This window comes from Mesorhizobium sp. GW821-FHT04C10 (assembly GCF_059420305.1).
Map to the genome: position 1 here is coordinate 5120983 of NZ_JBWKTL010000001.1, position 55764 is coordinate 5176746.

General features: G+C 63.5%; 57 protein-coding genes and 1 riboswitch (2 of these 58 cut by a window edge). Of the genes, 24 read left to right on the forward strand and 33 right to left on the reverse strand.

Features of this window, described 5'->3' with window-relative positions:
* The 7 genes in view from AC07UC_RS24985 to AC07UC_RS25015 are tightly spaced (at most 20 nt apart) and all read left to right on the forward strand, a layout consistent with a single transcriptional unit that may run on beyond the window.
* Positions 1–774 carry the 3' portion of an FAD binding domain-containing protein gene (locus tag AC07UC_RS24985; protein WP_494907729.1) on the forward strand. Its footprint begins 90 nt before the window's first position, so 774 of the gene's 864 nt are visible here — the last part of the coding sequence; its start codon lies off the left edge, out of view; its stop codon occupies positions 772–774.
* Between the two features lie 13 nt (positions 775–787).
* Complete coding sequence (locus AC07UC_RS24990) at positions 788–1300, forward strand: (2Fe-2S)-binding protein (protein WP_172351029.1); 513 nt, start codon at positions 788–790, stop codon at positions 1298–1300.
* Complete coding sequence (locus AC07UC_RS24995) at positions 1297–3717, forward strand: aerobic carbon-monoxide dehydrogenase large subunit (RefSeq protein ID WP_202323048.1); 2421 nt, start codon at positions 1297–1299, stop codon at positions 3715–3717. The genes AC07UC_RS24990 and AC07UC_RS24995 overlap by 4 nt, the downstream gene beginning before the upstream one ends.
* An 8-nt stretch (positions 3718–3725) precedes the next feature.
* Positions 3726–4610 carry an AAA family ATPase gene (locus AC07UC_RS25000; RefSeq protein ID WP_494907730.1) on the forward strand — a complete coding sequence of 295 codons (885 nt, stop codon included), beginning with the start codon at positions 3726–3728 and terminating at the stop codon, positions 4608–4610.
* Positions 4607–5815, forward strand: a complete 1209-nt coding sequence (locus AC07UC_RS25005) for a vWA domain-containing protein (RefSeq protein ID WP_494907731.1) — start codon at positions 4607–4609, stop codon at positions 5813–5815. The genes AC07UC_RS25000 and AC07UC_RS25005 overlap by 4 nt, the downstream gene beginning before the upstream one ends.
* Positions 5816–5835: 20 nt before the next feature.
* Positions 5836–6684: an XdhC family protein gene (locus tag AC07UC_RS25010; protein ID WP_494907732.1), complete on the forward strand. Its 849-nt coding sequence runs from the start codon at positions 5836–5838 to the stop codon at positions 6682–6684.
* A gap of 3 nt (positions 6685–6687) precedes the next feature.
* Complete coding sequence (locus AC07UC_RS25015) at positions 6688–7146, forward strand: SRPBCC family protein (RefSeq protein WP_494907733.1); 459 nt, start codon at positions 6688–6690, stop codon at positions 7144–7146.
* A 53-nt stretch (positions 7147–7199) separates the two neighbouring features.
* Here AC07UC_RS25015 and AC07UC_RS25020 read toward each other — a convergent pair whose 3' ends face one another.
* The 5 genes from AC07UC_RS25020 to AC07UC_RS25040 all read right to left on the reverse strand — a co-directional run bounded on the left by AC07UC_RS25020 (position 7200) and on the right by AC07UC_RS25040 (position 13703).
* Entirely contained in the window at positions 7200–8084 is an 885-nt protein-coding gene (locus tag AC07UC_RS25020) for a patatin-like phospholipase family protein (RefSeq protein WP_140768134.1), read from the reverse strand.
* The gene (locus tag AC07UC_RS25025; RefSeq protein ID WP_494907734.1) at positions 8081–9403 is read right to left on the reverse strand and encodes a M16 family metallopeptidase; all 1323 of its coding nucleotides are present in this window, start codon (positions 9401–9403) and stop codon (positions 8081–8083) included. Before AC07UC_RS25025 ends, AC07UC_RS25020 begins: the two co-directional genes overlap by 4 nt.
* A 200-nt stretch (positions 9404–9603) precedes the next feature.
* Positions 9604–10956, reverse strand: a complete 1353-nt coding sequence (locus tag AC07UC_RS25030; RefSeq protein WP_202323054.1) for a M16 family metallopeptidase — start codon at positions 10954–10956, stop codon at positions 9604–9606.
* A gap of 129 nt (positions 10957–11085) precedes the next feature.
* Positions 11086–11640 carry a 16S rRNA (guanine(966)-N(2))-methyltransferase RsmD gene (gene rsmD / locus AC07UC_RS25035; RefSeq protein WP_494907735.1) on the reverse strand — a complete coding sequence of 185 codons (555 nt, stop codon included), beginning with the start codon at positions 11638–11640 and terminating at the stop codon, positions 11086–11088.
* Positions 11637–13703, reverse strand: coding sequence for a pseudouridine synthase (locus AC07UC_RS25040; RefSeq protein WP_494907736.1), 2067 nt, complete (start codon positions 13701–13703; stop codon positions 11637–11639). Before AC07UC_RS25040 ends, rsmD begins: the two co-directional genes overlap by 4 nt.
* Before the next feature lie 241 nt (positions 13704–13944).
* On the opposite strand from AC07UC_RS25040, the gene AC07UC_RS25045 reads away from it, so the two are divergent.
* Positions 13945–14394 carry a nucleoside deaminase gene (locus tag AC07UC_RS25045; protein ID WP_494907737.1) on the forward strand — a complete coding sequence of 150 codons (450 nt, stop codon included), beginning with the start codon at positions 13945–13947 and terminating at the stop codon, positions 14392–14394.
* A gap of 164 nt (positions 14395–14558) precedes the next feature.
* On the opposite strand, the gene AC07UC_RS25050 is transcribed toward AC07UC_RS25045, so the two are convergent.
* The 3 genes from AC07UC_RS25050 to AC07UC_RS25060 all read right to left on the reverse strand — a co-directional run bounded on the left by AC07UC_RS25050 (position 14559) and on the right by AC07UC_RS25060 (position 19613).
* Entirely contained in the window at positions 14559–15233 is a 675-nt protein-coding gene (locus tag AC07UC_RS25050) for a hypothetical protein (RefSeq protein WP_494907738.1), read from the reverse strand.
* A 281-nt stretch (positions 15234–15514) separates the two neighbouring features.
* Positions 15515–18511 carry an isoleucine--tRNA ligase gene (gene ileS, locus AC07UC_RS25055; RefSeq protein ID WP_494907739.1) on the reverse strand — a complete coding sequence of 999 codons (2997 nt, stop codon included), beginning with the start codon at positions 18509–18511 and terminating at the stop codon, positions 15515–15517.
* Positions 18512–18800: 289 nt separating this feature from the next.
* Positions 18801–19613 carry a MipA/OmpV family protein gene (locus tag AC07UC_RS25060; protein ID WP_172351041.1) on the reverse strand — a complete coding sequence of 271 codons (813 nt, stop codon included), beginning with the start codon at positions 19611–19613 and terminating at the stop codon, positions 18801–18803.
* Between the two features lie 188 nt (positions 19614–19801).
* On the opposite strand from AC07UC_RS25060, the gene AC07UC_RS25065 reads away from it, so the two are divergent.
* Entirely contained in the window at positions 19802–20356 is a 555-nt protein-coding gene (locus AC07UC_RS25065) for an HdeD family acid-resistance protein (RefSeq protein WP_140768150.1), read from the forward strand.
* Positions 20357–20431: 75 nt separating this feature from the next.
* Here the strand turns inward: AC07UC_RS25065 and AC07UC_RS25070 are convergent, their stop codons facing one another.
* The gene (locus tag AC07UC_RS25070) at positions 20432–21412 is read right to left on the reverse strand and encodes a bifunctional riboflavin kinase/FAD synthetase (protein ID WP_494907740.1); all 981 of its coding nucleotides are present in this window, start codon (positions 21410–21412) and stop codon (positions 20432–20434) included.
* Positions 21413–21418: 6 nt separating this feature from the next.
* Complete coding sequence (locus AC07UC_RS25075; protein ID WP_140768154.1) at positions 21419–22279, reverse strand: TIGR01459 family HAD-type hydrolase; 861 nt, start codon at positions 22277–22279, stop codon at positions 21419–21421.
* A gap of 364 nt (positions 22280–22643) precedes the next feature.
* Between AC07UC_RS25075 and AC07UC_RS25080 the strand changes: the two genes are divergently transcribed.
* Positions 22644–24629, forward strand: coding sequence for a TadE/TadG family type IV pilus assembly protein (locus tag AC07UC_RS25080; protein WP_494907741.1), 1986 nt, complete (start codon positions 22644–22646; stop codon positions 24627–24629).
* Between the two features lie 141 nt (positions 24630–24770).
* A complete protein-coding gene (locus AC07UC_RS25085) occupies positions 24771–25403 on the forward strand; it encodes a LysE family translocator (protein WP_140768156.1) in 633 nt (210 codons plus the stop codon).
* Between the two features lie 168 nt (positions 25404–25571).
* Here the strand turns inward: AC07UC_RS25085 and AC07UC_RS25090 are convergent, their stop codons facing one another.
* Positions 25572–26396, reverse strand: a complete 825-nt coding sequence (locus AC07UC_RS25090; protein WP_140768158.1) for a DUF2189 domain-containing protein — start codon at positions 26394–26396, stop codon at positions 25572–25574.
* A 179-nt stretch (positions 26397–26575) separates the two neighbouring features.
* Positions 26576–26971, reverse strand: a complete 396-nt coding sequence (locus tag AC07UC_RS25095; protein WP_494907742.1) for a VOC family protein — start codon at positions 26969–26971, stop codon at positions 26576–26578.
* Positions 26972–27068: 97 nt separating this feature from the next.
* Here AC07UC_RS25095 and AC07UC_RS25100 point away from each other — a divergent pair, with 97 nt between their 5' ends.
* Positions 27069–27581 (forward strand): CAP domain-containing protein, encoded by a 513-nt coding sequence (locus AC07UC_RS25100; RefSeq protein WP_140768162.1) that lies wholly within the window; start codon positions 27069–27071, stop codon positions 27579–27581.
* A gap of 16 nt (positions 27582–27597) precedes the next feature.
* On the opposite strand, the gene AC07UC_RS25105 is transcribed toward AC07UC_RS25100, so the two are convergent.
* The 8 genes from AC07UC_RS25105 to AC07UC_RS25140 all read right to left on the reverse strand — a co-directional run bounded on the left by AC07UC_RS25105 (position 27598) and on the right by AC07UC_RS25140 (position 35654).
* Entirely contained in the window at positions 27598–28581 is a 984-nt protein-coding gene (locus AC07UC_RS25105) for an isopenicillin N synthase family dioxygenase (protein ID WP_494907743.1), read from the reverse strand.
* A gap of 200 nt (positions 28582–28781) precedes the next feature.
* Positions 28782–30317, reverse strand: a complete 1536-nt coding sequence (locus AC07UC_RS25110; protein WP_202323063.1) for a DHA2 family efflux MFS transporter permease subunit — start codon at positions 30315–30317, stop codon at positions 28782–28784.
* A 306-nt stretch (positions 30318–30623) separates the two neighbouring features.
* Entirely contained in the window at positions 30624–31805 is a 1182-nt protein-coding gene (locus tag AC07UC_RS25115; RefSeq protein ID WP_202323064.1) for an HlyD family secretion protein, read from the reverse strand.
* Positions 31802–32281, reverse strand: a complete 480-nt coding sequence (locus AC07UC_RS25120; RefSeq protein ID WP_140768170.1) for a MarR family winged helix-turn-helix transcriptional regulator — start codon at positions 32279–32281, stop codon at positions 31802–31804. The genes AC07UC_RS25115 and AC07UC_RS25120 overlap by 4 nt, the downstream gene beginning before the upstream one ends.
* 147 nt (positions 32282–32428) lie before the next feature.
* Complete coding sequence (locus AC07UC_RS25125) at positions 32429–33478, reverse strand: FecCD family ABC transporter permease (protein ID WP_494907744.1); 1050 nt, start codon at positions 33476–33478, stop codon at positions 32429–32431.
* Entirely contained in the window at positions 33478–34425 is a 948-nt protein-coding gene (locus tag AC07UC_RS25130) for an ABC transporter substrate-binding protein (RefSeq protein ID WP_494907745.1), read from the reverse strand. The genes AC07UC_RS25125 and AC07UC_RS25130 overlap by 1 nt, the downstream gene beginning before the upstream one ends.
* Before the next feature lie 45 nt (positions 34426–34470).
* Complete coding sequence (locus AC07UC_RS25135) at positions 34471–35259, reverse strand: ABC transporter ATP-binding protein (protein WP_494907746.1); 789 nt, start codon at positions 35257–35259, stop codon at positions 34471–34473.
* Positions 35256–35654, reverse strand: a complete 399-nt coding sequence (locus AC07UC_RS25140; protein WP_494907747.1) for a DUF1636 family protein — start codon at positions 35652–35654, stop codon at positions 35256–35258. Before AC07UC_RS25140 ends, AC07UC_RS25135 begins: the two co-directional genes overlap by 4 nt.
* A gap of 90 nt (positions 35655–35744) precedes the next feature.
* A riboswitch (cobalamin riboswitch) is annotated at positions 35745–35949 on the reverse strand.
* Between the two features lie 277 nt (positions 35950–36226).
* Between AC07UC_RS25140 and AC07UC_RS25145 the strand changes: the two genes are divergently transcribed.
* On the forward strand, positions 36227–37060 hold the full coding sequence (locus AC07UC_RS25145; RefSeq protein ID WP_494907748.1) for an AraC family transcriptional regulator: 834 nt from the start codon (positions 36227–36229) through the stop codon (positions 37058–37060).
* Between the two features lie 6 nt (positions 37061–37066).
* Here the strand turns inward: AC07UC_RS25145 and AC07UC_RS25150 are convergent, their stop codons facing one another.
* The 4 genes from AC07UC_RS25150 to AC07UC_RS25165 all read right to left on the reverse strand — a co-directional run bounded on the left by AC07UC_RS25150 (position 37067) and on the right by AC07UC_RS25165 (position 41955).
* A complete protein-coding gene (locus AC07UC_RS25150; RefSeq protein ID WP_494907749.1) occupies positions 37067–38017 on the reverse strand; it encodes a bifunctional helix-turn-helix transcriptional regulator/GNAT family N-acetyltransferase in 951 nt (316 codons plus the stop codon).
* Positions 38018–38350: 333 nt separating this feature from the next.
* Positions 38351–39484 (reverse strand): alanine racemase, encoded by a 1134-nt coding sequence (locus AC07UC_RS25155; protein ID WP_494907750.1) that lies wholly within the window; start codon positions 39482–39484, stop codon positions 38351–38353.
* Positions 39481–40758 (reverse strand): D-arabinono-1,4-lactone oxidase, encoded by a 1278-nt coding sequence (locus tag AC07UC_RS25160; protein WP_494907751.1) that lies wholly within the window; start codon positions 40756–40758, stop codon positions 39481–39483. The genes AC07UC_RS25155 and AC07UC_RS25160 overlap by 4 nt, the downstream gene beginning before the upstream one ends.
* A gap of 12 nt (positions 40759–40770) precedes the next feature.
* Entirely contained in the window at positions 40771–41955 is a 1185-nt protein-coding gene (locus AC07UC_RS25165) for an MFS transporter (protein ID WP_494907752.1), read from the reverse strand.
* Positions 41956–42080: 125 nt separating this feature from the next.
* On the opposite strand from AC07UC_RS25165, the gene AC07UC_RS25170 reads away from it, so the two are divergent.
* Positions 42081–42707, forward strand: coding sequence for a TetR/AcrR family transcriptional regulator (locus AC07UC_RS25170; RefSeq protein ID WP_202323074.1), 627 nt, complete (start codon positions 42081–42083; stop codon positions 42705–42707).
* Between the two features lie 30 nt (positions 42708–42737).
* Here the strand turns inward: AC07UC_RS25170 and AC07UC_RS25175 are convergent, their stop codons facing one another.
* Positions 42738–43436 (reverse strand): hypothetical protein, encoded by a 699-nt coding sequence (locus tag AC07UC_RS25175; RefSeq protein WP_494907753.1) that lies wholly within the window; start codon positions 43434–43436, stop codon positions 42738–42740.
* 240 nt (positions 43437–43676) lie between these two features.
* Between AC07UC_RS25175 and AC07UC_RS25180 the strand changes: the two genes are divergently transcribed.
* From AC07UC_RS25180 to groL, 3 genes are all read left to right on the forward strand, one after another.
* On the forward strand, positions 43677–44501 hold the full coding sequence (locus AC07UC_RS25180) for a class I SAM-dependent methyltransferase (protein WP_494907754.1): 825 nt from the start codon (positions 43677–43679) through the stop codon (positions 44499–44501).
* Between the two features lie 275 nt (positions 44502–44776).
* A complete protein-coding gene (gene groES, locus AC07UC_RS25185) occupies positions 44777–45073 on the forward strand; it encodes a co-chaperone GroES (RefSeq protein WP_010915433.1) in 297 nt (98 codons plus the stop codon).
* Between the two features lie 62 nt (positions 45074–45135).
* Positions 45136–46791, forward strand: coding sequence for a chaperonin GroEL (gene groL / locus AC07UC_RS25190; protein ID WP_140768194.1), 1656 nt, complete (start codon positions 45136–45138; stop codon positions 46789–46791).
* Positions 46792–46956: 165 nt separating this feature from the next.
* Here the strand turns inward: groL and AC07UC_RS25195 are convergent, their stop codons facing one another.
* On the reverse strand, positions 46957–47565 hold the full coding sequence (locus AC07UC_RS25195; protein ID WP_140768196.1) for a TetR/AcrR family transcriptional regulator: 609 nt from the start codon (positions 47563–47565) through the stop codon (positions 46957–46959).
* 99 nt (positions 47566–47664) lie between these two features.
* Here AC07UC_RS25195 and AC07UC_RS25200 point away from each other — a divergent pair, with 99 nt between their 5' ends.
* The 7 genes from AC07UC_RS25200 to AC07UC_RS25230 all read left to right on the forward strand — a co-directional run bounded on the left by AC07UC_RS25200 (position 47665) and on the right by AC07UC_RS25230 (position 52574).
* Positions 47665–47919, forward strand: coding sequence for an alcohol dehydrogenase catalytic domain-containing protein (locus AC07UC_RS25200; RefSeq protein WP_494907755.1), 255 nt, complete (start codon positions 47665–47667; stop codon positions 47917–47919).
* A 168-nt stretch (positions 47920–48087) separates the two neighbouring features.
* Positions 48088–48222, forward strand: a complete 135-nt coding sequence (locus AC07UC_RS25205; RefSeq protein WP_494907756.1) for a zinc-binding dehydrogenase — start codon at positions 48088–48090, stop codon at positions 48220–48222.
* Positions 48223–48258: 36 nt separating this feature from the next.
* Positions 48259–48726, forward strand: a complete 468-nt coding sequence (locus AC07UC_RS25210; protein WP_494907757.1) for an OsmC family peroxiredoxin — start codon at positions 48259–48261, stop codon at positions 48724–48726.
* Positions 48723–49109: a nuclear transport factor 2 family protein gene (locus AC07UC_RS25215; RefSeq protein ID WP_494907758.1), complete on the forward strand. Its 387-nt coding sequence runs from the start codon at positions 48723–48725 to the stop codon at positions 49107–49109. Before AC07UC_RS25210 ends, AC07UC_RS25215 begins: the two co-directional genes overlap by 4 nt.
* Positions 49110–49462: 353 nt before the next feature.
* A complete protein-coding gene (locus AC07UC_RS25220) occupies positions 49463–51535 on the forward strand; it encodes a pilus assembly protein TadG-related protein (RefSeq protein ID WP_494907759.1) in 2073 nt (690 codons plus the stop codon).
* Positions 51532–52137 carry a TadE/TadG family type IV pilus assembly protein gene (locus tag AC07UC_RS25225; RefSeq protein ID WP_494907760.1) on the forward strand — a complete coding sequence of 202 codons (606 nt, stop codon included), beginning with the start codon at positions 51532–51534 and terminating at the stop codon, positions 52135–52137. The genes AC07UC_RS25220 and AC07UC_RS25225 overlap by 4 nt, the downstream gene beginning before the upstream one ends.
* Positions 52134–52574, forward strand: a complete 441-nt coding sequence (locus AC07UC_RS25230; protein WP_494907761.1) for a TadE/TadG family type IV pilus assembly protein — start codon at positions 52134–52136, stop codon at positions 52572–52574. Before AC07UC_RS25225 ends, AC07UC_RS25230 begins: the two co-directional genes overlap by 4 nt.
* Positions 52575–52639: 65 nt before the next feature.
* Here AC07UC_RS25230 and AC07UC_RS25235 read toward each other — a convergent pair whose 3' ends face one another.
* The 7 genes from AC07UC_RS25235 to AC07UC_RS25265 all read right to left on the reverse strand — a co-directional run.
* Positions 52640–53251, reverse strand: coding sequence for a LysE family translocator (locus tag AC07UC_RS25235; RefSeq protein WP_023766446.1), 612 nt, complete (start codon positions 53249–53251; stop codon positions 52640–52642).
* Between the two features lie 231 nt (positions 53252–53482).
* Positions 53483–53857 (reverse strand): YkgJ family cysteine cluster protein, encoded by a 375-nt coding sequence (locus AC07UC_RS25240; protein WP_494907762.1) that lies wholly within the window; start codon positions 53855–53857, stop codon positions 53483–53485.
* A gap of 4 nt (positions 53858–53861) precedes the next feature.
* Positions 53862–54026, reverse strand: a complete 165-nt coding sequence (locus AC07UC_RS25245) for a hypothetical protein (RefSeq protein ID WP_494907763.1) — start codon at positions 54024–54026, stop codon at positions 53862–53864.
* A gap of 1 nt (position 54027) precedes the next feature.
* The gene (locus tag AC07UC_RS25250) at positions 54028–54435 is read right to left on the reverse strand and encodes a hypothetical protein (protein ID WP_140768211.1); all 408 of its coding nucleotides are present in this window, start codon (positions 54433–54435) and stop codon (positions 54028–54030) included.
* The gene (locus tag AC07UC_RS25255) at positions 54435–54659 is read right to left on the reverse strand and encodes a hypothetical protein (RefSeq protein WP_494907764.1); all 225 of its coding nucleotides are present in this window, start codon (positions 54657–54659) and stop codon (positions 54435–54437) included. The genes AC07UC_RS25250 and AC07UC_RS25255 overlap by 1 nt, the downstream gene beginning before the upstream one ends.
* A 359-nt stretch (positions 54660–55018) precedes the next feature.
* Positions 55019–55228 carry a cold-shock protein gene (locus AC07UC_RS25260; protein WP_010915421.1) on the reverse strand — a complete coding sequence of 70 codons (210 nt, stop codon included), beginning with the start codon at positions 55226–55228 and terminating at the stop codon, positions 55019–55021.
* Between the two features lie 326 nt (positions 55229–55554).
* On the reverse strand, positions 55555–55764 hold the 3' portion of the coding sequence (locus tag AC07UC_RS25265; protein ID WP_494907765.1) for a YciI family protein. 114 nt of this gene lie beyond the right edge of the window; the window shows 210 of its 324 coding nt (coding positions 115–324); its start codon lies off the right edge, out of view; it ends in the stop codon at positions 55555–55557.

The following is a 55764-nucleotide window of genomic DNA, read 5'->3' on the forward strand; positions in this document are numbered from 1 at the left end:
CTGGCGGGCGGCCACAGCCTGATCCCGATGATGAAACTCAGGCTTGCGACGCCCGACCATCTGATCGACCTGCATGGAATAGATGACCTCAAGGGTATCAGACGCGATGGCGACCGTATCGTCATCGGCGCCATGACCACCCAGCACGACCTGCTCGCCTCGGACGTGATCGCATCCTCCCTGCCGGTCCTGCACGAGACGGCGCTGATGATCGCCGACCCGCAGGTGCGCTATCGCGGCACCATCGGCGGCAATGTCGCCAATGGCGACCCCGGCAACGACATGCCGGCGCTGATGATGGCGCTCGGCGCCGACTACCTATTGGAAGGTCCCGACGGCATCCGCACTGTGGCCGCACGGGAGTTCTACCAGGGCGCCTATTTCACGGCGCTCGAACCCGGCGAGATACTGACCTCGGTGTCGGTCCCGGTACCGCCGGTCGGCCATGGCTACGCCTACGAGAAGCTGAAACGCAAGATCGGCGACTATGCGACCGCCGCTGCCGCCGTGATGCTGACGATGAGCGGCGGCAAGGTCGCGACCTGCGTGATCGGGCTCACAAACCTGTCGGAGACCCCGCTGCTGGCCGAGGACGCCGCACAAGCGGTCATCGGCACCAGCCTCGACGACGCTGCCTTGAAGAGATCGGCCGAGGCGGCGGAGGCGGTGATGGAGCCTGCCGGCGACGGCAGGGGGCCGGCCGAATACAGGAAACATGTCGGCGGCATCATGGTCCAGCGGGCGTTGAAACGCGCCGCGGCCAAGGCGGCCTGAGGAGGAGACCCAGATGGCAACCCAGGCAAGGAAAACCCAGGTCAGCATGAAGGTGAACGGTGTCGAGGTCGACGGCCTCGTCGAGCCGCGTACCCTGCTCGTTCATTTCATCCGCGAAAACCTGCAACTCACCGGAACCCATATCGGCTGCGAAACGACGCATTGCGGCGCCTGTACGGTGGATCTCAACGGCATGTCGGTGAAGAGCTGCACGATCTTTGCCGTGCAGGCCGACGGCGCCGAGATCACCACGGTGGAGGGCATTGCCAATGCGGACGGCACGCTGGCGGCTTTGCAGGAAGGCTTCAGGCAGATGCACGGACTGCAATGCGGCTTCTGCACTCCGGGTATGATCGTGCGCGCGCACCGGCTTCTGCAGGAGAACCCGAACCCCACTGAAGAAGAAATCCGTTTCGGCATCGCGGGCAATCTGTGCCGCTGCACCGGCTACCAGAACATCGTCAGGGCAATCCAGTACGCAGCCGCCAAGATCAACGGCACGGAATTCCAGGAGGCAGCGGAATGAACGACATGACCCCCACGCGCGAACAGCGCGAAGCGAAACTGGAAGGCATGGGCTGCAAGAGGAAGCGGGTCGAAGACATCCGCTTCACACAAGGCCGGGGCAACTATGTCGACGACATCAAGCTGCCCGGCATGCTGCATGGCGACTTCGTGCGCTCCCCACACGCCCATGCCCGCGTCAAGTCGATCAACGCCGAGAAGGCGCTCAAAATCCCCGGCGTGCTCGCCGTGATCACGGCAGAGACGCTGAAGACCGTGAATCTGGCCTGGATGCCGACGCTGGCGGGCGATGTGCAGATGGTGCTGGCCGACGGCAAGGTCCTGTTCCAGAACCAGGAAGTCGCTTTCGTCGTCGCCACCGACCGCTACACCGCAGACGACGGCATCAATGCCGTGGAGGTCGAGTATGAGGCGTTGCCGCCGCTGGTCGATCCGTTCAAGGCGATGGACACCGATGCGCCCGTGCTGCGCGAGGATCTTGCCGGCAAGACGACCGGTGCGCATGGCCCGCGCAAGCACCACAACCATATCTTCGAATGGACGGTGGGCGACAAGGATCTCACCGACGCCGCCTTCCGCAAGGCGGAGGTGACGATCAAGGAGATGATCTCCTACCATCGCACCCACCCGTCGCCGCTCGAAACCTGCCAGTGCCTCTGCTCCTTCGACAAGGTGAAGGGCGAACTGACCATCTACGGCACGTTCCAGGCGCCGCACGTCATCCGCACCGTGGTGGCGCTGATCGCCAAGATTCCGGAACACAAGATCCATGTCATCGCGCCCGACATCGGCGGCGGCTTCGGCAACAAGGTCGGCGCCTATCCCGGCTATATCTGCGCGGCGGTGGCATCGATCGTGACGGGCAAACCTGTCAAATGGGTCGAGGACCGTATCGAGAACCTGACTGCGACCTCCTTTGCCCGCGACTACCACATGACGACGGAGATCGCGGCGACCAAGGAAGGCAAGGTCACCGGGCTGCGCGTCCACGTGCTGGCCGATCACGGCGCCTTCGACGCCTGCGCCGATCCGTCGAAATGGCCCGCCGGCTTCTTCAACATCGTCACCGGTTCCTACGACTTCCCGGTGGCGCATCTGGCAGTCGACGGCGTCTACACCAACAAGGCGCCGGGCGGTGTCGCCTATCGCTGCTCGTTCCGGGTGACGGAAGCCGCCTACTGCATCGAGCGGGGCATGGATATCCTTGCCCAGAAGCTCGGCATGGACCCAGCGGAGTTGCGGCTCAAGAACTTCATCAAGCCGGAGCAGTTCCCATACCATTCCGCGCTCGGCTGGGAATATGATTCCGGCGACTACCACACCGCCATGAAGAAGATGATGGAGACGGTCGACTACGCCGGGCTGCGCAAGGAACAGGCCGCCAGGCGCGAAGCGTTCAAGCGCGGCGAGACGCGCGAGATCATGGGCCTCGGCGTCTCCTTCTTCACCGAGATCGTCGGCGCCGGCCCGTCGAAGAACTGCGACATCCTCGGCATCGCCATGTTCGATTCCTGCGAGATCAGGCTGCACCCGACCGGCGCCGGCATCGCGCGGGTTGGGACCAAGAGCCAGGGCCAGGGTCACGAGACGACGTGGGCTCAGATCATCGCGACCGAGATCGGCATTCCGGCCGACGACATCATGGTCGAGGAAGGCAATACCGACACCGCGCCTTACGGACTGGGCACCTACGGCTCGCGCTCGACGCCGGTGGCGGGCGCCGCCATCGCCATGGCCGCGCGCAAGATCAAGGCCAAGGCGCAGATGATCGCCGCCTACAAGCTCGAGGTCCATGAAGACGATCTCGAATGGGACATCGACGGCTTCCGGGTAAAGGGACTGCCGGAGAAATTCCTCGGCATGAAGGACATCTGCTGGATCGCCTACAATTCCCCACCGCCCGGCATGGAGCCCGGGCTGGAAGCGGTGAGCTATTACGATCCGCCCAACATGACCTATCCGTTCGGGGCCTATATCTGCGTCATGGATATCGACGTCGACACGGGAGTCTACAAAGTCCGCCGCTTCTACGCTCTTGACGATTGCGGCACGCGCATCAACCCGATGATCATCGAGGGCCAGGTGCATGGCGGACTGACCGAGGCCTTCGCCATCGCCATGGGCCAGGAGATCGCCTATGACGAGGCCGGCAACGTCACCACCGGCTCGTTCATGGATTTCTTCATTCCGACCGCGGTCGAAACGCCGCGCTGGGAAACCGACTTCACCGTGACGCCATCGCCGCATCATCCGATCGGCGCCAAGGGCGTCGGCGAAAGCCCCAATGTCGGCGGCGTGCCGGCCTTTTCCAACGCCGTCAACGACGCTTTCTCGTTCCTCGGCTCCACGCACATCCAGATGCCGCATGACTACTGGCGCAACTGGCGGGTGGCGAAGCAGCTGGGGGCGGTGGGGTAGTCCTTCCCATGGCCCTCCCCCGCGACGAGATCGCCGGCCGCCTTGCCGCGGCAGGCTACATTGCCGACGCCGAACTGGCGACCGCCATCGGCATCATGCAGTTGCTCAAACGGCCGCTGCTGCTGGAGGGCGAGGCGGGCGTCGGCAAGACCGAGGTCGCCAAGGCGCTGGCCTTCGTGCACGACACGGAACTGATCCGCCTGCAGTGCTACGAGGGCCTCGACCAATCGGCGGCGCTCTACGAATGGAACTATCAGCGCCAGTTGCTTGCCATCGAGGCGCACAAGGCCGGCACCGACCGCAACGCCGACACGATCGAGGACAGGATATTCTCCGAAAAATACCTGCTTGAGCGGCCGCTGCTGGCCGCCATCCGGAGGAAAAAGCCGCCGGTGCTGCTGATCGACGAGGTCGATCGCGCCGACGAGGAATTCGAAGCTTTTCTTCTCGAACTGCTTTCCGATTTTCAGATCTCGATCCCTGAACTCGGCACCATCACGGCCATATCCGTTCCGCACGTCGTGCTGACCTCGAACGGCACCCGCGAACTGTCCGATGCACTGCGCCGGCGCTGCCTCTACCACTATGTCGACTATCCCGACGTCGATCGCGAGGCACGCATCATCATGGCGCGAATCCCGCAGGCAGGCGCCGCGCTCTCGCTGCAGATCGCCCGCATGGTCGAAAGCATCCGCAAGGAGGAATTGCGCAAGGTGCCGGGCATCGCGGAAACGCTCGACTGGGCCGCGGCGCTTGTCGGCCTCGATGTGACGGACTTGCACGAGAAGCCCGAAAACGTGCACGAGACGCTGATCTGCCTGATGAAAACCCGGGAGGACAGCGCGCGCATGACGCGTGAGGTCACGCAGCGCATGTTGGGAAGAGTGGCATGAGTTGCTGCGGCACCCCTCCGACCCTCGACGAGATGGACGAGGTCTCGCGCCTCGTCTCGCGCAAACTCTCGGCCTTCCTTGCCACGCTGCGCGGCGCCGCCTTCGCGGTGGGGGCGCGTGAAGGCCAGGATGCCGCGGCGCTGCTTGCCGCTGGCTACGGGAAAAAGCCCGGCCTGCTACGCTCCGCCTTCAAGCATCTGTTCTCGGCCCGCAAGGCCGACTGGGAGAAATTCGACGGCATCTTCGATGCGTTCTGGCTGAAGAAGCGCGTGCGTTCGCGCATTGCCGCTTCAGGCAGGCCCGCCAACGCCAACAATCCGTCGGTGAAGTCGCTTCAGGACGGCCAGGACAAGCAGAAGGGTGACGAGGCGTTCGACCAGATCGCCTCCGGCGGCGAGGCGAGCGCCGAGGAACGGTCCGGCGAAGGACGCGCCGAGGGCGCCTCGCGGACGGAAACCATCGCCGAAACCGATTTCCGCAAACTCTCCGACCCCGCCGACATCGCCGAGGCGCATGCCATCGCCGAACGGTTGGCGCGTCTCATGCGCACAAGGCTGACGCGGCGCGACCTCGCGCGTCGGCGCGGCTACCGGCTCGACCTCCGGCGCACCATCCATCGCAACATCAGCCATGGCGGCGTGCCAGTCAGCCTAGTCAGGCGGCAGCGCAAGCAAAAGCCGCTGCGGCTGGTGATCCTGCTCGACGCGTCGGGTTCGATGAGCATGTATACCGGCGCCTTCCTGCGGTTCATCCACGGCGTCCTCGACGCCTTCCGCGAAGCCGACGCCTTCCTGTTCCACACCAGGCTTGCCCATGTCTCCGACGCCATGAAGGAGAAGGATGCGGCGCGCGCGCTCGACCGTCTGTCGATGATGGCCCAGGGCGCTGGTGGCGGCACGAGGATCGGAGAGAGCCTGCAGACCTTCAACCGCTGGCACGCCGCCCGCGTCATCCATTCACGCACCTGTGTGATGATCGTCTCGGACGGCTACGAGACCGGCGACGCAGCCCTGCTCGGCCGCGAGATGGAGCAGCTTGGGCGACGTTGCCGGCGCATCGTCTGGCTGAACCCGATGATGGGCTGGGACGGCTACGCGCCGGAGGCCGCCGGCATCAAGGCAGCGCTGCCGCATGTCGATCTGTTCGCGCCGGCGCATACGCTGAAGAGCTTGGCCGCGCTCGAACCCTATTTGAGCAAACTGTGACGGAGACGGGAGGTTTTGCCATGAACGCTCATGTCGATGTGCTCGATATCGTATCGCGCCTGAAGGCGGCCGAAGAGCCCTTTGTGCTCGCCACCGTGGTGCGCACCGTGTCGGTGACGGCGGCCAAGGCGGGCGCCAAGGCCGTGATCCGTCCGGACGGCCGCATCGAGGCCGGCTGGATCGGTGGCGGCTGCGCACGCGGGGCCACGCTCAAGGCGGCGCGCGAGGCGCTGGCCGACGGGCAGTCGCGGCTGATCTCGATTCAACCGGAAAATCTTCTGGAGGAACTGGGCGTGCACGCGGGCGACGATCGTGACGGGATAAAATTCGCCAGGAACATGTGCCCGTCCAAGGGCACGATGGACATCTTCGTGGAGCCGGTGCTGCCGCGCCCGTCGCTTGTCGTGCTGGGTTCCAGCCCGGTGGCGCTGGCACTGATCGAGCAGGCGAGGCCTCTCGGCTACCACGTCACGCTGGCATCGCCGATGGCGGACCTGTCCGCCATGCCCGACGCGGATCTGCTCGTCGACGGATTTCGGGCCGAAGCACATCATGGCGCAAGACGCTTCGTCGTCGTTTCCACGCAAGGTAAAGGCGATGAGGCGGCACTGAAAGCGGCGCTCGGCATGGATGCCGACTACCGCGGCTTCGTCGGCAGCCGCCGCAAGATCGCGGCGTTGCGCGAAAAACTGATAGCCGACGGCGTCTCGCCTGTGGCGCTGGACGGCATCAAGGCGCCGGCCGGACTCGACCTCGGCGCCATCACACCCGAGGAGATCGCCTTGTCGATCCTCGCCGAAATCACACAACGCCGCCGCGAAGGACAGCGCTCTACGGCGGCACATCAATCCGCAGCAGAAAAGGCATAGACGATGGACATGAACGGGCAAGAGCGCATCGAGGCGCCAATCGACGCGGTATGGCGAGCGCTGAACGATCCGGAGACGCTGCGTGCCTGCATTCCGGGCTGCGAGACGCTGGAGAAGACGTCGGATACCGACATGACCGCGACCGTCGTGCTGCGGGTCGGACCGATCAAGGCGCGTTTCGAAGGCACGGTGGAACTGACCAATCTCAACCCGCCGCGCTCTTACACAATCTCCGGAGAGGGCAAGGGCGGCATTGCCGGCTTCGCGAAGGGCGGGGCCGATGTCTCGCTGGCCGAGGATGGGCCAAATGCCACGATCCTCTCCTACACGGTCAAGGCCGATGTCGGCGGCAAGATCGCCCAACTCGGTAGCCGGCTGATCGATTCGACCTCGCGCAAGCTTGCCGGCCAGTTCTTCACCAATCTCGGCAGCCAGATGACCGGGCAACCGATCTCGGCCTGACAAGGCAGAAGGAAAAGCTGCCAGCTCGGCATCCGCCGGTGCACGCGACTATTTCAGGGTGCAAGGCGTCGGCTTGAAGACGGTTGTCGTTTCGGGCGGATGACACGCTTCTCACGCGCCTCCACCACCCTCTCCAGCTCCCGCTTGAGCTGATCCTTGATATCAGCCGTCTCGCTCATCAGGGCGTCGATCTTCAGGAAATCGAGCACGCGGTATTTTGATACTGCCGGGCGGACCAGTATGTCGGGGCGGCATTGTTGCAGCTTGTTGGCGATGATCGACTGCATCATCAGCTGCGTGGCGCCGAACATCAGGTCGACCGAGGTGGGCTGCTTGCGGTCGACCTCTTCCGGCGCGCCGACGACGTCGACGCCGATGATGATGTCGGCGTCATTCTCGATCAGATCGAATGGCACGGGATTGTAGATGCCGCCGTCGATCAGCAGCCTGCCGTCGCGCATCACCGGGCGGAACACGGCGGGAATGGCCGCCGAAGCGGCCAGCGCGGAATGCAGGTCGCCATCCGCGAACACCGCCAGCTTGTGGCCGAAGTAATCGGTCGCCGTCACCTTCAACGGGATTTTCAACTCGGCGAAGGTTTCGGGGATGGCCTCGGGCAGAAACGCCTTCAGGATTCGCTCGACATTGAACTGGCTGACACGGATGCCGTTCTGCATGGCTTCCGCGATCGTGCCCGGACGAGCGCGCCACATGCGGCTCGCCACCTCGGCGCGCCGGCCGAGGATCGAGCGGGCATAGTCGCGGATATCCTTGCCGGTCATGCCCGCGGCCATGCCGGCGCCCATGATGGCACCGATCGATGAACCGGCGATCGTCACCGGCTTGATACCGAGTTCGTCCAGCACCTCGATGACATGGATATGCGCCAGCCCGCGCGCGCCGCCGCCGCCGAAAGCTATGCCGAAGGTGGGGCTCATCCCTTGCCGGCCCCCGCCAGCGGAGGCCCGACCACCATGATGGTCGGCTCGGCCGTCAGCAGCTTCTGCGCAGCCGCCTTGACCTGGTCGAGCGTCACCGCGTTGATGTAGCCGGCGCGGCGCTGCATATAGTCGATGCCGAGATCGTCGAGCTGCAATTCGACCAGCGTCGCGGCGATGGAACTCGATGAGTCCAGATTGTTGATGGCATAGGCGCCGATGAGATATTTCTTGGTCGCCGCGAGTTCTACTTCGGTCGGACCGTTCTCGGCCAGCTGCTTGACGACATCGCGCACGATACCGAGCGTCTCGGCCGCGCGGTCGGAGCGCGTTCCGGTGGTGACAATCAGTGCGTTGGCGTGGTCCTGGTTGACCAGCGAAGAGTTGACGCCATAGGCCAGCCCGCGCTTTTCGCGCACCTCCTGGAACAGGCGCGAGGTGAAGGTGCCGCCGCCGAGGATCTCGTTCATCAGCACCGCCGGGAAGAAATCCGCCGACTTGCGCTTCACGCCGGGCCAGGCGAGCTGCAGCGAGGTCTGCGGCAAGTCGTAATTGACTTCCAGATGCTGCGCCAATTTGGGCTCGATATCGGCGACAGGCGCGAGCGCCTGGTTCTGCGGCAGGTCGCCGAACACCATGTCGAGCTTCTTCTTCAGCGTCTCGGCGTCGATGGCGCCGACCACGGCGATATGCAGGCCGCTGCGCGCGAACACCGCCTTGTGCAGGGCCTTCAGATCATCCCGCGTGATGGCCGCGATGCTCTGCCTGGTGCCCTGGTCCGAGCGCGAATAGGGATGGTCGCCATAGATGGCGCGCGCCCATTTGTTCTGCGCCATCGTGTCGGGGTCGTTCTCGTTGGCGATGATGCCGGACAGGATCTGGGCGCGGATGCGATCGATCGGCGCCTGGTCGAAGCGCGGCTCGTTGACCGCCAGCCGCAACAGGTCGAACGCCTCGTCGCGCTGCTCGGCCAGCATGCGCATCGAACCATAGACGCCGTCGCGGCTCTCGTCGAAGCTCATCTCGGCTCCGGCATCGTCGAGCTTGATCTGGAAGGCTTCCGAATCGAGAGGCCCGGCACCCTCGTCGAACAGGCCGGTCATCAGATTGGCCAATCCTTCCTTGCCCACCGGATCCTGCGTCGAGCCGCCGCCGAAGACGAAACGAACGGCGACGACCGGTACGGAATAATCCTCCACCAGCCAGGCCGTGACGCCCTTCGACGAGGTGACGGACTGGATTTCCATGGCGCGGGCGGCAAGCGCCGGCAGGACCAGGAAGAGGATGGTGAGGAAGAGGGTTGCGAGCGCGGTGGCCACGCGCGGTCTTCCCTTCTCGCCTTGTGGGAGAAGGTGGCCTCGCGAAGCGAGGTCGGATGAGGGGTGTTCCAGCTTGGCGAGGACGGCACTCCGTGGCGCACCCCTCATCCGTCTCGGCGCTACGCGCCGATCCACCTTCTCCCACAAGGGGAGAAGGGAAGGCGCTTTCACCGCCTCGCGCATATGCATAGAGTTCATCATCAATTCCCCGCCTGTTGCTGCGGCAAGAGATAGCCGGTGGTCGAGCGAGCCAGCACCAGATAGCGTGCGGCGACGGCCTTGACCTCGTCGGCCGTGACCTTTCGGATACGGTCCGGCCATTGCTGGACATCCTGCACATTGCCGCCGGTGGCGAGCGTCGAGCCATACATTTCGGCCATGGAGTCCTGTTTGTCGCGGGTAAAGACCATCGACCTGATATAGCGGTCCTTGGCCTTTTCAAGCTCGTCGGATGTGACGCCATCGCTGATGATACGCGCCACCTCGGCATCGACCGCGGCCTCGACGTCGGCCAGCTTGGCGTCGCCGCGCGGCGCGCCATAGACGGTGAAATTGGTATCGTCGAGCATGGTGCCCTGGAAATACGCACCGGCATTGGACGCGATGCCCTGCTTGACCACAAGCGCCTGGTAGAGCCGGCTGCGGTTGCCGCCGCCAAGGATTTCGGCAAGCAGGTCAAGCGCCTCGGCCTCGCCCGCCTTGGCGGTGTGGTAGGACGGCACCACCCATTGCGTCGAGAAACTCGGCACGCTGACGCGGGCGTCGGAGAGTGTGACGGTGCGCTTGGTGTTCTGCTCCGGCTCGACCGGGCGCACGCGCGGCGGCAGGTCCGGGCCGCGCGCCACCTTGCCATAGGTCTTCTCAGCCAGCGCCCTCACCGTCTCCGGTTCGACATCGCCGGCCACGATCAGCACGGCATTGTTGGGCCGGTAGTATTTGTCATAGAAGGCGGTGGCGTCGGTGCGGTTCAGCTGTTCCATCTCCTGCATCCAGCCGATGACCGGAATGCGATAGGGCTGGTTCTGCCACAGCGTGGCATCGACTTCCTCGTCGAGCACCGCCTGCGGATTGTTGTCGATGCGCGAACGGCGTTCCTCGAGGATGACATCGCGCTCGGTCTTGATGACATCATCTGTGAGGATGAGGTTGCGCATCCGGTCCGCCTCGAAGCCCATCATCTGCTCGAGCGCCGACGGCGCCACCGTCTCGTGGAACGCGGTGTAGTCGTAGGAAGTGAAGGCGTTGTTGGAGCCGCCAATGTCGGAGACGGCGCGGTCGAACTCGCCGGCCGCGTGATTTGTCGTCGCCTTGAACATCAGATGCTCGAAGAAATGGGCGATGCCGGATTTGCCTGGCGGCTCGTCGGCGCTGCCGATCTTGTACCACACCATGTGAGTGACGATCGGCGCGCGATGGTCGGGAATGACGACCACTTCCATGCCGTTGTCGAGCAGGAAGTTGGTGACCGTGCCATCATCGGCTGCAACGGCGGGGCTGATCAGTGCCAGAGCGGTCGTCAGCAGCATTGCGCGCAGCCATTCAGGACGTTTCATCGATGGCTCCGGTTGTCATGGCGGGGACGATAGGCGGGGTTGCCAGTCGAGGCAAAGCGAATTTGTTCGTCATTTTGAAGGCACTCGGCCTACCCGTTGCCTTCGGAAGGGATCACAAGCGCGGGTGTATCAGACAGCCTCGATGAAACGGATGACGGTTTCGCCGTAATTGCGCTCATCCAGCACGGAAAAGCCCAGGCCTGGTTCGAAGGGAACCACCGCCGTCTCCTCGACCACGCACAGCGCGCCGGGGCGCAGCCAGCCGCCGGCTTTCGCCGACCGCAAGGCAAGCTCGCCAAGGCCCTTGCCGTAGGGCGGATCGGCGAAGACGAGGCCAAACGGCGCCAGCGTGCCCGCCTCGCCAAGGCCTGTCGCATCGCGACGAAAAATCTTGGTGCGGCCGGTCAGGCCGAAGGCCTCGACATTGTCGCGGATCAGGCCACGGCCTTCGGCCGATTCCTCGATGAAGACACCATAGGATGCCCCGCGCGATAGCGCCTCCAGACCCAGCGCGCCGGTTCCAGCGAACAGGTCGAGCACGCGCGCACTTTCCAAGTGTTCGGCAAAACGATGCGCCAGCACGTTGAAGACGGCCTCGCGGGTCCGGTCGGTCGTCGGACGGATGGCGCTGCTGCGAGGCGTCGCCAGTGGACGCCCGCGAAACTCACCGCCGACGATTCTCATCTTGTCCGGGGACCCTTGGGGCCACCGCGCGGCCGCTCACCGCCGCCGGCGCCGCCAGGACGCTCGCCACGCGGCTTGCCGAACGGCTTTGCGCCTGCCGGTTTGCCGCCGGGTTTGCCATAGGACGGTTTGAACGACGCCTTGCGCGCCTTGGCGTCGGCCGCCTTGGCGGCATCGGCTTCCGCCCTGCCCTTGCCGATCGGCCGGGCACCAGGCGCCATCCAGACATTGGCCTTGCGCTGGCCGGGCGGCTCGATCTGCCGCTGCTCGCGCTCGGATTTCTTGCCGCCACGAGGTTTGTCGCCGAAGCCACCGCGCGGCTTGTCGCCAAAACTGCCGCGTGGCTTGTCACCAAAGCCACCACGCTCTGGCCTCGGACCACGCTCGCCAAAGCTCTTTTCCGGCCTCTCGCTTCTGTCGGGGCTTGTCGACAGTTTGCCGAGCGCCTCGTCGCGGCTGCCTTCCCGGCGCTTGCGGTTCTTGATCAGCCCGCCCTCGCCGATCGGCCGGCGCTCGCCATCACGCGTGAATTTCGGCCGTTCGGGTTCCGGCTCGCGAACTTCAGTGCGCCGCACCGGCTTGTTGGAAAAGGGTTTTGCTATCTCGGCGTCGAAATTGGCGCCGGATTCCTCCACCAGGCGTTCGCCAAGCTGGTCGCGCAGCACGCGGCCCTTGATCTCCAGCACGTGACCTTCGGCAAGGTCCTCGAGCTGGAACGGACCATAGGAGATGCGGATCAGCCGCGTCACGTCGAGGCCGAGCGCGCCGAGGATGTTCTTCACTTCCCGGTTCTTGCCTTCGCGCAGGCCGATCGTCAGCCAGGCATTGGAGCCCTGCTCCCGGTCGAGGCTGGCTTCGATGGCGCCATAGAACACGCCGTCGACGGCAATGCCTTCGCGCAGGCCGGCAAGCGCGCTCTCCTCGACCTTGCCGTGGACGCGCACACGGTAGCGGCGCAGCCAGCCGGTGGCCGGCAGTTCGAGCACGCGCGACAGGCCACCATCATTGGTGAGCAGCAGCAGGCCTTCAGTGTTGATGTCGAGCCGGCCAATGGTCATCAGCCGCGGCAATTCGGCCGGCAGCACGTCGAAGACGGTCTTGCGGCCCTCGGGATCGCGGTTGGTGGTAACGACGCCAGCCGGCTTGTGAAACAGGAACAGGCGTGTGCGTTCGATCGGCGGGATCTCCATGCCGTCGAGATGGATAATGTCGCCAGGCATGACATTGAACGCCGGCGAAGACAGCGCCCGGCCATTGACCTTGACGCGGCCGGCGGCGATCAGCTCTTCGGCATCGCGGCGCGAGGCAAGTCCGGCGCGCGCCAGCCGCTTGGCGATGCGTTCGCCGGCCTCTTCCGTGGCCTCGGCGGGACGCGGTCGCGGCTTGAAGCCGCCTGAAGCCCCTTGCGGCCGATCACTGAAGTCGCGCTTGGGACGATCGCTGAAGTCGCGCTTCGGACGGTCAGAAAAGTCACGCTTTGGACGATCGCCGAAATCACGCTTCGGGCGGTCGAAACGCTTTTCGCCACCCTCTGCCGAAGCGGCAACCGGACGGTCGCCACGCGGCGCGTAGGGTTTGCGCGGCCCTTCACGTTTTTCATACGGCTTGCGTTCGCCTTCGGCCGCCATCGGACGGTCGCCGCGCGGCGCGTAGGGCTTGCGCGGCCCTTCACGCTTCTCGTAGGGCTTGCGTTCGCCTTCAGCCGCCATCGGACGGTCGCCGCGCGGGGCGTAAGGCTTGCGCGGTCCTTCACGCTTCTCATACGGCTTGCGTTCGCCTTCAGCCGCCATCGGACGGTCGCCGCGCGGCGCGTAGGGCTTGCGCGGTCCTTCGCGCTTCTCATACGGCTTGCCCGCTGGGCGCGGCCCCTTGCTGAACGGCTTGTCGCCGCCCTTGAGGTCACGCTTCGGGCGCTCGCCCTCGGCGGCCATCGGACGATCGCCGCGCGGCGCGTAGGGTTTCTTGGCGCCAAAGGATGGCTTGCCGCCCCTGTCGCCTCGCGGAGCCGCGGGTTTCTTGCCCGGACCTTTTTGGCGCGGAGATTTCTTGTCGTTGTCGTCCATGTGGCCTTTGTCCGTTTGCGCTGCTACAGCGTGGCGCATCCTTTCGGGCGCGCAACGAACGCTGTAGCACTTTGATTTGGCGCATGATCTTTTCTGAAAATCGAGTCCGATTTTCAGGCTGATGCGCTCAATAACAGGATCATCAGAGTTTGTCAGGGAAAAGTGGAGACCGGTTTTTCCGGCAAGACGAACGAAAATCAAAAGTCTGGAGTGGCGAGGAGATAATCGGAATGGAAACCGCGTGAAGCGGCCGGATTTCATGGCGGCGGCGCTTAAGGAGGCCGAAGCGGCAGCCTTGCGCGGCGAAGTGCCGGTCGGCGCCGTCATCGCCACGGGCAACACAATCGTGGCCAGTGCCGGCAACCGTACCCGCGAACTGGCGGACCCGACTGCGCATGCCGAGATGCTGGTCATCCGCGAAGCGTGTGGGAAACTCGCAAGCGAGCGGCTTACCGGCCACGATCTCTATGTGACGCTGGAACCGTGCGCCATGTGTGCAGGCGCCATTTCCTTCGCCAGGTTGCGCCGTCTCTATTTCGGTGCCGCTGACGAAAAGGGCGGTGCGGTCGTGAACGGCGTGCGCTTCTTCGCCTCGCCGACCTGTCATCACACGCCCGACATCTATCCGGGTATGGGAGAGACCCAAGCGGCCCTGCTGCTCAAGGAATTTTTCAGGGACCGTCGCGACTGATCCCACGCCACGCCGTCCGAAAAGGCAGCACGGGCGTTCTCAGAGCATTTCACCGTTTCACGGAAACGGTGAAATGCTCCAACTCTTTGTTTCGAAGCAATTGCCTAGGGAAGGCGCTACGCGCTTTTCCCGGGAAAACCGTTCACACTTTTCCTGGAATTGCTCTACAGCGACGGCAGCCAGTCGAACCAGCCGCCCTTCTTGCCTTCCGCCTGTTTCTTCAAACGGCGTTCCTTCTTGTATTCGTCCTCGCCGATTTCGTTCTGTGGCGCGGTGTCCGATGCGACACGGTAGGCCAAGGGCGGCTCGCTCAAATACTTGCGCGTGTTCGGATCGCCCTGCTTGCTCTCGGCGAGACGGCGCTGGATTTCAGCGGCGCGACCCTTGTCGGAATCAGCAGGCGACCAAGCCGGCGGGTGGCTGGAGCCAGACTCTTCCATAGCCTTTTTCACCGCGGCCGGATCCGTCTGCACATCGTCAACGATCTCCGCCTGGTAGTTCGGATCGTTCTGGTGGGCGGTGGCGTCAGCACGCAAGCGCGCGCGGCGCTGCTCGGGCGATTCGGGCCATTCGGCGCTTGCCGTCATGCTGTCCTGCGGTGCAGGCAGGGCTTCCTTCTGTCCGGGAGCGGGCTTTACCAAGGTGGGGCGCGGCTTGTAGTCGATCGGGTCCCTGCGCTTCGGCGCGAAGGAAACGGCGCCGGTGAGATCGCCGGCGAGCTGTTCGGCGGCAGTCTTGTCGGTGCCATAGGTCGGAGATCCCATGCAGCCGGACAAAGCGAGGCCCGATGCGACAAGCGGCGCCAGCAGCGCGAGGCGCGCGTTATATCTCTCGGTCATGCCAAAAAGTCCCACTCTAGACAGCCTCTCGATCGCCACCGGTCTTGATGTCCGGCCCCCATCGTCCAAGCACTTGCGACGGAAATCCGGCGACAATTTGTCTTCCGGAGTTTCGCGTGTTTACCTCAACCGCTCGTTAAGGGCAACGCACGGGCGGATCCGCGCCGCCCGGCGTGGCATTTGTGCACCGATATGCCGCGCATTCCGGCCACGCGTGCCGTGATCCCGAAACCGCCGCACCCTCGGGCCAGGCCCGAGGGTGCGGTTTTGGGCGACATGCATCAGAGCCGGCCGAGCGCCTGCAGCTCATGCAGCACGGCAGCGTCGCGCGCCGAGACATCGGGAAATGCAGCATCCTGGCCGACATCGGCCGTGTAGCGCCAGGAACGCGCGCATTTGACCAGGCCGCGATCCTCGGCCTTCTCGACCACCACGGCAACGCCCTTGACGTCGTCGAGCGTGAAGGCACCGTCCGGCGCCTGGCCATGGGCAATGACGAGATCGCTGGTGATCGCCATCTCTGCCATGTCGACGTCCGATATGGCAGCCTCAAGCGCAGCGTCGTTGATCGTGACCACCGGCACCGCCTCGAGCGAGGAGCCGATCACCTTCTGCGCCCGCGCAATCTCCAGCGCGCCGGTGACGACACGGCGGACCTGCCGCACCTTGCGCCATTTTTCCGCCAGCGCGTCATTCTTCCAATCCGCCGGGATTTCCGGGAACTGGTCGAGATGCAACGAAACGGCATCAGGATGCCGGTCGAGCCAGGCCTCTTCCATGGTGAAGGGCAGCATCGGCGCCAGCCATTTCACCAGGCAGTCGAAGAGATTGCGCACCACCTGCACCGAGGCCTTGCGCCTCACGCTCGACGGCGCGTCGCAGTAAAGCGCGTCCTTGCGGATGTCGAAATAGAAGGCCGACAGTTCGACCACCATGAAATCGAGCAATGCACGGGTGATGCGCTTGAATTCGAAGGCGTCGTAGCCCTGGCGCACCACCTCGTCCAGTTCGGCCAGCCGATGCAGCATCAGCCGTTCGAGCTCCGGCATTTCTTCCAGCGGCACCGCCTCGCCATCGTCATGGGCGAGCGTGCCCAGCATCCAGCGAATGGTGTTGCGCAATTTGCGGTAGGCGTCGATGTTGGTCTGCAGCACGTTCTTGCCGAGCCGCTGGTCTTCCCAATAATCCGTCGTCACCACCCACAGGCGCAGAATGTCGGCGCCGGATTGCTTGATCACGTCCTGCGGCACCACGGTGTTGCCGAGCGATTTCGACATCTTGCGCCCGTCCTCGTCCATGGTGAAGCCATGGGTGACGACGGTGTCGTAAGGCGCCCTGCCCCTGGTGCCGCAGCTTTCGAGCAGCGAGGAGTGGAACCAGCCGCGATGCTGGTCGGAACCTTCGAGATAGACGTCGGCCGGCCATTTCAGGTCGGGACGGTCCTCCAGCGTGAAGACGTGCGTCGAGCCCGAATCAAACCAGACATCGAGGATGTCCATCACCTGCTTCCAACGGGAGGCGTCGTGATTGCCGAGGAAACGCTCCTTGGCGCCGGCGGCGAACCAGGCGTCGGCGCCTTCCTTCTCGAAGGCATCCATGATGCGCTGGTTGACGGCCTCGTCCTTCAGCACATTGCCGTCCTCATCGGCGAATACGGCGATCGGCACGCCCCAGGCGCGCTGGCGCGACAGCACCCAGTCGGGGCGCTCCTCGATCATGGCACGGATGCGGTTCTGGCCGGCAGCCGGCACGAAGCGCGTGTCGTCGATGGCCTTCAACGCGCGGCTGCGCAGCGTCGAGCCGTCGCCGAGGTCCTTGTCCATGTAGACGAACCATTGCGGTGTGTTGCGGAAGATGACCGGCTTCTTCGACCGCCAGGAATGCGGATAGGAGTGCTTCAGCCGGCCGCGCGCGAACAAAGCGTTGCGCTTGATCAGCTCGTCGATGACCGCCTGGTTGGCGTTGCCCTTCTTGCCATTGTCGTCGATGACGCGTGCCGGTCCGCCTTCGCGATCCGGGCCAAAGCCCGGCGCGTCCTTGGTCAGGAAGCCGGCGTCGTCGACGGTAAACGGGATCGCTGTATCGACGCCGCGCGCGCGCAGTCCGGGCGCCGCATCCATCCAGGCGTCGAAATCCTCGCGACCATGGCCGGGCGCCGTGTGGACGAAACCGGTGCCGGCATCGTCGGTGACATGGTCGCCGGCAAGCATCGGCACGGGGAATTCGTAGCCGCCGCCGAGGCCCTTGAGGGGGTGCGAAAGCACAAGATTTCCAAGCTGTTCGGTGCTGATCCCGTGAAGGCGCTTCAAGGTCACCTTGGCCTTGGCCTGGCTTTCCTCGGCCAGGGCGTCGGCAAAGATCAGCTTCTCACCCGGTTGCGGACCAAACGCATTCTCGGCCGCTGTCACCTCGTAGAGCCCGTAGGCGACGCGCGGCGAATAGTTGACGGCGCGATTGCCCGGGATGGTCCAAGGCGTCGTCGTCCAGATGACGACATGTGCATCCAGCAAATCCAGCGACCGCCCGCTCAGATCCGGATTGAGTTCCGCCGGCTGCCCGTCCACGACACTGGCAACGACAAGATTGGCGACAGGAAACTTCACCCAGATCGTATCGGACTCGTAGTCCTGGTATTCGATCTCTGCCTCGGCCAATGCGGTGCGCTCGACGACGCTCCACATCACCGGCTTCGAGCCACGATAGAGCTGGCCCGACATGGCGAATTTCAACAGCTCGCCGGCGATGCGCGACTCGGCGTGGAAGGCCATCGTTGTATAGGGATTCTTGAAGTCGCCGACGACGCCGAGCCGCTGGAATTCCGCACCCTGCACAGAGATCCAGTGCGCGGCGAATTCACGGCATTCCTGGCGGAATTCGTTGACCGGCACCTCGTCCTTGTTCTTGCCCTTGGCGCGATACTGCTCCTCGATCTTCCACTCGATGGGAAGGCCGTGGCAGTCCCAGCCAGGCACGTAGTTCGAGTCATAGCCGCGCATCTGGAACGAGCGGGTGATGACATCCTTGAGGATCTTGTTCAGCGCGTGCCCGATATGGATGTTGCCGTTGGCGTAGGGCGGGCCGTCATGCAGCACGTATTTCGTGCGGCCGGCGGCACTCTCGCGCAGCTTGCGGTAGAGGTCCATGTCCTGCCAGCGCTTGACCAGCACCGGCTCCTTCTCGGGCAAGCCGGCGCGCATCGGGAAATCCGTCTGCGGCAAGTAAAGCGTCTTGGAATAGTCGATCGTCTCGGCCTTGTCGGCGGTAGGGGTATCGGTCATTGATCTGCCATCTCAATTGCCCGGCGGCGGGAAAGCCCCGGGGCTTGAAGTCTTTGGTTGATGCATATCGTTTTCCCAAAACCGGACCCACTTTTGGGCGATATGCGTCGATGTTCTGGAAAAAGCGCGAGGGTGCGCGCAAAAGTCCCGGCGGCTCCGGCGGCGCTCAGGCCGCCCGGAACACCGGGCCGGTAATTCGTATCGTCAGCACACGAAAGCGCGAAAAGCTCGTCATTGGTGGGCTTTTAGCGGAGATAGGCGCAGGAATAAAGCGTCTCGTTCGATTCGCCTACATCTTGAAGTCGAAGCGATAGGTGGTCGACACACCGACCATGAACTGGTTGCGATCGCCGCGCTCCCTGACCAGGCTGGAATCGGCCGCCGGACCCTCCAGGCGCGAATATTCGCCGAACAGGCTGGCGGTCATCGGATCGGTTACCTTCCAGGTCACCGCGCCGCCGAGGCCGACGGATTTCAGGCCACCACCAGGATTATACTGGCTCAGGCCCGAGGCCACGGCTTCCTGCGCGTTGACGCCGTAATAGGCGTCGAAATAGTTGGCCGAGGCAAAGGACACGCGCGGGCCACCCGAAATCCTGACGGTTGGCGTCACATCGTAGAAGGCGTCGGCGGCGATATCGGCGACAAAGCCATTATGGGCACGGATGCCGTGCCGCAATTCGGCGCGCGCGCGCATCCAGTCCGTCGGATAGAATTCGAAAAAGCCGCCGACTTCACCACCCCAACGGACCGGATCCAGGCCCTTGAGCTCGTCGGCATCGCCGTCGTCGCGCGAAAACAGGAACTTGCCGGTCAAACCGGCGCGAACGCCGCCGTCGTCGACAAGCGCCAGCGAGATGTTGTCGTTGCGCGAGGTGAAGCGTGCCTGGGGACCGGCCTTGCCCAAAGAGATGATGGGCTGGGCGCTAAGCATGTATTTCTTGCCGCCCTCGAAATTCGGCGCAACCAGGCCAGTGGCGCCAACCGTCAGATACCAGTCGCCGGACAGCCAGCCGAAAGCGCCGTCGCCGGCCTCGGCCGCGCCCGATGTGGCCAGCATGACGGTAGCCAAGGCTGCAGAAATCTTTCCGAACGGACTCATGGCTACTCCACTAACACGATACAACTGCCCTTCGGCGACAGCTTTGACGAGGCTTTGGTAAAATTTGATTTAAAGCAGAGACATAAGCCTCGCATTGCTTGCATCATCCGATCCGCTCTCGGCTGGACGCCGGTCGGCCCCAAGGGTAACTTCGTTTTATTCTGGCAGTCCTCAACGGAGGTGGCGACATGACACTGCACGGCGATACACTGAAGAACGCGATCGGCCAGACGCGAGCAAAGTGGGGATGGTTTGTCGGTCTGGGCGTATTGCTGTTGATCCTCGGCGGCATTGCCTTCGGCAATTTGTTCATCGCCACTGTGGCTTCCGTCTACGTCGTCGGCTGGCTGATGCTGGTGGCCGGCATCATCGAGATCATGCATGCTTTCGGGGTCAAGACCTGGGGGCGCTTCTTCTACTGGCTGCTCAGCGGCCTGCTTTACGCGGTCGCCGGGTTTTTCGCTTTCGACAATCCGCTGCTGGCCTCGGCGGTGCTGACCTTCCTGCTGGCCGTCGCGCTCGTCGCGTCCGGCGCGCTGCGGGCATGGGTCGGCTTCAGTCACCGTCCGGAACAAGGCTGGGGCTGGATTGTCGCGGCAGGCGCCATCAGCGTGCTTGCCGGCCTGATCATCGCCATGGGTTGGCCGGTCAACAGCGTGTGGGTGCTCGGACTGTTCCTGGCGATCGACCTGATCTTCCAGGGCTGGACCTTCATCGCCGTCGGCCTGGCGCTGAAAAAGTAAAGTAGAGCCTTCCCGGGCACGGTCTTGCGCGAAAACCGGTCCGCCGGCGCGGATATCCGGTCCGGGATAGCGCTTTTAAAAGGCGATGGCAGCGTCGAGTTGTGAAAGCGGCTTGACGCCTGCAAGCAGCGCCCTCGCCTCGGCTTCGTCCCTCTTCATCTGCATGACCAGCGCGTCGAGCCCGTCGAATTTGATCTCGCTGCGCAGGAAGCCGAAGAACGAGACCTGGCAGATCTCGCCATAGAGATCGCCGGAAAAATCGAAGACAAAGGTCTCCAGAAGCGGCGCGCCATTGTCGTCGACGGTCGGGCGGCGGCCGAAGCTGGCGACGCCATCACGCAACGTGCCGTCGGCGCGCCGAAAGCGGACGGCATAAATTCCTTCCTTGAGGGTGGCTTCCGCGGGAAGCCGCATATTCGCGGTCGGAAAGCCGAGCGTTCGGCCGAGCCGCTGGCCACCGACCACCTCGCTTTCCACAGTGAAGCGATAGCCGAGCAGACCGGCGGCCTCGGCCACCTCGCCATCGCAGAGCAAGCCCCGGATCCGGCTTGACGAGACCACCTCGGCGCCCTCGTCGCGAAAAGCGTCGACGAGCGTGACGCCAAAGCCATGGAGTTCGCCGGCTGCCATCAGATAGGCCGGTCCACCCTGGCGGTCCTTGCCGAAATGGAAATCGAAACCGGTCACGGCATGGGTGATGCCGAGCGTCCTCTCCAGCACGTCGGTGACGAAAGCTTCCGCCGACAGCGAGGCGAAGTCACGCGTGAACGGCTGCTTGACGAGCGCGGCAAAACCGAGCAACGACAGAAGCTGCGCCTTCATCGGCGGCGGGGTCAGCACGAACAACGGAATGTCGGGCCTGAAGACCTTGCGCGGGTGCGGTTCGAAGGTCAGCACCAGGGCCGGCACGTCGCGCCGCCCAGCCTCGGCCAACGCCCGCTCGAGCACCGCCTGATGGCCACGGTGGACACCATCGAAATTGCCGATCGCGACAACGCCACCCCGCAGATCGGCTGGCAGCGGCGCGGTTGCCGAGAGATGCTGGAAGGCCACCATTGTCACCTACTGCAGTCTGGCTATGACGGCCACCGGACGATAGCCGTGCCGCTCCAGGAAGAGACCGAGCTTTGCCGGATCCGGCCGGGACGCTTCGCCGTAGTCGCGGGCATGGATGCCGCCGGAGACATAGAGAACGTCGAAACCATTGTCGGCCGCGCCCTTCACGTCGGTCATCATCCCGTCGCCGATGGCCAGCACCTGCGAACGCTCAACCGGCCGCCCAAGCACCTCCGCCACTTCTTTCATCGCGACGTCGTAGATCGGCGTGTAAGGCTTTCCCGCGATCAGCGTGCGGCCGCCGAGCTGGGCATAGTCGCGCGCCAGGGCACCCGCACACCAGATGATCCGTTCGCCGCGCTCCACCATGATATCGGGATTGGCGCAGATGAACGGCAGGTTCCTGGCACGCAATCGGCGCAAAAGATCCGTATAATCCTCAGGCTTCTCGATCTCGTCGTTGAACAGCCCGGTGCAAACAACACCGGCGGCCTCGAATTCCTCGACGAGATCGACATCGAGGCCGTCATAAAGGGTCAGATCGCGTTCGGCGCCTATGTGGAAGATCTTGCGCGGGCCCTCCGCGATCAGGTCGCGGGTCACATCACCCGAGGTCACCACACGGTCGTAGGCCGATGGCGGAACGCCGATCACGCTCATCTGAGCCACGACGTCGGCGCTGCGGCGAGGCGAATTGGTGATAAGGACAACCGGGATACCGGCTGTCCTGGCCTCGGCAAGCGCCGCCGCGGCCGCCGGAAAATGCCATTCGCCATTGTGCACCACGCCCCAGACATCGCAAAGGATTGCCGAATAGGCTTTCGAGACGTCTTCGAGCGAGCCGACGATTTCAGGCGAATTCGCCATGCCGTTTCCTTCAATATGAGCGTTGCGAGTGCCGCGGCCGACGGGTCGCCGCAGCGGGTTCGAATTATCCGAACCGCTCCATGCTGTCACCAGCTTTCGCCTGGCAGCCTCGTCAATTGATCAATGAGAGTTGGACTGGACGACCATGAGCGCCGTCTTATCCCTGTTATTTGTCAGCCCGATATGCCCACGTCCTGCGTCGGCAGGCGTTTTTCTGGGCGGCGTCAGGGCTGTGGCCTTTTGATTGGTTAGCGGTTGGTGAAGCGCCGACCAAGCAATAGAGCGGTTTCCCAAACCCGTCTTTCAGCGTTTTGTGAAAAGCTGGCGCAGACCGAGAATCCGCCGGCGGGGGCCGCTGCAAGACATGCATGAAATCTGGCGTCAGTTTCGCCGCGACCGGCGCGGCAACTATGCTCTTATGACAGTCGTGGCGATGGTACCGCTGATGGGCGGCCTGGCGATCGCGGTCGACTTCACGGAAATGAACCGTGAAAAGCAGATGGTGACGAATGCGCTCGACGCCGCCAACTTCGCCACGGCGCGCCGGCTGACGGAAGGCGCGACCGACGACCAGCTGAGGGCCTACGCGCTCGACTTCTTCAACGCCAACCTGAACGATGTCGATCCCGCCAGCACGACGCTCAACGTCATCTTGCCGAGCAACACCAGCGGTGGTGGCCTGCTCACCATGACGGCGCAGCTTGCCTACAAGCCCTATTTCTACCCGGCCTTCGCGCAGCTTGTCGGTAAATCCGCAATCGACGCGAACCAAAGGATCAGCTTCAACGTCACCTCCCAGGTGCGGCTGAAGAACACGCTGGAAGTTGCCCTGGTGCTCGACAATTCCGGGTCAATGACCACACTCGGCACCGGCTCCGGACAAAAGCGCATCGATCTTCTCAAGACCGCGTCCAAGCAACTGGTCGACACGCTGGCCCAGCAGGCGGCCATGATCAAGCAGGTCGACAAGCCGGTGCAGTTTGGCCTCGTGCCCTTTGCCGCTTCGGTCAATGTCGGCCCCGGCAACGGCAACGCGTCGTGGATGGACACAGAGGGCCTGTCGCCGGTGTCGAACGAGAATTTCGACTGGTCGACGCTGAATGCGGCCAACAAATACGCCCAGCAGACCAACGGCATCTGGTACAAGCGCGGCACCGGCTGGGGCAGCGAGGAAGGCCAGATGCTGACCCGGTTTTCGCTCTACCGGGACATGCAGGTCGTCACCAACCACGAGCGCGTCGTCAACAGCAAGCGGGTGGTTTGCGACGCATACAATTCGAACAACACCTGCAAGCGCAGCCACGACGAATATGACTACATCGACTCCTACGGGCCGTTCGCCAGTTGGCAAGGCTGCGTGGAGGCCCGGCCCTACCCCTACAATATCAACGACACGCCGCCATCCGGCGGCACCGCCAACACCGGCATAGGCGTCGGCGATCCGGCAACGATGTTCGTGCCCATGTTCGCCCCGGACGAGCCCGGCAACCACTGGAAGCTCACCCAGGATCCCGACGAGGCCGCACCGGTAACCTATGGCGCGGTGAACAGCTGGTGGAATGACGATCCTTCGAGCAGCACCGGCCAATCGCGGCTGCGCAACATGGCCAAGTATTTCCAGCCGCGGCCGATCAATGCGCCGGCGCTGCCTGCCGGCAACGGCCCGAACTACAGCTGCACCACCAATCCAATCACGCCGCTGACCGATGTCAGCGTCACCGATGGGCTCACCTCGATCAAGGCCGCCATCGACCTGATGCAGCCGAATGGCGGCACCAATGTTCCCGAGGGCATGGCGTGGGGTTGGCGCGTGGTTTCGAGTGGCGAGCCGTTCACGCAAGGGCGGGCGGAAACCGAGAAAGGCAATGACAAGGTAGTGATCGTGCTGACCGACGGCGCCAACACCTATTATACGCCGTCCTCGCTGAGCTATTCCGATCCCGCGAACTCGAAATCGACCTATGCGTCCTATGGCTATCTCAACCCCGGCTACAACGGCACTTCGGTCGGCCGCCTGTTCATGGGCACATCGAGCGCCATCGGTCAGTTCGACTATTCGAACGGCAACTACACCAACGCGCTCAACGAGCAGATGGCAGCGCTTTGCAACAACGCCAAGGCGGCCAACATCATGGTGATGACGGTGGCGCTCGACCTGTCGACGACCAAGGCCAGCGACAAGCTGGCAATCGATGCGCTGAAATCCTGCTCCTCTGACTCGCGCTTCCGCAAGGATCCGACGAACCCGAGCAAACCGGCGAAGCTGTTCTGGAATGCGACCGGCGCCAGCCTGTCGAATGATTTCAAGGAAATCGGCAATGAACTGTCGAACCTTCGGGTGGTCGGCTAGAGCGCGTCGCGTCGAACGGAATCATGCACCCGCTGGCGCAATGCCTGCGCCGCCCAAGCCCTTGCGGGCGCCCGCCGCGACAGGCAGATATTGGCCGCTCGCGGGATCGCGCATCCATCGCGGCACGCTTGGGGACAAACAATGCCCGATACCGCCAACCATCTCGCCTTCGCGCTGGTCTGCCTCGGCATGGTGCTGACGCCAGGCCCGAACATGATCTACCTGATCTCACGCTCGCTGTCGCAAGGGCCAAAGGCCGGACTGATCTCGCTTGGCGGGGTTGCGGTCGGCTTCCTGTTCTATGTGCTTTCGGCGGCGTTCGGGATCACCGCACTGCTGCTCGCCGTGCCCTATGCCTACGATGCGTTGCGCTTTGCCGGCGTGCTCTACCTCTTGTGGTTGGCCTGGCAAGCAGTGAAGCCTGGCGGACGTTCGCCCTTCCAGGTGCGCGACCTGCCGAAAGACGGGCCGCGCAAGCTGTTCGCCATGGGGCTGATGACCAATCTGCTCAATCCGAAAGTGGCCGTTCTCTATCTGTCGCTGCTGCCGCAATTCATCAGCATCGGCAAAGGCCATGTCCTGTCACAGCTGCTGGTTCTGGGCGCGACGCAGATCACGATCAGCCTGACCGTCAATGCCATCATCGCGGTGACGGCCGGTTCTATCGCCACATTCCTTGCCGGACGGCCGCTGTGGCTGGTCATCCAACGCTGGATGATGGGAACCGTGCTGACGGCACTGGCGCTGAAGATGGCGACCGACGCGCAGCGCTGAGTCCCTCCAGCAAGATCTTTTCCCAAAACCAGTTCCCACTTTTGGGGATGATGCCCTATCCAAGCATGATCTTTTCCCAATACCGGTTCCCACTTTTGAGGATCATGCTCTATCCAAGCATGATCTTTTCCCAAAACCGGTTCCCACTTTTGAGGATCATGCCTTAGCCTACATCGGCCGGCGGATCGGCCGGATCTGCGCCGGCTCGATCACCTTGCGGTAGAGGTGCCAGGTGGCGTGACCCAGGATCGGCATGACCACGGCCAGCCCGGCAAACAGCGGGATCGAACCGATCACCAGAAGCACGGCGACCAGCAGCCCCCACAGCGCCATCTGCAGCGGGTTAGCCATCACCGCCCGGGCCGAGGTCTCGATTGCCGAGACGGCACCGACATCCCGGTCGAGCAGCAGCGGAAAGGCGATCACCGTCGTGGCCAGCACCACCACCGCAAAGACAAAACCGGCCGCGTTGCCAAGCAGAATCAACGTCCAGCCCTTGCTGGTCGTCAGCACATCGCGGACAAAAGCGCCGATCGAAGCCGGCGGCTGGTCGCCGAACAGGCTGGTGTAGATCGATTGGGCGGTGAACAGCCACAACAGGAACAGTGCAAACAACATGATGCCGATGACCGCGATCGACGGCAGCGCCGGGGAGCGGCGCACATCGAGCGCATGGCGCCAATCCGTGTTCATGCCGAGTTCGCGCCGGCGGCTGATCTCGTAAAGCCCGATCGCGGCGAAAGGCCCGACCAGGGCAAAGCCCGACATCAAGGGATAGACAAGCTGGATGGCGTTGGAGCCCGATGTCCACTGCGTCAGGATCAGGCCGACGACCGGGTAGATCAGGCACAGGAACACGTAGTGCGAGGGTTTGGCCCAGAAATCCTCGGCACCGAGCCTGAGCGCGTCCCAGAGATCCGCCGTGGTGATGCGGCGCACCGTGGGCTGCACATGCATCCCGTAAGCGTCCGCCATGACATGAAAGCCGGCCATAACCATCCTCCGTTTTTCTTCGGGGGGCGGTCACCGCCTGGGGTGGCCGCCCGTAGCTGCCACTTCATGAACGAAGGCATCATAGCCGATCTTCCCGGGATTGTCGCTGCGTGGACGGCGTTTCGGCTCTCCTCACGGGATTTTCGTCTCCGGCCCGGCAGAACCCAATCCGGCCGCTATCAGGGCGAATTGAAAACCGCCTCTAGGTGATGGCCATCCGGATCGATGACAAACGCGGCATGGTAGTGCGGGCCATAGTCGGGCCGCGGGCCTGGCGCGCCGTTGTCGCGCCCGCCGTGAGCAAGCGCGGCCGCATGGAACCGCGCGATGCTCTGACGATCCGGCGCGGCGAAAGCCAGATGGAAACCCGGGCCGGGCGGGTGCTGTCCTTTCGGGCGAAGTTTCAGCGCCAGCTTGTCGCCGCCACCGGCAATACCGTAGCCTACGGCCTGATCGGGCTCGCCGGGTCTGAGATCGTCCCAGACCCTGACATAGCCGAGCGGCGCCAGCACGGCATCATAGAAGGCAGCAGAGCGCTCGATGTTTGAAACGCCAAAGGAGATGTGATGCAGCATGTCTTGGATCTCCTTTTCGAATCGGCTCGTGGCCTGTGGTCGCGATTTTCGCCGCCCTGCCCGGCAAAAGCCATGATCGCGACTATGTCAGACGGGCATGACAGCTGAAAAAGTCGAAATCCGTCAAAAAGGCCTGAACAGGCGCACATGGCTCAAGGCAGCCGGCCTCGCGGCCTTGGCCGGGCTCGCCGCCTGCGGCACCGTCTCGCTGCCGACCGGGCAAGGCGCCGGGGTTTCCTCCTCCGCGACCGGCACGCTGGCGAGCCTGCGCGCCTCGGCGGGGCTTGGCCCGCTCGTTCCCGACGCCCAACTCGAACAGGCGGCGCTTCAGCAGGCCGGCTACATGGCATCGCGGGAGCGCATGAGCCACACCACGGGCTGGGGCAAGGACTTTGCCTCGCGCGTCAAGGACAATGGCATTGCCGGTGCCGCCGCCGAAAACATCGCCGAGGGCCGCTTCGACCAGCAGAAGCTGTTCGACATCTGGGCGCATTCGCCCGGCCATCGCCGTAACATGCTCGACCCGCGCTTCACCCGCTTCGGCCTTGCCTATGTGCGCGACGGCCGCGACTCCAGCCTGCGCTACTGGGCTCTCGTGCTCGGAAAATAGAACTTCCCTGCCCGGCCTACTTGGTCGTCGCCTTGAATTTTCCCATCAGATAGGGGCCGGAGCGCACAGGCTCGTATTTCGGCGCTTCGCCGTCGGCGAGGCAGGCGTGCAGCACCTTGATCTCCGCGTCCCAGTTCGGCTGGTGGAAGAAGGCCATGGACTGGCGCCGGTCCTTGCCACCCTCATCCGCCGGCGGATTGACCACGCGATGCACGGTGGAGACCCAACGATCGTTGGTCCAGCGCGCCATCAGGTCGCCGATATTGATGACGAAGGCTCCCGGGATCGGCGGCACCTCGGTCCATTCTCCATCCGGCGTGATGATCTGAAGGCCGCGTGATCCGGCCTGCGGCAGGAGGATGGTCAGGCTGCCATAGTCGGTGTGGGCGCCGGCGCGGATCTGGCCGGGTTTAGGCGCGGCATGCTGTTCGGGATAGTTGAGCGCCCGAAGCGCGCTGATCGGCGCATCGAGATAGCTGTCGAAATGATTTTCGGGCAGACCAAGCGCGGTGGCGAAGACACGCATGACGCGCAGCGCCAGATCCTCGAGCGCCGCATAGTAGGCTTTCCAGGCGTCGACGAACCCCTCCGGTTCTCCGGGCCAGATCGTTTCGGCATAGCAGAAGGCGAGCGCCTCGGGATCGGACATGCCTTGCGGCACGCTCAGGGGGCCGCCGTTGAAACTCTCCTTGAGGTCGGGCGGCGTGTCGACGTTGCGGGATTTGGCCAATGCTTCGAGTTCAGGGCCAAGATAGCCGTAGGGATAGCCCTTGTAGGGCGCCTTCGAGCGCTGCTTTTGCTCCGGCGCCAGATCGAAAAAGGCCCGTGCCTTCGACCATGCCGCATCGATCACCGCCTGTGGAATGCCGTGATTGGTAACAGCCAGGAACCCGGTGTCGCGGCAGATGCGGTCGACCTCGGCGCCGAGCGCCTGCTTCTCCTCGGCGCCGGCGTCTTCGAACCGCCCGAGATCGAATACCGGAAATGTCTGGTGCCGCATCGTTCTTACGCCCCGCTGGGTCAACGGCCAAACGATGCAGGCCGCTTCCGCAATGAGCTAGCACCAACCGACGCGGCAATCCTAGTCCATATCGGCGGCAGGCATATTGCCTGCCGCGGCCTAGTCCATATCGGCGGCAGACAGATTGCCTGCCGCGGCCTAGTCCATATCGGCGGCAGACAGATTGCCTGCCGCGGGGCCTAGTCCATATGCGCGGCGGGTGCGCCGCCGCCGGCCGGGCCGGCTTTCGGCTTGCGCAGCAGGAAGACGAACGGGATGGCGAGCAGCGTCATCATCATCAGTATTTTGAAGTCGTTGACGTAGGAGATCATCATCGCCTGGATATTGACCATGCGATCGACCTCCGACAGCGCCGTGGGATCGCCGCCGGCTGCCGCGGGCGAGACTGCCCAGAGGTTGGGATTGAACGGGTTGATGAAGGCAGAAAGCTCGGCGTGGTTGATCTGCGTGTTGCGCACCAGCAGCACCGTCACGACCGAAACGCCGATCGACGAGCCAAGATTGCGCACCAGGCTGAACAACGCGGTCGCATCGGTGCGGAAGCGTACGTCGAGCGTGGCGAACGTAACCGTCGACAGCGGTACGAACACCATGCCCATGCCCAGGCCCTGGATCACCCCGGAGCTGATGATCAGCCAGTTGTCCATTTGCGGCGTGAAACTGGCCATGGTGTAGAGCGACTGCGCGGTCAGGAGAAAACCGATGACGACGAGAATTCTAGCGTCGATCTTTCCCATGATGCGCCCCACGACGAGCATCGAGATCATCGTGCCGACACCGCGCGGACCGATGACGATGCCGATGGTGATGGTCGGATAGCCGAAGATGGTCGACAGCATCGGCGGCAGCAGCGACATCGAGGCCAGGATGAGCACACCCATGACGAAGATGAACGCCAGGCCGGTCACGAAATTGCGATCGAGGAAGATCTTGGGGTCGATAAAGGGATGTTCTGCCGTCATGGTGTGGATGATGAACACCCAGAAGCCAGTGATGGCCAAACCGAGTTCGATCCATATCTCGACCGAGGAAAACCAGTCGACCTCACCGCCGCGATCGAGCATCAGCTGCAGCGCGCCGACGCCGAGCGATATCATGGCAAAGCCGAAGAAATCGAAGCTGCGCACCCGCCGGGCAACGGCCGGCAGATAGGCGGCCATGCCAAGGAAGGCGACGATGCCGACCGGCAGGTTGATGAAGAACACCCAGCGCCAGTTGAAATTCTCGGTCAGCCAGCCGCCCAGCGTCGGGCCCAGGATCGGTCCCAGCATGATGCCGGCGCCCCAGATGGCCATGGCCTGGCCGTGACGCTCCTTGGGGTTGATGTCGAGCAGGAAGGTCTGCGACAGCGGCACGATGGCGGCGCCGAACACGCCCTGCATCAGCCGGAACAGCACAATGGTTTCGAGGCTCCATGCCAGGCCGCACAGCATGGAGAAGATGGTGAAGCCGACCACGGCCGTCAGGAACAGCTCCTTGCGGCCGAAGCGGTCGGAGAGCCAGCCGGTGACCGGCGTCATGATGGCGGCGGCCACGATGTAGGACGTAAGCACCCAGTTGATGTTGTCCGGAGAGGCGCCGAGATCGCCGGTCATGGTCGGCAGGGCGACGTTGGCAATCGTGGTGTCGAGCGCCTGCATGACGGTCGCCAGCATGAGCGCGACCGTGATCAGGCCGCGATGCGGCACTTCTTTGAAGGATTCGGGCGTGCTCATCCGCGGAACTTCCAGCCGGTAACAAAAACGTGTACATAGGGTTTCCGGGCGGCAAAGCCTTCCGTTGAGAGAGCCTCATCGCGGTGGGACGCGATTATCGATGTGGGGGTTACATCGACCGAGACTCTCTGATGAGCGGATGCCTGCCGCCCGGAAACATGAGGACCGACGGGTCCGTGTCGAAGATTTCAGATTCGGCCAAGCCGCAACACGGCTCGAACCAGGCGCTGATCCTTCCCACTCCTCCCATCAGACCAATCCTTTTATCCACGTCCACCCGCCTGGTCCGCGCGGGCTTCCGCTGACTTATTGCGCGGCCTCGCCAGCCTTGGCGTGACCGAATATCGCGGGGAAACCGCGGGCAACGCCGGTGTCGACGGTGACAGAGGCGCTCATGCCCGTCCGCAGCGCCATCCTGGCGTCGGGATCGGTAAGCTCCAGGCGCACCGGGATGCGCTGCGTGACCTTGACCCAGTTGCCGGTGGCGTTCTGTGCGGGCAGCAGCGAGAATTCAGCACCCGTTCCCGCACCGATCGCCTTGACCGTCGCCTCAAAGGTCTTGCCCGGATAGGTATCGACCACGATCTCGGCCTTCTGGCCCGGCTTCATGTTGGTGAGCTGGGTTTCCTTGAAATTGGCATCGATCCAGGTGTCGCCGGTCTCGACCAGCGAAAACAGCGGCGTGCCGGAGCCGACAAACTGGCCGACCTTGAACGACGAGGCCTGCGAGATGACGCCATCGGCGGGCGCCTTGACCGTGGTCTGCGCCAGGTCGTAGGCGGCCTTGTCGCGCGCGGCGAGCGCCGACATCACGGTTGGATGCTTGTCGGTTTCGATGTCGGGGTTGCCGCCAAGTGCTGCCTTGGCACTGACAATGCCTTGCTGGGCGACGGCGACCTGCTGCTTTGCCTTGTCGAGGTCGTTGCGGGCCTGATCCAGCGACGACTTGGCGTTGATGCCCTTCTGCGCGAGATCGGCGGCGCGGTCATATTGCGACTGGGCGTAGTCGACCTCGCTGCTGGCGGACTTCTCCTGCGCCATCGACTGGCTGTAGGCGGCACGCAGTTGCTCGACATTGAGGCGTGCCGCGGCAACCGCGGCGTCGGCCTGGGCGAGCGCGATCCGGTAAGGCTCGGGGTCGATTGCGAACAGGAGATCCCCCTGCTTGACCAACTGATGGTCCGATATGGCGACCTGGACGATGCGGCCTGCCGTGTCCGAGGCGATCGAAACCTTGGCCTGCTGCAGATTGGCGTTCTCCGTCTCCTGATAGCGCCCACCGGTCACCCAGACATAGCCGCCGCCGATGATCAGCGCGGCCGGCAAGGCGAACATCAAAAAGAAGCGGCCCATGCGGCGCTTCTTCTTCGGCGCCGCCGGCACCGGCACTACGGGCGGGGCGACCGCGACAGGGGCGGCAACCGGCTGGGCCGGTGCTTCCATCTCGACCTTGGGGGCGTTTTCGTCGACCTTGGCTACCGCATTCATGCTGCTGCGCCTTCCGCACTCTTTACCTTTTCAAGCGACGAAGCCTCGCCGTCCGTCAGATTCTGCACGATTACATCGAGCGCCCTGATCAGGACGCGGCGGTCCTCGGGCGAAACGCCGACAAGCGATTCCTCATAGACTTCGCCGGCGAGGCTCTTGACCTCGGCATAGGCGGCGCTCGCCTTGGCTGTCGGGAAAATCATGCGCACGCGGCGGTCGGCGGCGTCGGCGCGGCGTTCGATCCAGCCGCCCTCCTCCATCCGGTCAACGAGGCGCGAGACGCTGATCGGCTCGATTTCGAGCAGTTCCGCGAGCCGCGCCTGGGTAACGCCTGCCTCCTTAGCGACACGCACCATGAGGCGCCATTGCGCCGACGAAAGGCCAAGCCCGCTGGCACGCGTCTCGAAGCGCTTGCGCAGCAGACGTTGCACGTCGTGGATCAAAAAGCCCAGTCTATCTATGCCATCAGAAACCATGAGCGATACATATAATAAGCGTGCTTACTATTCAAGATGTCACGTGACGGCCGAAGCCGGCAAATGTGCATGGCGGTCTTGCAACGCGATCGCGGCTGGCAATCAGTGAACCGCTGGAGACAGCCGGCCAGGCAGGAATCGGCCTTTTCACAGGCGGTTTCGGACGACCAGCGTGACGACGAAGAAGGCACCGAGCGAGCTGGTTATGATGCCTATCGGCAGTTCCTGCGGCGGCAGCAGCGTCCGGGCGAGAAGATCGCTTGCCAGCAAGAGCACAGCCCCGAACAATGCACAGCTTGCGATCAGGCGCAGATGCAAGGGACCGGCCAGCGGCCGCGACAGATGCGGGATCATCAATCCGACAAAGCCGATGACGCCGGCGACCGAGACGAGAATTGCCGTGGAGAAGGCTGCGACGAGAAACGTCGCCCTGCGCATGCGCGCCACCGGCACGCCAAGGCTTTCGGCAGCACTTTCACCGGCCAGGAAGGCGTCCAGCCTGCGGTGGTTCCACAGCCCGTAGGCCGCGATCGTGCCGGCTCCCAAGGCGCCCAGCCAGACATTGTCCCAGCGCGCCAGTCCGAGCCCGCCCATCGTCCAGAACAGCACCGAATGGGCCGCGCGCTGGTCTCCGGCAAAGACCAGATAATTGGTCAATGCCGTGAACAGGAAGGAGACGGCAAGGCCGGCGAGGATCAGCCGTTCCGGCCCCTGCCCCCTGACCCGTGCGACCAGCAGCAGGACGATGCAGGCGGCCAGTATGCCGCCGGTGAAGGCGGCGACCGGCAAGGTCCAGATGCCAAAACTGTCGCCGAAGACGGTGATGACGGAAACAGCGCCGGCGGCGGCCCCCGACGACAGGCCGAACAGGAAAGGATCGGCGAGATCGTTGCGGGTCACCGTCTGCAGCAAAGCACCTGTTATACCGAGGCCGGCACCGACACAGACCGCCAGGATCGTGCGCGGCAGCCTGAGATCGACGACGATCTTGCCGACCGGGCCCGACACCTGGTGTTCATGCAGCCCGACGGCATGGCCAAGCGAGGCGATGACGTCGGTCAGCGGGATCAGCGTCGACCCATAGGCTATCGACAGCAGCACGAGGGCGACGACCGCCACCGTGCCCGCCACCATGGCCAGCGCGAATGCCTTGTGCCCGGAAAGCGCGCCGGATTTTTGCCCTGGGGCAAGAAGCATCAGAACGCTTCCGGATGCATCGCCTTGGCGATCTTGGCGATCGCCTCGATGTTTGCCGGTCCAGGCGTCAGTTCGGCATAGCGAAGGGCCACGAAGCGCTCGTTCTTGACCGCGTCCGTCTCCTTCATCGCCGGATGCGCCTTCAGGAAATCGAGCAGTTTCCTGTAGCCGCCGCCATCCTGGTAGTCGAGCAGGATGAGGAATTGCGGATTGCGCGAGGCCACGGTTTCCCAGTCGGTGTTGCCCCAGCTGGTGTCCATGTCGGCCATGATGTTGTCACCGCCGGCGGCTGATATCATGGCGCTGGGAATGGCGAACTTTCCGGCGGTGAACGGCTTGTCCTCGCCGGAATCATAGAGGAACACGCGGGTTCCCTTGGCGTCGCCGACCTTCGCGGTGATGTCGGCGAGTTGCGCCTTCCAGCCGGCGACAAGCTTCTGCGCCTCGGTCTCCTTGCCAAAGATCTTGCCCAGCTTTTCAACATCGCCATAGAGCAGGTCCATGGAAGCCGCCGGGCGGTTCTTGTCGAGATGGACGCAGCTCTCGGTCAACACCAGTGTCTTGATGCCGTGCGGGGCGAGCGTGTCGGGCGTCACGTCGCCGCCCGGCTTCATGCCATAGTACCAGCCGGCGAAGAAGAAATCGGGCTCGACGGCGACCAGGTTCTCGAGCGTCGGGTATTTGGGCGCGAGTTCCGGGATGGAGCCCTGCTCGGCCTTGAATTCGGGGCCGACCTTGTACCATCCGGTGATGCCGGTCAGGCCGACGATCGACGGCTGCAGCTTCAGCGCGAAGGCCATCTCGGCCATGTTGAGATCATGGATGACTGCGCGCTTGGGCGGCGCGTCGAAGGTCAGCGGCTTGCCGCAACTGTCGACGGTGACGGGGAAAGCGAAGGCGGTAGAGGCCAGCAAGGAAAAGACGAGCAACAAGGCGAGACGTTTCACGGATTTTGCTCCTTGGTTGAACAGTGCTGATGAGGGATGGTTCGATCAGGATGGCGGCGCGGCGCGGTTCGGAACATCGAACACCGTCAGTTCACGGTCCTCGGTGGGGTGGCGCAGGCGAAACACGTCGACGCCGAAAATTTCGCGGATCAGCTGTTGCGTCAGCGCTTCGCGCGGTGCGGCCAACGCGTGCAGCCGCGCTTCGTTCATCACCGCGACCCTGGTGGCGAACGGCGCCACCAGGGCCAGGTCGTGCAGCACCGCGATCACCGTCATGCCGAAGCCGGCGACGAGTTCGAGAAGCTCGCCGCGAGCACGCGGGTCGAGATGGTTGGTCGGCTCGTCGAGGAACAACACTTTCGGTTGCTGCGCGATGGCGCGCGCCAGCTGGGCGCGTTGGCGCTCCCCGCCAGACAGCGAGCCAATGGTGCGGCCAAGCAGCGGCAGAAGGCCGGTCCGGCGCAGCGCGTCCACCACGATGTCACGCTCCTCGCTCCTGCGCCTCAGGCCGGCATGCGGAACGCGGCCAAGTTCGACATAGTCGATCACCGCCAGCCGCGGATCCGGCTGGTCGGTCTGGCCGACGACGGCCATGTGCAAGGCCCGCTCGGCTGTCGAGATCCTGTCCAGGCGTCGCCCGCCAAGCGTCACCTCGCCCGAACTTGGCCTGAGCATGCCCGATAGCATGCGCAGCAGCGTCGTCTTGCCGGCGCCATTGGGGCCGATGATGGCGAGACGATCGCCGGTGGCGATCGAAAGGCTGACCGCATGGACCAGATTCCGGCCATTCGCCACGGCACCCAGGTCGCGCGCCTCGAGGAGTGGCATTGTCATCGACTATCACCCGCCAGCTTGCCCGGCGCCGGGATGCGGGCCAGCGTCTTGCCGGCCAGCCGCGGCGGACGTTGTCCGGAATTGCACCAACCGTCGGCGAGCGAGGCGTAAAGCCTGGCAAATCGCACGAGATCACCGGCGTCGGCCTCGGCATCGACGGAGCCGAAGAGATAGGTGGCCTTGCCCGGCGCCTGGAAGGCTACCGTCAGCGGCCGTGCGCAGCCCGCCATGCATTCGACGCCTTCGATCGTGAAGCCATGCGCCACGGCGGGTTCATCATGGGCCGAGAGCCGGGAGCACAAATCGGCGCACAGGCTTTCGCCCGACCGGATACCGGTCGGAACGTCACGGCAAAGCGTGCACACGATGATGCGGTGATCGATAGCGCCGTCCAACTTCCGTCACTTTCCAAAACTGGCGACGGAAGGATGTTGGCGAGACGGCCGACAAGACCGACGTCCACGTTTCCTCCCGGCACACCCCGTCCGGTCAACTCAGTGATGGCAGGTCTCCTGGCTCGCGGGTCGTTGCGCAATCCTGCCTTCCCAGCCTTGCCGGCCAGTGGCATTTCGGATCTTGCTCACCGCTTACAGTTGCGGGGGCAGCCACGGCTTCGACCTATTGGGTCTCACCGTGTTCCCTTTTCACCCCTCGCCTTTCGACTCGGGGACCATCACCACTCGATCGTAGTTTTCCCCCAATTGCTTCGCAACGGATTTCTCGGTGCATTGTCGATCCCGCGGCGGCGCTGAACTTACAGACGTAATGTAATTACATTACGATTTAAATCGTACCGCTCGGCTAAGTCAAGTGAGGCTTCTGCCCGAAAGAAGACATCGAGCCAGTCTCGCTCCTGGAGATGCGGCTGGCCGCGGAGCGTTGCCGTCCGGATTGCACGGCAAGCGCAATTTCGATCAAACTGCCGCGCGCGAAGGCGGCAAGATGATCCGCTCAATGCGAGGAACCCATGAACCCGACCGAGAAAGCGCTGTGGTTTGTCGAGAGCCATCTGCCGGAGGCGATCTCGCTCGACGATGTCGCCCAAAGCAGCGGCGTGTCGCGCTTTCATGTGACGCGCGCCTTCGGCGCTGCCACCGGCCGCTCGGTCATGGGCTACATGCGCGCACGCAGGCTGACCGAGGCGGCGCGCAGGCTGGCCGGCGGAGCCCCCGACATCCTCTCGGTGGCGCTCGATGCCGGCTACAGCTCGCATGAGGCTTTCACCCGCGCCTTCCGCGACCAGTTCGGCACCACGCCCGAGATGGTGCGCGCGCAAGGCTCGACCAAGACCCTCGACCTCGTGGAGCCGATCCTGATGGACCAATCCTTTCTTTCCGCTCTCGAACCACCACGCTTCGAGACCAGCCGGCCGTTGCTGATCGCTGGGCTCGGCGAACGCTACACCTGTGAAACCAGCGCCGCCATTCCGATGCAGTGGCAACGCTTCGGTCCCTATATCTGCAACATTCCGGGCGAGACCGGCGACGTCGCCTACGGCGTCTGCGCCAACGGCGACGATGCCGGCAATTTCGACTACGTCGCCGGTGTCGAGGTCACCGATTTTTCCGACCTTCCAAGGGAACTCAGCCGCGTGCGCATACCCGCCCAGAAATATGCGGTGTTTGCGCATCGCGAGCACATCTCGACCATCCGCCGCACCGTCAACACGATCTGGAACAAATGGCTGCCGGCCTCCGGGCACGAGATAGCGGACGCGCCGGAATTCGAACGCTACGGTCCGGAGTTCGATCCGCGCAGCGGCAATGGCGGACTGGAGATCTGGGTGCCGATCAAGGATTGACCGGCACTACAATTCCAAGTCCCAGGTCTGGCCGACCAGATCCTTGCCGAAGGAGTGGTGAGGTTCTTCCTCGGTCAGTGTGAAGCCGACCGCCTGGTAGATGTGCCGGGCGGCTATCAGGATATCGTTGGTCCACAAGGTCAGCGTCTTGTAGCCCTTCGCACGGGCAAAGCCGATGCATTCCTCGACCAGCCGCCTGCCGATGCCGAGGCCACGCGCCGAAGGTTCGACATAGAGCAGGCGCAGCTTCGCCACCTCGGGCGATTTACGCACGACGAAGACCGAGCCGACGACCTCGCCATCACGCTCGGCGATCCAGCTTCGTTCCCATTTCGGGTCGAAGGATTTGACGAATGCCGCGAGGATTTCGGCAACCAGCGCCTCATAGGTTTCGTCCCAGCCATAGTCCTGCGCGTAGAGCATGCCTTGCCGGCGGATGATCCAGCCAATGTCGCCGACCTGCAGGGGCCGCAACAGATAAGGGATCCTTGGCTCGGCGCTTTCACCCAGCAGAGCCTGGACCGTCCGCATGGATTTCACCAGCCGGTCCTGCTCCGACGCAGGCAGCCGATCGAGGAGCGCCGCGACCTGGTCGTGCGAATCCTTGTTCAGCGGCGCGAAGGCATTCCTGCCCGCCAGCGTCAGCGCAATCGACGATTGCCTGGCGTCCGAAACCACCGTCGACCTGGAGATGAGGTGAAGGCGCTCGAACTTCTTCAGCAGACGGCTGACATAGCCGGCGTCGAGACCGAGGTCGCGCCCGAGGTCCGTCGCGGTCAGACCGTCGCGGTGCGCCAGTTCGTAGAGCACGCGCGCCTCGGTCAGCGAGAAGGCGCTTTTCAGCAGCCCTTCGTCGAGCAGCCCGATCTGGCGGGTGTAGAAGCGGTTGAAAGCCCGCACCGCGTCGATCAGGTCTTTGTTGGGCGCTTCGTTACCGGGCTGATGGTGAATCGTCATGGGCATCTCCTGTCCGCACAGGATTGATCATTTGGTTGACTTAGTCAATAAAATGGTTGACCCGACGCACCTCACAACTTCGTCATTCTAGGGCGGAGCAAGGAGCGAAGCGACGCGCGCAGACCCTGGAATCCATTCCGTGACGGTGGCCGAAGCGCGCCACGCCGCAGAACGGGCTTCATGGGTCTGCATTAGGCGCCAAGAATCCATTTCGTTGCATAGCGGAAGGGTAACGGCATGGATTCTAGGATCTGCGCTCCGCTTCGCGTCGCTCCGCCCTAGAATGACGACATCGCGGGGTCGGTGCGCCAATCACGACCGCAGTGGCGCCCCTCAACCCATCGGCAACACCGGCCAGCGATCAACGATCTTGCCGCCAGAAAATACCGCGATCGGCCCGAATTGCTGCAGCACAGCCTCGCTCTGCGTCGGCCTCAGAAAGGCATAATCCCCCGGCTTCACCTGCGCTGTTGCCGGCAGGCTCATGAATTGCTGGTTGGAGGAAAACCCCATCAGACCGTTTGGTTTCATGCCTTCCGGGAACACCGCTTCGGCCATCCACTTGCCGCCATAGAGATAGCAGCCTTTGCGCGGGAAGAGGCCGAGCGCCTGCAAGGCCTTCGAGAACCAGACCGGGCCTGGCAGCGCCGCATCGGCCGCCTTGAGGATCGGGGTGGCGATGAAGGCGGCCGGCTGGAATCCGTTGAGCCCCGGCTTGTCGAAATCGCTGGGCAGGACGAAAGCCGAGCCGATCGAGACTTCGTTGGCAACGCCCGCGCCATGCAGCAGCGCCGTCTTCGAGCCGCCGATGTTGAGGATGCGGCGCTGATCCGGTTCGAGTGCCACGACGAAATCTGCCGCCAGCGCCGAGGCTTTCATCAACGCCTTGGCAGCACCGCCAAACAGCCCGGGGATTTCCGGCGCATGCGCCTCATAGGCCATGATGCCTTCGCAACACAGGCCCTTCGGCACCGTCAGCGCCTTGATCTCGGCCGGGCGGGCAAACCCGCCGCGATGCAGGCCGACATCGACCTCGAAGGCGATACGCAGTTCGATAGCGAGATCAGCGGCCAGAGCGCCATATTCCGCCAGTCTTTCGTCGCTGTCGACCAGCCAGCAGACACGCGACCAGTCGGCGTCGCCCTTCACCAGCACCGCTCTTGCCGCGCTGACCGGCATCGGTTTGCCGTATAGCAGATCCGCATGCGGGAACGCCTTCAGCACCGCCGCGCTGATCGGCGGATGGAAAGTCATGAAGCGATCGGTTCCAAGCGCCTTGCCGATATGCGAAAGCAGCGGCAGGCAAGCGAGCGACTTGTCGACCAGCCGCACGGCAAGGCTGGGATCAAGCCTGTCCTTCACCAGGGCGATGTTGCTGTCCAGCCGGTCGCGGTCCAGCACCAGACAGGGCTGGAAGATACCGGCCTGCTTCAGCGCCTGCGATAGAGTGGCGAAATAGGCGCTCATGGTTCGATGCCGAACAAGCCAGCCATATAGGGCGAGACGAAACGGTTTCGCGGATCGATGTCGCGGCGCACCGCCATGGCATCGTCCCAGCGCGGATAGAGCTTCTTGAAGTCCGCCGCCTTCAGGCTGTGCATCTTGCCCCAATGCGGCCTGCCGCCATATCTGCGAAAGACCGGCTCGGCCGCCTGCATGAACGGCAACGGATCGTTCGCCGCATCGTGGTGGATGGCGATCGAACAGGTCGGCCTGTTGTAGAAGGGCGAGAGCCAGAACTGATCGGCCGCGACGCTGCGCACCTCCATTGGGAAATAGACTTCGGGAAAGCGCTTTTCGGTCAGCTCGATGATTTCGGCCAGCGCCTTCGGTCCCTCCTCGAACGGAAGGTGATATTCCATCTCGTTGAATCTGGTCTGCCGGTCGCTGGCATAGACATTGAGCCAGTCCTGCACATAGTCCTCGGACGGCACCTTGGCGACGGCACCCTGGATCAGCCGGCGGCGCAGTGACGGCAGCCAGGCGAGCCCGGTGCGCAGCCGGCGCAGTGTCCGCAGTCCGGCCTCGTCATTCTCGGTAGGACGCGCGGTGGTCGCCGCGTCGCTCAAGTCGCTGGCGATGAACTGCGCATGGCCGGAGAACGGGATGTAGTAGAATTCGGCCGACCGGTGCGCGCTCATCATCGTTTCGAAATCGCGCAGCATGTCGGCGATCGGCAGCACCCATTTACGGCGGCGCAGCCTGTAGGTCGCAATGTTGTTCAACGTCATTTCGCTCATGACGCCGAAGGCACCGAGCGCGACGCCGATGGCGTGGATCGTGTCCTGATCCCCTGCCCTGGTGAATTCGCGAACCTTGCCAAGCCCGTCGACGATCTGCACCGTCTCCAATTGCGTGTGATAGGCGCCGAGCGTCGGTCCCGAGCCATGGGTCGCGGTGCCCAATGCGCCGCCGATCGCCTGGCGGTCGATGTCGCCCATATTGGGCAGGCCCTGGCCGATATCCTGCAGGATGTGCATGAGCGAACCAAGCCGCGTGCCCGCCCGCACGCGCGCCTGATGCTTTTCAGCATCATGCGAGACCAGCCCCTCCAGTTTCTCCAGGGACAGGATGGTGCCTTGCGATTTCACCAGCGGCGTGAAGGAGTGACCGGCACCGACGACGCGGATCGGGCCGGGTGCGGTGCGAATGAGATCACCTACTTCACCGGCATCGGCGGGGCTGGCGATCAGCCGCGGCTCGGCCGTGACATAGCCCGACCAGTTGCTCCAGCTGGACATATTACCCCCCGGTCAGGCAACGGCGCGGCGGTGCCGCGAGACGAGGACGAACAGGCCGAGCAGCAGCACACTGGCCAAGGCACTGCCGACAGCGAATTCCGGAACCGGGCGAAAATCCTTGCCGTCAATGAGCAGCGACGCCGCGACCGGCCCGACCGCCAGGCCAAGGAGCTGCGCGGCCGGCACCAAGAGCACGGCCGTGCGGGTCTCGTCCGCCGTGATCGTCAGCCGGATCTGATAGGGCACGATGAACAGGAGAATAAAACCCATGACCAGGGCGGCGACCCAGAACGTGGTGAGGCCAGGTCCGCTGGCGAGGATGAGCGAGGCGACAAGTGCGACGGTGCCAATTCCGGCTATGGCAAGGCGATAGTCGATGCGCGCCTCGAACACGGTCGCGGTCATCGCGCCTAGAACCTGCATCGCGAGGCTGGCCGATACGATCAGGCCAACGGTGCGGCCGTCGATGCCGAATTGGGCGCCAAGCGGCTCCAGAAAGGCCCAGATCGAGCCAAAGAACATGAAGTAGCAGAAGATGCACAACAACGCCGTGATCGAAGGAACCGTGAGCACATTGGCCAGATCCTCGTCCTTGGGCAGATCGGCGTAGGCGGCGGGGACCGTGAAGGCGACCCCCAGCGACAGGATGCAGACGACCGCCAGAACCAGGAAGCCGCCGGCCGACCCGGCCGCTGGAATGACATAGAGCGCCAGCAGCAGGGCCAGAGGGCACTGCGCCAGCGTCTGCATGGTGACGAAATAGCCGCCGATGCGCTCGGCCCGGCGCGAGCGGGCGATCAGTTCGGTGGCGACCGCGACAAGGCCGCCTTCGGCAAGGCCGGCCACGGCGCGGGCCGCCATCAACATGTTGGCGCCGGCGGCATAGGCGGTCCAGGCATTCGCCAGCGCCAGCAGGAGCAGGAGGGCCGCACTCTTCCAGCGCATGTTGCGGGCCGAGAGCAGCGTCGCGACGATCGCCGAACCGATCGCGATGGCGATCAGCTCGGCGGTGGCGACCAGTGCCAGTTCATCGCCGCTGACATGGCCCTCTGTATAAAGGGCGCCGAGCAAAACCGGCTGCATACCGAGAATGAGCAGACCGACCGATCCGATCCACAGGGCGGAGGCAAGCTGGCCGCCGGTCGGGTTGCCGACCAGCCAGTCGCCGCTCCCGGTATGCGAGTCACCAGATGTCAAAGGCGCCTCCCAACATCCTTGCCGCACGGCAGAAAAGCTGACAATCTGTCAGCATTTTCAGGACCTGATACTTGATCATATTTCTTGTCAACCAGAATTTGGCAGTTCGAGCGAAAGACCGGTGCATGACACAAGCAAGGCGAACAGCGACCGAACCGAGGCGCATGCCGAAGCAGGAGCGCAGCCGCGAGCGCATCGACGCCATCCTGTCGACGACCATGAAGCTGATCGGCGAGAAGGGCATCGACGCCGTCACCATGAAGGAGGTCGGCATGCTGGCGGGCGGGCCGATCGCCACCGTCTATCACTACTTCCCCAACAAGTCGGCGATCCTGGCGATGCTCTATGAGCGGTTTTCGGAGGTCAGCCGCGCGCGACTGACTGATATCATCGCCGATGTCCGCGAAGCCAAGGACGTCATCGTCGCGGCCGACCGGCTGCTTGACGATTACCTCAGCCGCGTCGCCGGCGATCCGGCCATCCAGGATCTGCAGAACGCCATCCAGGCCGACAAGGCGCTCAAGAATCTCGACATCGCCGAAACCCGGCACCAGGCCAGGATGTTCTGTGACCACGTCATCGGCCTGATCGAGCCGCCGAAGCACGAGCAGTTCGAACGCATCGTTCTGCTGATCTTCCAGCTCGCCGGCGGCGTGGTGCGCCTGGCACTTGCGGAGGGCGAAGCGGAAAGCCGCCGCACCATCGAGGATTACCGGTCGATCATCCACACCCAGTTGCGGCTGTTTCTTTAGACGGAGCGTCGGCCTGAGCCGCTTGTTAGCCTATCTTGCCTGACGGATGAGGCCTTCGAAGCCGTCGGCCAGATCGGCGGCGCCGGCCGCGAACATCTTCGCGAGATTCTGGGGACGGCCGGGGGTCTTGTTGGCATCAAGCAGAATGGCCCTGCCCTCATGCAGGACGAAATCGAACTTTCCGTAGTCGAAGCCGAGTTCGCGCCGCCGCTCACGCATTTCGTCGGGAACCGGGACGGGCTCACGCCGGATCGTTTCGGATGCCTTGACCAGGCTGTTTGGCGAGACGTAGCGGGTACAGCGCTCGCGCTCCCCGCAAAACACCCAGAAGCGCGCCGCAAAACCGTCGGGCTCTCTTTCCGGGATGAACTTTTCCACGACCAGATCGTCGTTCCCGAAGATGCCGTCCGGAACCTCACCGAGAGATCCATAGACCTCATAGGGTTGCAAGGTTGGCAGATGCGGAAAAGGCGGCGGCTTCCCGGCGCGCCTCGATCGCCGGTTGAGGAGTGTCTCCGGAATACCCCGATTGTTGAGGTCGCTCTTGACGATGACCGGGCCCTGCCAGGCGTCGCCTTCCGATATCAGGGCCCCGCTGATCCGCCGTTTCGAGATATCGGACGCCCCGACATTGAGGCAGAACGCAAAGCCCTTGGCATAGTCGACATGGTCCGCGGGCGTTACTGTCGCATCGACATGCAAAACCGCGATATCAGCATTGTATGTCATTGATGGACCTTGCTGGATCCGGACCGAATGGCCGCGCCGTTTCAGGTTTTCCAGAACATCGAAGAGCAAATAGGGGCTGCCCCTCCGCAACATAAGATTGCGCTTGCCCAGGAACCGGTCATGCTCATGCGTTATGACGACGATATGCGACACAGCAATTCCCCTTGGCTTCCATACCCGCTTCCATTAAGCGGCTCTCATAGGTCGATGCTAGACTTTCCTGGGCTCCAACGGGTTTGAATGCCAAATCATTGGGATAATTATCATCGGCACTGGAAGCTCCTGGACGCCCCGCTCCGGCCAACCGCGGAAACCGTCGACATATTCGATCGCGAACTTGATCTCGGGAATGCCGATGTCCTTCTGCTCGGCGTGACGCCCGAGTTGGCAATCCTGGGCAGATCGATGCTGGCGATCGATCAATCGGCAACCATGATTTCCGGCGTGTGGGCCGGCGACAACGCCTCGCGAAGGGCGATGGCCGGCAATTGGCTAAGCCTCCCCCTGGAACGGGCCAGTTTCGACGCGGTCATCGGCGACGGCTGCTTGTCGGCAGTCGATTCCAAAGCCGCCCGCCATGCGCTGCTGGGCGAAATCGCAAGAGTGCTGAAGCCTGGCAAGCGTGCGGCGATCCGCGTTTTCGCCCGGCCGGAAGCGGCGGACGATCTGCTCGACATCGAAGCTTCGGTGCTGGCTGGCGGGGTCGAGAATTTTCACGCGCTCAAATGGCGCATCGCGATGGCATGCACGACGGACGACGGCGACAATACCGTCAAAGTACAGGCAATCCGTGCAACATTCGACAGGCTGTTTCCGGATCGCGAAGCCCTTGCCGCACGGACGGGATGGAGCATGGTGTCCATCAACACGATCGACGTCTATGCAGGTTCCGAAACCAGGTACAGTTTTGCGACGCTTTCCACGCTGTTGGATGAGGCAAGCGCCTGGTTCGACCAGGTGCGCGTCGTGCCGAGCGGCTCTTACCCTCTGGCCGAACGCTGCCCGCTTCTGGTGCTTGAATCGCCGAGGTGCCGGCAGGAAGAACAGCCCGTGGTTCGATCTTGACACTCCGGAAAATGGCTTGTGCCTCGGATACCGGGTTCCGCTCGACAGGACTGCATTCGAACGGGAGTTCGCGCGGCAACCGGGATTTTTCGGCACCGCCGGTCAGCGCGAGAAAAATTTCCCGTGACTGCCCCTTCCCGTGCGCCTTGACTCTCGCAGGTCGGCGGCCTATTTCAGCGCCACGTTAGCACTCGCCCTTGGTGAGTGCTAACCATATGTCCGGCTTCGCCGGACGGAGGAACTGTTTCTCACCGTTCTCATTCGAGGAAGAAAAAATGGCAAAGTCGAAGTTCCGCCCGCTTCATGACCGCGTGGTCGTTCGCCGGGTCGAATCCGAATCCAAGACCGCCGGCGGGATCATCATCCCCGATACGGCGAAGGAGAAGCCGCAGGAAGGCGAGATCATCGCCGTCGGCTCCGGCGCCCGCGACGAAAGCGGCAAGCTCGTGCCCCTGGACGTCAAGGCTGGCGACCGCATCCTGTTCGGCAAGTGGTCGGGCACCGAAGTCAAGCTCAATGGCGAAGACCTTCTGATCATGAAGGAATCCGACATCATGGGCATCATCGGCTGATTATCGGCCTCACCGTCAACTGAATTCCGGGCTTACCCCAAGCCCCTGCCAGGAGCTTAAAAATGGCTGCCAAAGACGTAAAATTCTCCCGTGATGCCCGCGAGCGCATGCTGCGCGGCGTCAACATCCTCGCCGACGCGGTGAAGGTGACCCTCGGCCCCAAGGGCCGCAACGTCGTCATCGACAAGTCGTTCGGCGCCCCGCGCATTACCAAGGACGGCGTCACCGTCGCCAAGGAAATCGAGCTTGAGGACAAGTTCGAGAACATGGGCGCGCAGATGGTCCGCGAAGTCGCTTCGAAGACCAACGACATCGCCGGCGACGGCACCACGACCGCGACCGTTCTGGCGCAGTCGATCGTCCAGGAAGGCCACAAGGCGGTTGCCGCCGGCATGAACCCGATGGACCTGAAGCGCGGTATCGATCTGGCCGTCACCGAAGTCGTCGCGGCTCTCGGCAAGGCTGCCAAAAAGATCAAGACCTCCGAGGAAGTTGCCCAGGTCGGCACGATCTCGGCCAATGGCGACGAGTCGGTCGGCAAGATGATCGCGGAAGCGATGCAGAAGGTCGGCAACGAAGGCGTCATCACCGTCGAGGAAGCCAAGACCGCCGAGACCGAACTCGAAGTCGTCGAAGGCATGCAGTTCGACCGCGGCTATCTCTCGCCCTACTTCGTCACCAACGCCGACAAGATGGTTGCCGATCTCGAGGACGCCTACATCCTGCTCCACGAGAAGAAGCTCTCCAACCTGCAGGCCATGCTGCCGGTTCTCGAAGCCGTCGTGCAGACCTCGAAGCCGCTGCTCATCATCTCGGAAGACGTCGAAGGCGAGGCTCTGGCCACGCTCGTCGTCAACAAGCTGCGTGGCGGCCTGAAGATCGCCGCCGTCAAGGCGCCGGGCTTCGGCGATCGCCGCAAGGCCATGCTGGAAGACATCGCCATCCTCACCGGTGGCCAGGTCATCTCGGAAGACCTCGGCATCAAGCTCGAGAATGTTGGCCTCAACATGCTCGGCCGCGCCAAGAAGGTGTCGATCTCCAAGGAGAACACCACCATCGTCGACGGCGCCGGCAAGAAGGCCGAGATCCAGGGCCGCGTTGCCCAGATCAAGCAGCAGATCGAAGAGACCACCTCGGACTACGACAAGGAAAAGCTGCAGGAACGTCTCGCCAAGCTGGCGGGCGGAGTTGCGGTGATCCGCGTCGGCGGCGCGACGGAAGTCGAAGTCAAGGAAAAGAAGGACCGCGTTGATGACGCCCTGAACGCGACCCGCGCGGCCGTGGAAGAAGGCATTGTCGCCGGCGGTGGCGTGGCCCTGCTGCGCGCTTCGGCCAACATCAAGGCTGCCGGCGCCAATGCCGACCAGGCTGCTGGCATCAACATCGTGCGTCGCGCACTGCAGGCTCCGGCCCGCCAGATCGCGTCGAACGCCGGTGCGGAAGCATCGATCGTTGCCGGCAAGATCCTTGAGAACAAGGGCGCGACCTTCGGCTACAACGCCCAGTCGGGCGAGTATGGCGACATGATCGCGATGGGCATCGTCGACCCGGTCAAGGTCGTGCGCACCGCTCTCCAGGACGCGGCCTCGGTCGCCGGCCTGCTCGTCACCACCGAAGCCATGATCGCGGAGGCTCCGAAGAAGGAGTCGGCTGGCGGCGGCATGCCTGGCGGCATGGGCGGCGGCGGCATGGGCGGCATGGGCGGCATGGACTTCTAAGAAGTCCATAAAGCACGCCCATGAGCTAGCGTTGCTCAAGCCCGCAAGCGGGCGTGAGTGGCGGCATGGACTTCTAATCCAAGCCACTTGGCTTATGCATACGGAAAGGGCGGCAGCGATGCCGCCCTTTTTGCTGTGCGGTTGGCCCGGCCGGCAATAGCTCTCTTATGCGGCGGTCTCTGCTTGCTGCGCCACCTCTCCAGCCAGCACCGCGCCTTCAATCAGCGCCGCCACCTCATCAGCGACCGCGTGTAACGGGGCGCGGTCGCGCGTGGCACGGGCGATCACCATAAGCCCTTCCAGCGACGATTCGACCAGCAATGCCAAAGCGTGGGCGCGGCGCTCGGGCACCCCTGCCCTGACGAAGGCCTCCCGCAGAAGGCCTATCCACTGCTCGAAGGCCGAGCGGCACAAATCCGCCAGCTCAGGCACGTCGGTCGGCGAGTCCAGCACCACCGGTGCGATCGGACAGCCAAGCGAAAACTGGTTGTCCTCCAGCATGCGCGCCACCGACTGGTAGATATGATGGACGGCCACCGCCGGATCCCTTTCAGCGGCCAGCGCCTCGCCCAGCCTCTCCGTCACCTTGGCGACACTGTCACGCGTCACTTCGATGACCAGCTGATCCTTGCCGCCGGGAAAATGGAAATAGAGCGAGCCGCGCGGCGCGCCGCTGGCGCTCAATATGTCGTTGAGCGAGGTGCCGTGATAGCCGCGCTTCCGGAGCAGCAGCGCCGTCGTCTCGAGTATGCGGGTGCGGGTGTCGTTCGCCATGTCAACCTCTGTCAGCAGCGGTCATTATAGGCCTTGCACCTAATATGACAATCGGTCTACATAATATGTAGATCAGTCTACATATTAGAGGAAGCCGACATGCGAACTTATCGTCTTGAAGGGTCCGGTGGCACCGAATGCCTGGTGATGCGCGACGGGGCGCAGCCGCGGCCGAACTCGCATGAGATCGTGGTGCGCGTTCACGCCACTTCGCTCAACCGGCGCGACACGATGATCCTCAACGGCACCTATCCGCTGACGCCGCGCCAGGGCGTCGTTCCGCTGAGCGACGGGGCCGGTGAAGTTGTCGCCATCGGCGATGCCGTCACCCGCTTGCCGTCGGCGATCGCGTGACCGGCAGCTATTTCGCGCGCTGGATCGACGGCCGCATGCATCCGGGCGTGGTCGACCAGCTCGGCTGCACGCTGGACGGCATGCTGAGCGAATTCGCCCTGCTCGACGAGCAATGGGCGGTCCGCTTGCCGGAGCATCTCTCCTGGCAGCCGCAACGGGCTGGAAACGATGCTCGCCGCCGTCGCCGCGCATCGGCTGAAGCCGATCATCGACAGGATCTTCCCGTTCACCGATGCGCGCGAGGCCTACCGCCATTTCCAGCAGGGCGACGTCTTCGGCAAGGTCGTCATCGACGGCGCGTGACAGCAGCATTCCCCAAACCAGAGAGGAGTATCAGCCATGACAATCCGCGAAGCATCAGCCCAATGGCAGGGCACGCTCAAGGAAGGAGCCGGCCGGCTGCGGCTGGGCAGCGGCGTGTTCGAGGGCGCCTATTCCTTCCCCCCACGTTTCGACAACGGTCCGGGCACCAATCCGGAGGAACTGATCGCGGCCGCGCACGCCGACTGCTTCTCGATGGCGCTTGTCGCCGTCCTCGGCAGCGAAGGCCACACGCCCGGCTGCATCCATACGATCGCACAGGTGCATCTCGGCGCCACGACCGCCGGCCCGACCATCACCCGTATCGAACTGAAGACGCAGGCAAGCGTCGCCAGCCTGGCGGCTGAGGACTTCGAGCGGCTGGCGCAATCGGCCAAGGCGGGCTGCCTCGTCTCACGGGCGTTGGCCGGCGTCGCCACGATCACGCTGAAGGCCGACCTCGTCGACGCCGCCATTGACCACGGAAAGAAGGAACCCATCCAATGACCAGGGAAGTCATCATCGACATCGCCACCGCAAAGCGCTCCAGCGAAACGGCCGAAATCATGCAGCGCTACAACGACGTGTTCCAGCGCCACGATCCGTCCGCGCTCCACGAACTGGTGGCGGAGGACTGCGTGATCGAGAACACCACGCCGGCACCGGACGGTGGCCGTCGCGCCGGCAAGGCCGCATGCGTCGAACTGTGGTCGGCGATCGCCACCGGGCCGAACACGCGCTTCGACATCGAAGAGACTTTCGTGGCCGGCGACCGCGCGACCATCCGCTGGCGCTACTGGATGGCGGACGGCAACTCACTGCGCGGCGTCAACCTGATGCGCGTCGCGGACGGACGGATCGTCGAGGCTATGGGCTATGTTAAGGGGTAGTGCTTCGGGCCACTCGACAGAAGATTTCCTGGCGGCTTTCCATCAAGTACCGGGCGACGACAAATACGGGGAAGCGGATCGGCGAAGCCGCGCTGCTCCCGCACTAGGAGCGTGACACGACAATCCGCGGCATGGCGCGATGGCGGAGATGCACCGCCTTGCGCGGCCACCCCTGCCATCAAGGAGAACGACGGACTATTCATCGGTCTGTTTCGTCAACAAAATCAGATACTTCCATCAATTCTCCGTGATCCGGCAAAAACTGCCGGACAATATTTTTTAACACATTCGCCATTACTAAAGGGTGAGAGCAAGGCGAAGTTGCTCAAGCGTGTGGTGTCGGGTAACCAGCGATGCAATTTTTCCGGCGATTTTTGCGGAACCGCGACGGCAACATCCTGATCATCTCGGCACTGGTAATGCCGGTCCTGATCGGCATGGCCGCCCTGGTGACTGAATATGGCGCCGCGCTGGTCCAGCAGGCCGACAATCAGCGCGTTGCCGACCTGTCGGCCTATGCAGGCGCGCTCGCCTACAATGCCAACAAGTCCACCGACCAGATGACTGCCACAGCTGTCGGCGTCGCGGTGCTTAACGGCGTCGCCGCCGCCAATGTCCAGGTCAGCCTGGTTGCCTCCCCCAGGACAGCCGGCGTCAACGCTGTTTCGGTGTCGGTCAACACCTACAGGACCCTGTTCCTGGCCCGCATCCTGAACGATCGCCAGCAGTTGCAGATCTACGCCAATTCGGTGGCCGAGGTCGGCGCGCAACCACAGACGCCCGGATGCATGCTCGCGCTCGACGGCACGCAGACCGGCGTGACGCTGAGCGGCGGCACCTCGATCTCGGCGCCGAAATGCACCGTCTCTTCCAACAACACCGTGACCGTCCCGTGCGGCACCAGCATTTCGGCGATCGGCGTCAACTACAATTCCGCCGCGGCTCCAAGCCAGCCCTGCAACGGCATCACCGGCCCTGGCGGGGCGGCGGCCGTGATCACCAAGAAATCAACCCCCGACCCGCTGGCCGGCAATGCCGCGGTCACGGCCGCCGTGGCCCGCTTTTCAACCGTGGCCGCCCTGTCAGCGACGACCGCCCCTTCCGCTCCGACCAATACGACCGGCACCAACATCGACTTCGCGTGGGACCAGACCGCGACAATGAACGCAGCTGCGGCCGCTGGCTGTACCGCGTCCTGGTCGCAGCCGACCTGGACGTTCAGCTGTGTCAGCAAGACGACCGTCAATCTGGGGACCGTCACTATCGGCGGCGGCATCAACCTGAATTTCGCCCTGAACGGTGCGGCAACGACCACCTACAATTTCGCCGGCGATTTCACCACCAGCGCCACGACGAGTTTCGGTCCCGGAATCTATAATTTCGCCAAGACCCTGACGACGGCGGGAACGACCACTTTCAAGGCCGGTACCTATAATTTCGGCAAGCAGGTGACCACCGCCGGAACCACCACCTTTGGCGCCGGCACTTTCAACTTCACCAAGGGTTTGACCACCGGCGGCGGTGCCACCACAACCTTTGGAGCCGGCACCTTCAAGATTGGCCGCAGCGACACCGCCTGCAGCGGCTCGGGGCAGGTCAGCATCTGCAATACCTCCACCTTGACCTTTGGCGGACCCAGCGTTTTCGAGCTGCCCGGCGGCTATACCAACACCGGCGGCTCGACACTCACCTTCGGCTCGGGCACGACCAATTCCTACAAGATCGGCCCCGGCAGCAACGGCGATGCCATCACGATCGGCGGCGGGTCCACGACCATCATGGCCGATGCGACCGGCGCGAGCAGCGTCTTCCAGGTCGTCGGCAATGTGAATGGCGGCGGCGGCGGCAGCTGCTTTGTCGTCAGCGCCGCGGCACAACACGACATCTCAGGCAACTTCATCGGCTCGGGCGCCATCCTGCTCGGCACCGGCGTCTATACAGTGGACGGCTATTTCGCGCTTGGCGGCAATGGCGGCGGCAGCGCCAACTGCAACGGCAGCACGATCAGCGTCAGCGGCGCCAATGTGACGCTTGTGCTGTCAGGCAAGGCCAAGTCCAGTTCGGGAAGTTGCAACGGCTATGTCTTCTGCGTCGCCGCCGGCTACAGCAACATCGTGCTCACCGCACCGCAGTCGGGAGCAACGGCAAAGCTGGCGGTTATCGGTCCGACGGCGACCACAAACACCGGCGGCGCGACATTCGCCGAAGGCGGCTCCAACGCCCAGATATCAGGTGCATTCTACTTTCCCTATGGCCCGATCGTCATGAATGGCGGCTCGAGCGTGCTGGGATCGAAAACCGACTCGACCAAGTGCCTGCAGATGATCGGCTCGCGCATCACGCTATCGGGCGGGACCGCGGCCGCTTCGGAATGCATCGCCGCCCCGAGCACCGGCGCCAGCAGCAAGGTGAGCCTCGTGCAATGAGAAATCCGTCACGCCTCTGCCTCAGCCTGCTCGCCGGCGGGGCTCTTTCATTCACGGACTTCCTTCGGCGTCAGAAAGCAGGCGTATCGGCGGTCGAGTTCGCGCTCGTCACTCCGGTGCTGCTCGTCATCCTTGCCGGAACCGTCGACATAGGCGGCTCGCTGAAGGCCAAGTTCGAACTGAGCTCGGCGGTCTCGGCCGGTTCGAACTATGCGCTGCTCAATGGCGACAAGGTCAACTCCTCCGGCGGCAGCGCATTGGCCGGCAACATCGCCACGGTGGTGACGAGCGGCCTGAGCGGCAATGCCGGCAACATTCAGGTCGTCATCAACAACGGCCCGACGATTGCGTATGACGCCAGCACATCCAAGGCGACCCAGAGCGGCACGGCCGCGAATGCGGACCTCTGCTACTGCCCGGGCAATTCCGGGACCGTTGCCTGGAGCACCCCGGTCGCATGCGCCAGCATCTGCAGTGCCGGCGGGATTGCCGGAAAATTCGTGACGATCGCGGCCAGCAAGCCCTACACGCCGCTTTTCGGCGGCTTCGGCATCGTCACCAACGGCAATATCACCGTCAACTCGGTGGTGCAGCCGCAATGAGCCGTTGCCGGTTGTTCCTGCGCGACAGATCCGGCGCCAACGCCGTCGAGTTCGCGCTGCTGTCGGTGCCGTTGCTGATGGTTTTGATGGGCACGTTCGAGTTCGGTCGCATGTACTGGGCGCAGCACGTGCTGAATGAAATCGCCGCCGCGGGGGCGCGTTGCGTCGGCGTGCTGCAGAGCGGATGCACACAGAACGGCGCCTACAACGCCGCCAGCGCCATCAGCTATATCAGCAACAGGGCGGCAACCGACGGCATTGTCCTAAGCACGACCAACATCACCGTCAGCAACAATACCACCTGCTCGGGCCTGTCCGGCTTTTCGAGCGTCCAGGTCTCCTACACGTTCGCGACCGTGCTGCCGGCCTTCCTGACCTCGCTGGCGAATGGCCCCAACCTCAGCGCCAAGGCTTGCTTCCCAAATCAGGGTGCCTGATGCAGTTCGCCCATAAGCGATCTCGGTTTTGAGAGAGCGACACGCATCGAAACAAGGGCGTGGAGCTACCGATCGGCAAGTGCCAGCTTGGCGCCGAGCATGACAAAGGCGCCCGCGAACGTCCTGCGCATCCAGGTCAGCACCATCGGCCGCGACACGACATGACTGCGGATCGAGGCGGCGAAGATGCCGTAGCCGACGAAAACCACGAAGGTCAAAAGCATGAAGACGGAGCTGAGTTCCAGCATCTTCGACAGCGCATTGGGCTCGGTGGTGCTGACAAATTGCGGCAGGAAGGCGAAGAAGAAGATCGACAGTTTCGGATTGAGCACGTTGACGAGGATGCCGGTGGCGATCACCTTGCCGGCCGAGCGCGGCGCGACATTGTCCTCGACGCTCAAGCCGCCCTTCTCCTTCAGCGTGTTCCAGGCCATGTAGAGGAGATAGGCGACGCCGAGATATTTCAGCGTCTCGAAAGCAACCGCGCTGGTGTGCAGCAGTGCCGCGAGGCCGGTGATGGCGGCCGCCATGTGCGGGATGATGCCGAGCGTGCAGCCGAAGGCCGCAATGATCGAGGCCCGCGCACCGCGCGAAAGTCCGGCGCTCAGCGTGTAGAGAACGCCGGTGCCGGGCGAAGCCACGACGATCAGCGACGTCAACAGGAATTCGATGCTCACGATGGTTCCTCCACGGCCCTGCCCGGCCGGGAAGGTACCGGGCCAGCGGGCGCCGCACAAGCGCAGCGCAATCTTCCCCCTCGAGGGGGAGATGTCGCCGAAGGCGACAGAGGGGGTCACCGCGCGTGGAACGCCAACCTCCTTCTTGTCACGGAGAACGTCGAGCCCGGTCGCACCGACCCTTCTGGCCGCTTCGCGGCCATCTCCCCCTCAAGGGGAGAGATTGGTCAGCTACATGGCGTGCGCGGCCCTTGCCATCAGGCATTCCGCGTCGCCAGGCATGCAGGCGCGACAGACATCCGGACGCAATTCGTAGATGCCGCATGCGGTCGACTTGCCGATTTCGCCCGACAAGGCCGAACAGCGCACGCCCTCGCAGCGCATGCCCGACAGGTCGGCCGCTACATATTTCTCAGGGATGCGGTCGAGCTGCGCGTCATCCTCGGTCGAGAAGCGCGGCCATTCTGCTGAATAGGAACAGCACGCGCCGCAACTCTGACAGTCGAAGGCAGAAGCGGTGTCGCGTTGCGACGACGAAAGGCTTGCGGCAGCTACCAGGGCGAGCAGCCCTGGCGTGGCAGAATTGCGATCGGCGTCCTGCGGCAAGGCGCTATTTCTTCTTAGCCGTCTTGCGCACCGGCGCTTCAACGGGCGACTTGAACAGATCAGTCGCGGCGTCGGCAGCTTCGCTGGCCTTCGCGGCAACCGGCTTGGCCGGCTTTGCAGCGGGAGCCGGCGTTGCCGGCTGGTCCTTGGCGGAGAATTTAATGGCCATGTCAGTCCTCGTCGGCGAAACGCGATGATGGTGCGCGCGGATTGCGCAAGCGGCCGATCAGCGCCGAAACCGCCGTGATGTTCATTTCCTCGGGCGACCAGTTCCTGGCTTCCGCGATGTGATGCGGCGCCAGTTCACGATGTGTGCTGCCGCTATAGGCGGCATCCTGGTAGGTCACCCGCTCCTGGGTCTTTTTGTCCTCGCGGACATATTCGATCAGGTAGTTCGGGGCTTCGGCACGGCCACGCACTCCAACGCGCACCTGGGCATCGCCATGGGCGCGCTTGCAGCGTTCGAGTTTTTCCAGCACGCGCCGGACGTATTCGACCGGCTTGTCCAGGGTTTCGACCATGTCGGCAATGGTCGCATCGGCCGCGATCGGCGTCTGTGGTACGCGCTTGGTGGCCATCAGCGTTTTCCGGCTCGTTTCGGCTGCACCGCAAGTGCTGCCGCCGCAGCCATCTCGTCGGCTTCCTTTTCCAGGCGCAGTTCGCGCAAACGGGCGGTCTTGGCTTCCCGCGCCTCACTTACGGCATCGCGCTCGGATATGATGCGGTTGAGCGACATTGACTGGGTTTGCGTCCTGCTGAACAGCGACACCGCCGGATCGGCGGTCTTCGAATGGGCGGTCAAAATCTTTCTCCTGTCAGGAGCCTGGTGCCGATAGGACGAGACCGGCTCTTCGGTCAGGACCACGCACGAAGCAACACGGCATTGGGGCAATAGGGCAGCGGATTCAAATTGCTGAGGCGTTCCTTAGCACGTTCAGCCCGACGCGCAGCGCATTTTCGGCGGCAACAAGCGTAAAATGAAAAAGGCCAGGCACCGCCTGACCTCCGTAGGAGTACCGCACATCCAGATGGATGCACAGGAACACTCCGTTCATGCGCATGATGTGCCTTGGAAACTCAGGTTTCCGAGGCCATGCGCCCGAATTCGCCCATCACCGGTGCCAGTACATCCGTGGTCACCGGGAGGGCTGAATTCTTTCTTCAGGCCGCCTTCAACTGGTCGGCGGACATCTTGCCCGACTTGTTGTCGCGGACCATCTCGTAGCCGAGCTTCTGGCCCTCGACGATGTCGCGCATGCCGGCGCGCTCTACGGCCGAGATGTGGACGAAAACGTCGGCCGAGCCGTCGTCAGGCTGAATAAAACCAAAACCTTTGGTGGCGTTGAACCATTTAACTGTGCCGGTGCTCATAAACGAACCCTTTCCATGGCAAATATTCGTTAATCGCGGTGCGAATGCACAACGATTTTTGTCTCGATTTTTGATGGGGAAGTTCGTCAAAGGCGCGCATGCGTGCGCGGATAACAAAAGTCAGTCAAACAAATATCGACATATTTCTTGTAGGCTTCTTTTGCCGCCGAGTCAATTTCTGGTTTTCCATCGGCCTGAATTCAATCTATGGTTGCTTTGACATGAGGCCTCAACTGGCGAAACGGCCGAAAGACAAGGTAAAAAAACGCACCACGCCGCCACCAACTTGTATGTGCCAGGAGGCCGAAGCCGGGCCGCGAGCCTGGCTATATAATGGCGCTGATCAGCGGCAGGATCTCGTAGTGGAAACCGCGGCCGGAACGCGACACTGGATCGCCATCGATCACGACCCTCGCCTCGGCTTCGCTCCCGACACGCAGGATCAATAGGCCCCAGGGGCCGGCCGGGTCGGCGACCGGGCCAGCCACGATCATGGTACCCTCGCGAAGCTTGCCGCGCAGGTAGTCGGCGTGCCG

What these genes read in the sequence shown, in the direction of transcription:
- AC07UC_RS25040 (WP_494907736.1), bottom strand. Translation starts at nt 13,703, where the DNA reads ATGGACGACAACGACAAGAAATCTCCGCGCCAAAAAGGTCCGGGCAAG.
- AC07UC_RS25005 (WP_494907731.1), top strand. Translation starts at nt 4,607, where the DNA reads ATGAGTTGCTGCGGCACCCCTCCGACCCTCGACGAGATGGACGAGGTC.
- AC07UC_RS25195 (WP_140768196.1), bottom strand. Translation starts at nt 47,565, where the DNA reads ATGGCGAACGACACCCGCACCCGCATACTCGAGACGACGGCGCTGCTG.
- AC07UC_RS25170 (WP_202323074.1), top strand. Translation starts at nt 42,081, where the DNA reads ATGACACAAGCAAGGCGAACAGCGACCGAACCGAGGCGCATGCCGAAG.
- AC07UC_RS25085 (WP_140768156.1), top strand. Translation starts at nt 24,771, where the DNA reads ATGCCCGATACCGCCAACCATCTCGCCTTCGCGCTGGTCTGCCTCGGC.
- AC07UC_RS24995 (WP_202323048.1), top strand. Translation starts at nt 1,297, where the DNA reads ATGAACGACATGACCCCCACGCGCGAACAGCGCGAAGCGAAACTGGAA.
- AC07UC_RS25100 (WP_140768162.1), top strand. Translation starts at nt 27,069, where the DNA reads ATGACAGCTGAAAAAGTCGAAATCCGTCAAAAAGGCCTGAACAGGCGC.
- AC07UC_RS25060 (WP_172351041.1), bottom strand. Translation starts at nt 19,613, where the DNA reads ATGAGTCCGTTCGGAAAGATTTCTGCAGCCTTGGCTACCGTCATGCTG.
- AC07UC_RS24990 (WP_172351029.1), top strand. Translation starts at nt 788, where the DNA reads ATGGCAACCCAGGCAAGGAAAACCCAGGTCAGCATGAAGGTGAACGGT.
- groL (WP_140768194.1), top strand. Translation starts at nt 45,136, where the DNA reads ATGGCTGCCAAAGACGTAAAATTCTCCCGTGATGCCCGCGAGCGCATG.
- AC07UC_RS25015 (WP_494907733.1), top strand. Translation starts at nt 6,688, where the DNA reads ATGGACATGAACGGGCAAGAGCGCATCGAGGCGCCAATCGACGCGGTA.
- AC07UC_RS25095 (WP_494907742.1), bottom strand. Translation starts at nt 26,971, where the DNA reads ATGCTGCATCACATCTCCTTTGGCGTTTCAAACATCGAGCGCTCTGCT.
- AC07UC_RS25125 (WP_494907744.1), bottom strand. Translation starts at nt 33,478, where the DNA reads ATGCTTCTTGCCCCAGGGCAAAAATCCGGCGCGCTTTCCGGGCACAAG.
- AC07UC_RS25230 (WP_494907761.1), top strand. Translation starts at nt 52,134, where the DNA reads ATGAGCCGTTGCCGGTTGTTCCTGCGCGACAGATCCGGCGCCAACGCC.
- AC07UC_RS25260 (WP_010915421.1), bottom strand. Translation starts at nt 55,228, where the DNA reads ATGAGCACCGGCACAGTTAAATGGTTCAACGCCACCAAAGGTTTTGGT.
- AC07UC_RS25175 (WP_494907753.1), bottom strand. Translation starts at nt 43,436, where the DNA reads ATGACATACAATGCTGATATCGCGGTTTTGCATGTCGATGCGACAGTA.
- AC07UC_RS25135 (WP_494907746.1), bottom strand. Translation starts at nt 35,259, where the DNA reads ATGACAATGCCACTCCTCGAGGCGCGCGACCTGGGTGCCGTGGCGAAT.
- rsmD (WP_494907735.1), bottom strand. Translation starts at nt 11,640, where the DNA reads ATGAGAATCGTCGGCGGTGAGTTTCGCGGGCGTCCACTGGCGACGCCT.
- AC07UC_RS25050 (WP_494907738.1), bottom strand. Translation starts at nt 15,233, where the DNA reads ATGACCGAGAGATATAACGCGCGCCTCGCGCTGCTGGCGCCGCTTGTC.
- groES (WP_010915433.1), top strand. Translation starts at nt 44,777, where the DNA reads ATGGCAAAGTCGAAGTTCCGCCCGCTTCATGACCGCGTGGTCGTTCGC.
- AC07UC_RS25180 (WP_494907754.1), top strand. Translation starts at nt 43,677, where the DNA reads ATGCCAAATCATTGGGATAATTATCATCGGCACTGGAAGCTCCTGGAC.
- AC07UC_RS25225 (WP_494907760.1), top strand. Translation starts at nt 51,532, where the DNA reads ATGAGAAATCCGTCACGCCTCTGCCTCAGCCTGCTCGCCGGCGGGGCT.
- AC07UC_RS25245 (WP_494907763.1), bottom strand. Translation starts at nt 54,026, where the DNA reads ATGGCCATTAAATTCTCCGCCAAGGACCAGCCGGCAACGCCGGCTCCC.
- AC07UC_RS25075 (WP_140768154.1), bottom strand. Translation starts at nt 22,279, where the DNA reads ATGGCGAATTCGCCTGAAATCGTCGGCTCGCTCGAAGACGTCTCGAAA.
- AC07UC_RS25250 (WP_140768211.1), bottom strand. Translation starts at nt 54,435, where the DNA reads ATGGCCACCAAGCGCGTACCACAGACGCCGATCGCGGCCGATGCGACC.
- AC07UC_RS25115 (WP_202323064.1), bottom strand. Translation starts at nt 31,805, where the DNA reads ATGAATGCGGTAGCCAAGGTCGACGAAAACGCCCCCAAGGTCGAGATG.
- AC07UC_RS25150 (WP_494907749.1), bottom strand. Translation starts at nt 38,017, where the DNA reads ATGACGATTCACCATCAGCCCGGTAACGAAGCGCCCAACAAAGACCTG.
- AC07UC_RS25065 (WP_140768150.1), top strand. Translation starts at nt 19,802, where the DNA reads ATGACACTGCACGGCGATACACTGAAGAACGCGATCGGCCAGACGCGA.
- AC07UC_RS25000 (WP_494907730.1), top strand. Translation starts at nt 3,726, where the DNA reads ATGGCCCTCCCCCGCGACGAGATCGCCGGCCGCCTTGCCGCGGCAGGC.
- AC07UC_RS25020 (WP_140768134.1), bottom strand. Translation starts at nt 8,084, where the DNA reads ATGAGCCCCACCTTCGGCATAGCTTTCGGCGGCGGCGGCGCGCGCGGG.
- AC07UC_RS25070 (WP_494907740.1), bottom strand. Translation starts at nt 21,412, where the DNA reads ATGGTGGCCTTCCAGCATCTCTCGGCAACCGCGCCGCTGCCAGCCGAT.
- AC07UC_RS25210 (WP_494907757.1), top strand. Translation starts at nt 48,259, where the DNA reads ATGACAATCCGCGAAGCATCAGCCCAATGGCAGGGCACGCTCAAGGAA.
- AC07UC_RS25155 (WP_494907750.1), bottom strand. Translation starts at nt 39,484, where the DNA reads ATGAGCGCCTATTTCGCCACTCTATCGCAGGCGCTGAAGCAGGCCGGT.
- AC07UC_RS25090 (WP_140768158.1), bottom strand. Translation starts at nt 26,396, where the DNA reads ATGGCCGGCTTTCATGTCATGGCGGACGCTTACGGGATGCATGTGCAG.
- AC07UC_RS25110 (WP_202323063.1), bottom strand. Translation starts at nt 30,317, where the DNA reads ATGAGCACGCCCGAATCCTTCAAAGAAGTGCCGCATCGCGGCCTGATC.
- AC07UC_RS25145 (WP_494907748.1), top strand. Translation starts at nt 36,227, where the DNA reads ATGAACCCGACCGAGAAAGCGCTGTGGTTTGTCGAGAGCCATCTGCCG.
- ileS (WP_494907739.1), bottom strand. Translation starts at nt 18,511, where the DNA reads ATGACCGATACCCCTACCGCCGACAAGGCCGAGACGATCGACTATTCC.
- AC07UC_RS25160 (WP_494907751.1), bottom strand. Translation starts at nt 40,758, where the DNA reads ATGTCCAGCTGGAGCAACTGGTCGGGCTATGTCACGGCCGAGCCGCGG.
- AC07UC_RS25200 (WP_494907755.1), top strand. Translation starts at nt 47,665, where the DNA reads ATGCGAACTTATCGTCTTGAAGGGTCCGGTGGCACCGAATGCCTGGTG.
- AC07UC_RS25080 (WP_494907741.1), top strand. Translation starts at nt 22,644, where the DNA reads ATGCATGAAATCTGGCGTCAGTTTCGCCGCGACCGGCGCGGCAACTAT.
- AC07UC_RS25220 (WP_494907759.1), top strand. Translation starts at nt 49,463, where the DNA reads ATGCAATTTTTCCGGCGATTTTTGCGGAACCGCGACGGCAACATCCTG.
- AC07UC_RS25205 (WP_494907756.1), top strand. Translation starts at nt 48,088, where the DNA reads ATGCTCGCCGCCGTCGCCGCGCATCGGCTGAAGCCGATCATCGACAGG.
- AC07UC_RS25030 (WP_202323054.1), bottom strand. Translation starts at nt 10,956, where the DNA reads ATGAAACGTCCTGAATGGCTGCGCGCAATGCTGCTGACGACCGCTCTG.
- AC07UC_RS25120 (WP_140768170.1), bottom strand. Translation starts at nt 32,281, where the DNA reads ATGGTTTCTGATGGCATAGATAGACTGGGCTTTTTGATCCACGACGTG.
- AC07UC_RS25010 (WP_494907732.1), top strand. Translation starts at nt 5,836, where the DNA reads ATGAACGCTCATGTCGATGTGCTCGATATCGTATCGCGCCTGAAGGCG.
- AC07UC_RS25215 (WP_494907758.1), top strand. Translation starts at nt 48,723, where the DNA reads ATGACCAGGGAAGTCATCATCGACATCGCCACCGCAAAGCGCTCCAGC.
- AC07UC_RS25105 (WP_494907743.1), bottom strand. Translation starts at nt 28,581, where the DNA reads ATGCGGCACCAGACATTTCCGGTATTCGATCTCGGGCGGTTCGAAGAC.